The 45,879-nt window shown below is 64.0% G+C and carries 42 protein-coding genes and 3 pseudogenes; 28 read left to right on the top strand and 17 right to left on the bottom strand.

Annotated elements, in window-relative coordinates:
- Nucleotides 1-307 (top strand): annotated as a pseudogene (locus ABFP37_RS20625) (hypothetical protein); the annotation flags it as partial.
- Nucleotides 308-404: 97 nt separating this feature from the next.
- Nucleotides 405-914 carry a hypothetical protein gene (locus tag ABFP37_RS20620; RefSeq protein WP_347034780.1) on the top strand — a complete coding sequence of 170 codons (510 nt, stop codon included), beginning with the start codon at nucleotides 405-407 and terminating at the stop codon, nucleotides 912-914.
- Here the strand turns inward: ABFP37_RS20620 and ABFP37_RS20615 are convergent.
- From ABFP37_RS20615 to ABFP37_RS20585, 7 genes and pseudogenes are all read right to left on the bottom strand, one after another.
- On the bottom strand, nucleotides 887-1,525 hold the full coding sequence (locus ABFP37_RS20615; protein ID WP_347034779.1) for a GntR family transcriptional regulator: 639 nt from the start codon (nucleotides 1,523-1,525) through the stop codon (nucleotides 887-889). The genes ABFP37_RS20620 and ABFP37_RS20615 overlap by 28 nt on opposite strands.
- A 63-nt stretch (nucleotides 1,526-1,588) precedes the next feature.
- The gene (locus tag ABFP37_RS20610) at nucleotides 1,589-2,218 is read right to left on the bottom strand and encodes a 4-carboxy-4-hydroxy-2-oxoadipate aldolase/oxaloacetate decarboxylase (RefSeq protein WP_347034778.1); all 630 of its coding nucleotides are present in this window, start codon (nucleotides 2,216-2,218) and stop codon (nucleotides 1,589-1,591) included.
- Nucleotides 2,215-3,366: pseudogene (locus tag ABFP37_RS20605) on the bottom strand (MFS transporter); the annotation flags it as partial. The gene ABFP37_RS20610 and the pseudogene ABFP37_RS20605, both read right to left, overlap by 4 nt.
- Nucleotides 3,367-3,381: 15 nt before the next feature.
- Complete coding sequence (locus ABFP37_RS20600; protein WP_347034777.1) at nucleotides 3,382-3,588, bottom strand: hypothetical protein; 207 nt, start codon at nucleotides 3,586-3,588, stop codon at nucleotides 3,382-3,384.
- Nucleotides 3,585-4,484, bottom strand: coding sequence for an NAD(P)-binding domain-containing protein (locus ABFP37_RS20595; RefSeq protein WP_347034776.1), 900 nt, complete (start codon nucleotides 4,482-4,484; stop codon nucleotides 3,585-3,587). Before ABFP37_RS20595 ends, ABFP37_RS20600 begins: the two co-directional genes overlap by 4 nt.
- 155 nt (nucleotides 4,485-4,639) lie before the next feature.
- The gene (locus ABFP37_RS20590) at nucleotides 4,640-4,894 is read right to left on the bottom strand and encodes a hypothetical protein (protein WP_347034775.1); all 255 of its coding nucleotides are present in this window, start codon (nucleotides 4,892-4,894) and stop codon (nucleotides 4,640-4,642) included.
- Nucleotides 4,895-5,348: 454 nt separating this feature from the next.
- A complete protein-coding gene (locus tag ABFP37_RS20585) occupies nucleotides 5,349-6,260 on the bottom strand; it encodes a LysR substrate-binding domain-containing protein (protein WP_347034774.1) in 912 nt (303 codons plus the stop codon).
- 79 nt (nucleotides 6,261-6,339) lie between these two features.
- Here ABFP37_RS20585 and ABFP37_RS20580 point away from each other — a divergent pair, with 79 nt between their 5' ends.
- The 6 genes from ABFP37_RS20580 (at nucleotide 6,340) to ABFP37_RS20555 (ending at nucleotide 10,644) form a co-directional block, all read left to right on the top strand.
- Entirely contained in the window at nucleotides 6,340-7,008 is a 669-nt protein-coding gene (locus ABFP37_RS20580; RefSeq protein WP_347034773.1) for a 4-carboxy-4-hydroxy-2-oxoadipate aldolase/oxaloacetate decarboxylase, read from the top strand.
- Nucleotides 7,008-7,670 carry an RraA family protein gene (locus ABFP37_RS20575; RefSeq protein ID WP_347034772.1) on the top strand — a complete coding sequence of 221 codons (663 nt, stop codon included), beginning with the start codon at nucleotides 7,008-7,010 and terminating at the stop codon, nucleotides 7,668-7,670. The genes ABFP37_RS20580 and ABFP37_RS20575 overlap by 1 nt, the downstream gene beginning before the upstream one ends.
- Nucleotides 7,667-8,284: an RraA family protein gene (locus tag ABFP37_RS20570; protein ID WP_347034771.1), complete on the top strand. Its 618-nt coding sequence runs from the start codon at nucleotides 7,667-7,669 to the stop codon at nucleotides 8,282-8,284. Before ABFP37_RS20575 ends, ABFP37_RS20570 begins: the two co-directional genes overlap by 4 nt.
- Before the next feature lie 64 nt (nucleotides 8,285-8,348).
- Nucleotides 8,349-9,521 (top strand): pyridoxal phosphate-dependent aminotransferase, encoded by a 1,173-nt coding sequence (locus tag ABFP37_RS20565; RefSeq protein WP_347034770.1) that lies wholly within the window; start codon nucleotides 8,349-8,351, stop codon nucleotides 9,519-9,521.
- A 72-nt stretch (nucleotides 9,522-9,593) separates the two neighbouring features.
- Nucleotides 9,594-9,740, top strand: coding sequence for a hypothetical protein (locus ABFP37_RS20560; RefSeq protein WP_347034769.1), 147 nt, complete (start codon nucleotides 9,594-9,596; stop codon nucleotides 9,738-9,740).
- 88 nt (nucleotides 9,741-9,828) lie between these two features.
- Complete coding sequence (locus tag ABFP37_RS20555; protein ID WP_347034784.1) at nucleotides 9,829-10,644, top strand: alpha/beta fold hydrolase; 816 nt, start codon at nucleotides 9,829-9,831, stop codon at nucleotides 10,642-10,644.
- A 142-nt stretch (nucleotides 10,645-10,786) separates the two neighbouring features.
- On the opposite strand, the gene ABFP37_RS20550 is transcribed toward ABFP37_RS20555, so the two are convergent.
- Complete coding sequence (locus tag ABFP37_RS20550; RefSeq protein WP_347034768.1) at nucleotides 10,787-11,674, bottom strand: LysR family transcriptional regulator; 888 nt, start codon at nucleotides 11,672-11,674, stop codon at nucleotides 10,787-10,789.
- Nucleotides 11,675-11,742: 68 nt separating this feature from the next.
- Here ABFP37_RS20550 and ABFP37_RS20545 point away from each other — a divergent pair, with 68 nt between their 5' ends.
- The 6 genes from ABFP37_RS20545 (at nucleotide 11,743) to ABFP37_RS20520 (ending at nucleotide 15,777) form a co-directional block, all read left to right on the top strand.
- Nucleotides 11,743-12,717: an EamA family transporter gene (locus tag ABFP37_RS20545; protein ID WP_347034767.1), complete on the top strand. Its 975-nt coding sequence runs from the start codon at nucleotides 11,743-11,745 to the stop codon at nucleotides 12,715-12,717.
- A 15-nt stretch (nucleotides 12,718-12,732) separates the two neighbouring features.
- Nucleotides 12,733-12,957 (top strand): hypothetical protein, encoded by a 225-nt coding sequence (locus tag ABFP37_RS20540; RefSeq protein WP_347034766.1) that lies wholly within the window; start codon nucleotides 12,733-12,735, stop codon nucleotides 12,955-12,957.
- 121 nt (nucleotides 12,958-13,078) lie between these two features.
- Nucleotides 13,079-13,267: a hypothetical protein gene (locus ABFP37_RS20535; RefSeq protein ID WP_347034765.1), complete on the top strand. Its 189-nt coding sequence runs from the start codon at nucleotides 13,079-13,081 to the stop codon at nucleotides 13,265-13,267.
- Between the two features lie 175 nt (nucleotides 13,268-13,442).
- Complete coding sequence (galT, locus tag ABFP37_RS20530; protein ID WP_347034764.1) at nucleotides 13,443-14,609, top strand: galactose-1-phosphate uridylyltransferase; 1,167 nt, start codon at nucleotides 13,443-13,445, stop codon at nucleotides 14,607-14,609.
- Entirely contained in the window at nucleotides 14,606-15,046 is a 441-nt protein-coding gene (locus ABFP37_RS20525) for a galactokinase family protein (RefSeq protein ID WP_347034763.1), read from the top strand. The genes galT and ABFP37_RS20525 overlap by 4 nt, the downstream gene beginning before the upstream one ends.
- Nucleotides 14,944-15,777, top strand: a complete 834-nt coding sequence (locus ABFP37_RS20520) for a hypothetical protein (RefSeq protein ID WP_347034783.1) — start codon at nucleotides 14,944-14,946, stop codon at nucleotides 15,775-15,777. The genes ABFP37_RS20525 and ABFP37_RS20520 overlap by 103 nt, the downstream gene beginning before the upstream one ends.
- A 750-nt stretch (nucleotides 15,778-16,527) precedes the next feature.
- Here ABFP37_RS20520 and ABFP37_RS20515 read toward each other — a convergent pair.
- From ABFP37_RS20515 to ABFP37_RS20500, 4 genes are read right to left on the bottom strand one after another with little or no spacing between them, the layout of a single operon-like run.
- A complete protein-coding gene (locus ABFP37_RS20515; RefSeq protein ID WP_347034762.1) occupies nucleotides 16,528-17,574 on the bottom strand; it encodes a Gfo/Idh/MocA family oxidoreductase in 1,047 nt (348 codons plus the stop codon).
- A gap of 9 nt (nucleotides 17,575-17,583) precedes the next feature.
- The gene (locus tag ABFP37_RS20510) at nucleotides 17,584-18,384 is read right to left on the bottom strand and encodes a carbohydrate ABC transporter permease (RefSeq protein ID WP_347034761.1); all 801 of its coding nucleotides are present in this window, start codon (nucleotides 18,382-18,384) and stop codon (nucleotides 17,584-17,586) included.
- A 44-nt stretch (nucleotides 18,385-18,428) separates the two neighbouring features.
- Entirely contained in the window at nucleotides 18,429-19,442 is a 1,014-nt protein-coding gene (locus tag ABFP37_RS20505) for a sugar ABC transporter permease (protein ID WP_347034760.1), read from the bottom strand.
- Between the two features lie 7 nt (nucleotides 19,443-19,449).
- Nucleotides 19,450-20,673, bottom strand: coding sequence for an ABC transporter substrate-binding protein (locus tag ABFP37_RS20500; RefSeq protein WP_347034759.1), 1,224 nt, complete (start codon nucleotides 20,671-20,673; stop codon nucleotides 19,450-19,452).
- Nucleotides 20,674-21,396: 723 nt separating this feature from the next.
- On the opposite strand from ABFP37_RS20500, the gene ABFP37_RS20495 reads away from it, so the two are divergent.
- Nucleotides 21,397-22,086: an iron-sulfur cluster-binding domain-containing protein gene (locus ABFP37_RS20495; RefSeq protein WP_347034758.1), complete on the top strand. Its 690-nt coding sequence runs from the start codon at nucleotides 21,397-21,399 to the stop codon at nucleotides 22,084-22,086.
- Nucleotides 22,087-22,198: 112 nt separating this feature from the next.
- Here the strand turns inward: ABFP37_RS20495 and ABFP37_RS20490 are convergent, their stop codons facing one another.
- Genes ABFP37_RS20490 through ABFP37_RS20480 form a run of 3 tightly spaced genes read right to left on the bottom strand, consistent with a single transcriptional unit; the run spans nucleotide 22,199 to nucleotide 27,074 of the window.
- Nucleotides 22,199-23,158, bottom strand: coding sequence for an alpha/beta hydrolase (locus ABFP37_RS20490; RefSeq protein WP_347034757.1), 960 nt, complete (start codon nucleotides 23,156-23,158; stop codon nucleotides 22,199-22,201).
- 16 nt (nucleotides 23,159-23,174) lie between these two features.
- Nucleotides 23,175-24,809, bottom strand: a complete 1,635-nt coding sequence (locus ABFP37_RS20485) for a DUF5597 domain-containing protein (protein ID WP_347034756.1) — start codon at nucleotides 24,807-24,809, stop codon at nucleotides 23,175-23,177.
- A 54-nt stretch (nucleotides 24,810-24,863) separates the two neighbouring features.
- Nucleotides 24,864-27,074: a glycoside hydrolase family 3 N-terminal domain-containing protein gene (locus ABFP37_RS20480; RefSeq protein ID WP_347034755.1), complete on the bottom strand. Its 2,211-nt coding sequence runs from the start codon at nucleotides 27,072-27,074 to the stop codon at nucleotides 24,864-24,866.
- Between the two features lie 331 nt (nucleotides 27,075-27,405).
- Between ABFP37_RS20480 and ABFP37_RS20475 the strand changes: the two are divergent.
- Both ABFP37_RS20475 and ABFP37_RS20470 read left to right on the top strand, forming a co-directional pair.
- Nucleotides 27,406-29,982 (top strand): annotated as a pseudogene (locus ABFP37_RS20475) (glycosyl hydrolase); the annotation flags it as partial.
- Nucleotides 29,983-30,006: 24 nt separating this feature from the next.
- On the top strand, nucleotides 30,007-30,627 hold the full coding sequence (locus ABFP37_RS20470; RefSeq protein WP_347034782.1) for a glycosylhydrolase-like jelly roll fold domain-containing protein: 621 nt from the start codon (nucleotides 30,007-30,009) through the stop codon (nucleotides 30,625-30,627).
- 63 nt (nucleotides 30,628-30,690) lie between these two features.
- Here ABFP37_RS20470 and ABFP37_RS20465 read toward each other — a convergent pair whose 3' ends face one another.
- Nucleotides 30,691-32,268 carry an MFS transporter gene (locus ABFP37_RS20465; protein WP_347034781.1) on the bottom strand — a complete coding sequence of 526 codons (1,578 nt, stop codon included), beginning with the start codon at nucleotides 32,266-32,268 and terminating at the stop codon, nucleotides 30,691-30,693.
- Nucleotides 32,269-32,517: 249 nt separating this feature from the next.
- Here ABFP37_RS20465 and ABFP37_RS20460 point away from each other — a divergent pair, with 249 nt between their 5' ends.
- The 6 genes from ABFP37_RS20460 to ABFP37_RS20435 all read left to right on the top strand — a co-directional run bounded on the left by ABFP37_RS20460 (nucleotide 32,518) and on the right by ABFP37_RS20435 (nucleotide 39,564).
- Nucleotides 32,518-33,723, top strand: a complete 1,206-nt coding sequence (locus ABFP37_RS20460) for a flavin reductase family protein (RefSeq protein WP_347034754.1) — start codon at nucleotides 32,518-32,520, stop codon at nucleotides 33,721-33,723.
- Nucleotides 33,724-33,853: 130 nt separating this feature from the next.
- Nucleotides 33,854-34,834 (top strand): LysR family transcriptional regulator, encoded by a 981-nt coding sequence (locus ABFP37_RS20455; protein WP_347034753.1) that lies wholly within the window; start codon nucleotides 33,854-33,856, stop codon nucleotides 34,832-34,834.
- Nucleotides 34,835-34,881: 47 nt separating this feature from the next.
- The gene (locus ABFP37_RS20450) at nucleotides 34,882-36,024 is read left to right on the top strand and encodes an LLM class flavin-dependent oxidoreductase (protein WP_347034752.1); all 1,143 of its coding nucleotides are present in this window, start codon (nucleotides 34,882-34,884) and stop codon (nucleotides 36,022-36,024) included.
- A 26-nt stretch (nucleotides 36,025-36,050) separates the two neighbouring features.
- On the top strand, nucleotides 36,051-38,495 hold the full coding sequence (locus ABFP37_RS20445) for a glycoside hydrolase family 3 C-terminal domain-containing protein (protein ID WP_347034751.1): 2,445 nt from the start codon (nucleotides 36,051-36,053) through the stop codon (nucleotides 38,493-38,495).
- Complete coding sequence (locus ABFP37_RS20440; RefSeq protein ID WP_347034750.1) at nucleotides 38,492-39,145, top strand: helix-turn-helix domain-containing protein; 654 nt, start codon at nucleotides 38,492-38,494, stop codon at nucleotides 39,143-39,145. Before ABFP37_RS20445 ends, ABFP37_RS20440 begins: the two co-directional genes overlap by 4 nt.
- 116 nt (nucleotides 39,146-39,261) lie before the next feature.
- Nucleotides 39,262-39,564, top strand: coding sequence for a hypothetical protein (locus ABFP37_RS20435; protein ID WP_347034749.1), 303 nt, complete (start codon nucleotides 39,262-39,264; stop codon nucleotides 39,562-39,564).
- Nucleotides 39,565-39,682: 118 nt separating this feature from the next.
- Here ABFP37_RS20435 and ABFP37_RS20430 read toward each other — a convergent pair whose 3' ends face one another.
- Nucleotides 39,683-39,904: a hypothetical protein gene (locus ABFP37_RS20430; protein WP_347034748.1), complete on the bottom strand. Its 222-nt coding sequence runs from the start codon at nucleotides 39,902-39,904 to the stop codon at nucleotides 39,683-39,685.
- Between the two features lie 368 nt (nucleotides 39,905-40,272).
- Here ABFP37_RS20430 and ABFP37_RS20425 point away from each other — a divergent pair, with 368 nt between their 5' ends.
- The 5 genes from ABFP37_RS20425 to ABFP37_RS20405 all read left to right on the top strand — a co-directional run bounded on the left by ABFP37_RS20425 (nucleotide 40,273) and on the right by ABFP37_RS20405 (nucleotide 45,489).
- The gene (locus ABFP37_RS20425; RefSeq protein ID WP_347034747.1) at nucleotides 40,273-41,292 is read left to right on the top strand and encodes a VOC family protein; all 1,020 of its coding nucleotides are present in this window, start codon (nucleotides 40,273-40,275) and stop codon (nucleotides 41,290-41,292) included.
- A gap of 3 nt (nucleotides 41,293-41,295) precedes the next feature.
- Entirely contained in the window at nucleotides 41,296-42,258 is a 963-nt protein-coding gene (locus ABFP37_RS20420; protein WP_347034746.1) for a fumarylacetoacetate hydrolase family protein, read from the top strand.
- On the top strand, nucleotides 42,255-43,301 hold the full coding sequence (locus ABFP37_RS20415; RefSeq protein ID WP_347034745.1) for a cyclase family protein: 1,047 nt from the start codon (nucleotides 42,255-42,257) through the stop codon (nucleotides 43,299-43,301). Before ABFP37_RS20420 ends, ABFP37_RS20415 begins: the two co-directional genes overlap by 4 nt.
- Nucleotides 43,302-43,413: 112 nt before the next feature.
- Nucleotides 43,414-44,478: an amidohydrolase family protein gene (locus tag ABFP37_RS20410; RefSeq protein ID WP_347034744.1), complete on the top strand. Its 1,065-nt coding sequence runs from the start codon at nucleotides 43,414-43,416 to the stop codon at nucleotides 44,476-44,478.
- A 12-nt stretch (nucleotides 44,479-44,490) separates the two neighbouring features.
- Nucleotides 44,491-45,489, top strand: a complete 999-nt coding sequence (locus tag ABFP37_RS20405) for a fumarylacetoacetate hydrolase family protein (protein WP_347034743.1) — start codon at nucleotides 44,491-44,493, stop codon at nucleotides 45,487-45,489.
- Nucleotides 45,490-45,879 lie beyond the last annotated feature (390 nt).

Here is a 45,879-nt window from a genome sequence, read left to right as displayed (position 1 = left end):
GGCCATCGTCAAGGCAGAAATGTTCCCCACCCGCGTCCGTGCCCTGGGAGTCGGCCTCCCCCACGCCCTGGTCGCGGCAACCTTCGGCGGCACGGCGGAGCCCATTGCCCTGGCACTGAAGCAGGGCGGGATGGAGTCCACCTTCTTCTGGTACGTCACGGGGTGCATCGCACTCACTCTCGTCGCCGCCATCATGATCAAGGACCCGTCCAAGAACTCAACCCTCGAAGCGGACCTGCAGCCCACAGAGGCCGAAAAGGCCCAGGGCGCGGCAGTCCTCGTCACCTCGGGCCCAGGCGCCTCCTAGCCCCGCGCACGCAAGCAACCCAAAACATAGAAGACGAACGACGGCGGGACGCTCCCGCCGTCGTTCGTTTTTGCTGCGTGCAGATCGAGCATGATGCGTGCAGGAAAATCTGCAGAAACTCTTGACGCCGGAAGTCGCATCGTCGGACACCGTCGTGGCGTCAAGCCCGATTCAGGAATCTCGACGTTTGACGATCTCGTCGCCAAAAGCAAAAGCAGGGACAACGACGGCGGCGTTCACCGGCGCTGCCTTTGGCGACGACGACCTGATCCTCAAGCAGATCCAGAACGACACCGGCTTCAAGTTCAACCAGGTGCCGTTCGACAGCGGTTCGGACAAAATGCTTGTATTCCAGCGCGGATTCGTAGACGGTGCGCGGATAGACTCCGTCGGAGGCGAGCCAGAGAGCGGGCGAGTCGTGCATGGCATCTTTCACGGCTCCGGTTCTGGTGGTTTGGCCGTGCCGGCGGATTTCGATGAGTGCGCCGATGGGGCGGTTCCAGCTGAGGTATTTTCGTGCGGTCACGCGCTGTCCTTGACGGGTGCAGGTGGAGTGGGCCCGGCCTCTACCTTGCGGTGTCAGCGCCTGCGGGTGAGGGCGGCGTAGGAGGTGCGGAGGTGGCCTTCCATCAGGGCGCGTGCCCGGTTGTCATCGCGTTGGGTAATGGCGTCGACGATCAGCCGGTGGTCCTGGAGGCTGCGTTTGAGTTCGTCGGGGGCGTAGTACTGGAAAGATCCGGACATCAGCGGAGCAAGAGCGAGGTCCTTGGCGATGTTGAACAGTCTGGGTGAGGCTGCTGATTCGAGGATGAGTAGGTGGAGTTCGTGATTGAGTTCGGCGATTTCGGCCCGGTATCCGTCCGCCTGGTTTCGGGCGAGTGTGTCCATGCGGTCACACAGCCGGTTCAGTTCCTCAAGCTGGGAATCTGACCGGCTGTGCGCCGCAAGGCCGGCGGCGTGGGATTCGAGAAGTGCCCGGATAGACATCACTTCTGCCGCGTCGGCGGTGGTCCACTCTGCCACGAAGACGCCGCGGCGGGGTGAGACAACGACGAGTCCTTCGTCGGCGAGTTCACGCAGGACGGTCCGGATGGGAGTGCGGCTGACGGCGTATTCCTCGCAGAGGGCCCGCTCGGTGAGGTGGCTGCCGGGAGGAAGCTTGCCGGTGGTGATCTTGGCGCGCAGATCCTCCAAGACGTCCTGACGTTGCCTGTCCATCACCCTCCCGAAACCTGTCATGATCTCAGCGGACCATGATGTTAACTGCCCACCAGCCTAGTCTCACGGGCGGGTCAGTCCGAGCAGGTCCAGCGTGGTGGCGCCGGCGCGGATCCGTGCGCGCATGTCTTCCTCTTTGAGCTCACGGTGCTCCGAGGCAGCCAATGCGGTGTCCACGTCGCTTGCATTGACGCGCACGAGCCCGTCGGCGTCGCCGACGAGGATGTCTCCGGGTTCGATCAGTACGCCGCCGACCGTGACGGGGACGTTAACCCTGCCCTTTTGCACTTTCGTGGTTTTGCGGATGCAGACCCCCCGGGTGAAGACCGGGAAGCCGGAGGCGATGATTTCCTGGCTGTCCCGCACGGCGCCGTCGATGACCAGCCCCGCGAGCCCGCGTTCCTGGGCGGCCAGGGTCAGGACGTCTCCCCAGGGGCCTGCCTGGGTGTAGCCCTTGGCGTCGACGACGAGGATGTCCCCTTCGCCGGCTTCGAGCAGTGCGACGTGGATGAACCAGTTGTCGCCGGGTTCGAGGTCCACGGTCACGACGCGGCCGGCAATGCGTGACTTCGGGTCGAGTCGCTTGATGGCCGGGTCGAGGGCGTCGCGCTGGCCGTTGGCCTCGTACACGGTGGCCGCTCCGAGTTCAGCCAGGCGGCTGAGTCGCTGGTCGGTGGTTTCTGTGACGGTCATTTCGAGTTCTCTCCTGCGGTGACGAGTTCTGCCTCGGCGTCGGCTTTTTCTTCGGCGAAGCGGGCGGTGGCTTCTGCCTGGCGGACGAATTTCAGGCCGACGACCATGGCGGCGGCGATGAGGCAGGTGATGCTGACCATCGCCAGGCCCCAGTTGTTGTTGCCGGTGGAGTCCTTCAGGGCGCCGAAGGCGAACGGGCCCACGAAGCCGCCCAGGTTGGCCAGCGAATTGATGGCGGCCAGCCCGACGGCTGCCGATTGTCCGGTAAGGAACAGGGAGGGCAGGGACCAGAACGGCCCGTAGGTGGCGTAGACGGCGACGGTGATCACGGTCAGCAGGACGATGGAGAGCAGCAGGTTGTTGACAGCGAATGGCATCAGCGCAAGCCCGATGCCGGCGGCGATCAGCGGGATGCCGACGTGCCAGCGCCGTTCGCGCTTCTTGTCGGAGTGGCGGGCCCAGAAGACCATGAAGATCGCGGCGATGCCGTACGGGACGGCGTTGATGTATCCGACGGCGGTGTTGCTGAGCTGGGTGGATGCTGCGGCGATGATCTGGGGGGTGAAGAAGGCCAGGACGTAGATCGCTACGGACTTGCTGTAGTAGATCAGGGACAGTGCCAGGACGCGGCCGCCTGCGAGGCTGCGCCAGAACGAGACTTTGCCGTGGCGCTCGACCTTGGCAGCCTGCTCGGCTTGCAGGGTGGTTTCCAGCCAAGTCTTTTCCTCCGCGGTCAGCCACTTGGCCTTGGATGGGGAATCTACGAGGACGAAGAGCGTCACGACGGCCAGGATCAGGGCCGGCGCGCCTTCGAGAATGAAGACCCAGCGCCAGCTGTCCATACCCAGCCATTGGACGTTGTCCAGGATGAGCACGGACAAGGGGGCGGCGATGACGGTCGCCAGTGGCAGGGCGATCATGAAGAGGGCGACGACCCGGGCGCGTTCACGTTCCGGGAACCAGAAGGACAGGTAAAGGATCACGCAGGGAAAGAAGCCCGCCTCGGCGACGCCGAGAAGTGTTCTGGCGATGGCCAACTGGGTGAAGTCCTGAACGAAGCCGCTGAAGATGGCGACGATGCCCCAGGTGACGAGGATGCGAGCGATCCAGCGGCGGGCACCGACTTTGCGCATGAGGATGTTGCTGGGTACTTCAAAGAGGAACTAGCCAATGGAGAAGAGTCCCGCGGCGAGACCGAACTGGGCGGTGGTGATGCCGAGGTCGGCGTTCATCTCTTTGGCGACAAATCCGACGTTGGCCCGGTCGATGAACGCGATGATGTACAACAGCACGAGCAGGGGCAGGATGCGGAATTTGATCTTCCGGACTGTTGCGTCCCCGACGCGGGGACGGTTTGCGACGGCGCTCATGCCGGTACCTCTTCAGCGGTCGGAGCGGCAGCTGTTCCGAGTGCCAGCGTGTCCAGCCAATCTAAGGATCCCTCAAAAGTTGAAGCAGTTGGTCCGCCGTTGCGGCCGACGTTTTCCGCCGTGGCGGCGAACTTGCCTGCAACCTGTCCTGTCAGCTCCGCCGGGAGTCCGACTTGGTCCAGCTGGGATGCTGCTTCAAGTACTTCCGCATGACGGCGGACGGCGTGGGCAGGATGGGTGGCAACCATGCTCTTGAGCAGATCCGTAAACGGGGCCTGGTCAACATCGCCAAGCACGGTGTAGAGCTGGCCCAGCACACCGTATGCGCGTGCTGCCGGGAGGGCTTCGATGGCCAGGGCTTCCAGGCCCTTCATGATCACCGAGCGCAGCAGCTTCACGGTGACGGCATCACCCGGCACGCTGCCGGGAAGAACGCGGACCGGAGCACCTGCAGCGCGGAGCAGTTCTTCCACGGCGCTGTTGGGTTCGCCCGCGAACAGCAGTGGTGTCCGTACCCCGTTGAGGGCGACGGCTCCGGTGATCGCGATGTCAATGTAGCCGATGCCTGCAGCATCGGCCCGGGCAGCGGATTCCCGCTTGGCCTGGGCTCCAGCCGTCGTCATATCTACGATTGTCGCACCGGGACTCAGGTGCCGCACCAGCGGATCGGTCACGAGAAGCAGGACCGAGCCTGGAACGCAGACCAGGACGAGATCCTGATCCGCGATCCATTCCGAAACCGCAGGACGGATGGCCGTCCCGGAAGTTTCGGACCAACTCTTCGCCGCAGCGGGGGGCTGAGGATCAGAGAGCGAAATGTTGTGAGTGCCGGAGGCGGTTAGCGCCTGCGCCCAGCAAAGGCCAACCTGGCCAGAACCAATAATTGTGATTTTCAAGACAGACTCCTTCGTCGCAGTGTCTGTGATTCAGAATACAACTTAAGTACCATTTTGCAATATCGAGCATGATTTATGGTGCCCTAGAGCCGCAATGGTACTGAATTGGTTCTCCCAGGCAGGGGCAAAAAACTAGCGCGCCACCGGCCGGATCCTCAGGGACAAAGGCTGTCGACGAAGCCGCACGAGGGTTCGTCCAGGAAGGTGAACCGGGCGATGTTCGGGGGCTGTCCTGGCGTGTCGTGCACGTCCTTGGTGCAGAACGAATGGACAGCGTTGTGGCGACGAACAACGCCGTTCTCGGGAACGTGCTTCGCCGGATGGCTCCGGATTAGCTGCTGCCTGCAGGGGTTCCAAACTGCGTAATAGCCACCATCATCTGGTACGAAGATGACGTCTTCGTCGGACAAACTGACACCTCCCGCACACCTCGGGCCGTGGCGAAATCGGAACCTGTCCGAACCGGTGCATTCAGGCGGGAACGTAACCGTCCATTGCGCCGTCAGACGCCAGGTTTCACAGACAGAACAGCCCAACGGGCCGGGTGGGGACCATTCTTGCTCCTACAGTGGCTGTCAACGGAACACAGCCAGGTAGACCGCATCGAAGCCGTGACGTAGGGACCTATCGTGATAGTTCGACACTTGCTTGATCACGGCGCCAAGGCCACCGCATCGTCGGAAGACCCGTGCCTGGCTCCAGACCGGCTGGGACCACGATTGGGCAGCAGTCCTGCGCGGACAGATGAATGCCGAACTCGCGCCCCGGTACCGAGCCTTTGTTCAGCAGGGGCCGATCGAGGCCGCCGCCCCGGGCGGAGGACATCGGAATTCCGGCCGTACTTAAAGCTGGTGGCATCCACTCCTAGACCGGGGCGTCGGTCCCGGCGCCGCCCCCTTCAGGGGCGGAGCAGGCGATGAAGTGTTCGACGAGAGGTTCGTGGTCTCCCGAGCGGACCACGACGGAGAGCTCCACCAGGTCGACGCGCCTGCGCAGCTCCCGCCAGACGAGGTCCTGGGGCTGCTGTCTGACGGAGGACTCGGGTGCGAGTGTTACTCCCAGTCCGCATTTGACCATGGCCAGTTGGGAGTTGATGGAGTTGGCGTAGTGCTGGGCCTCGGGGCTGAAACCTGCCTGCCGGCAGGCTGCCACGAGTTCGTCATGGTAGTCCGGGGAAACGGGCCTTCGCAGCCACACCCATGGCTCGTCCCGGAACTCGGCGAGGCTGACCGGCCCTTCACCGCCCGCCAATCTGTGGCCTTCGGGCATGGCGACCACAAAATGATCCCGCCGTAGCGGCACCGACTTCAGGCGCCTGCCCGTCACGGACTGCCGAATAATGGCAACGTCCAATTCCCTGCGCTCGAGCGCGTCGCGTCCCTGGTGGGAGTCGATCTCCTGAACCTGCAGTTCCACGAGCGGCCGGGAGGCACGGAACCGCTGCAGGATCTGCGGCAACGTTTCGCTGAACGCCGACGTTACCGCACCGATGCGCAGGGTGCCGGCCAGGCCTCCATTGGCCAGCGCCGCCACTTCATGGGCGCGCTCGGATGCCCCCACCAGCAGCCTGCACTGCTCCAGAAACAAGTTCCCGGCCTCAGTCAGGAGCACGCTCCGGCTTGACCTGGTCAGGAGCGTGGTCCCCAGTTGGCGTTCCAGCTGGAGAATGGCCTGGCTCAGCGGCGGCTGCGACATTCTGAGCCGGCCGGCCGCGCGGCTGAAATTCAATTCCTCGGCCACGGCAATGAAGTACCGGGCTTGCCTTACTTCAACCAACGGATCCAGTCGCCCTTCGTCTACCAGCTATACAGAACTAGACCTTCACTCTATCAAGCTCGTCCGGTCTACTTGAAGCATGACCGATTCAAATACTTCCCTGCTTGCCGGTTACGCGGAGCTCGATTCCGCCGCCGTCTCGGACGCCCTGGACGCCTTGGACCTTCCGTCAGGGCAGGCCGGTTTCCTGCCGGTCTGGGGCCATCCGAAAATTGTCGGCTTTGCCGTCACGGTCCAGCTCGAGCGATACGTCCCCGGGCCCTCCGGCGCACATATCGGCTCCGCGGCCGTCGCTGCGGCCGCGGACGAGAACGTCATCGTGGTGAACAACGAAGGCCGCACCGACGTCTCCTGCTGGGGCGGACTCCTGAGCCTGGGCGCCGCACTCAACGGCGTCCGGGGTGTCGTGGCCGACGGCGCCTGCCGCGACGTCAATGAAGCCCGCGAAATGGGCTTCCCCGTCTTCTCCAAGGGCCGGATCCCGGCAACTGCACGGGGCCGGCTGCAGCAGCGCTCCACCGGCGAACCGGTCCGCCTCGGCGACGTCACCGTCACCCCGGGGGATGTGGTGTTCGCTGACGAGACCGGCGTCGTCGTCGTGCCCCGAGCCCATGCCGAAGAAGTCCTGGAAAAGGCCCAGGCCGTGGCAGAGCGGGAACGCGGCATGGCCGCGGATCTGCGTGCCGGCGTCGCCCTCCATGAAGCCATGCGCGATGCGCGCCTGGCCGGAACCACTGAGGAACACTGATGAACACCACCGCTTCCGCCATCTCCGCACGCCTGAAGGCGATCCCTACGGCGTCCATTTCCGACGCCATGGATTCGCTCGGCATCCACGGCACCCTGCACGGGCTGGCGCCGCTGACCTACGACTTCCGCATCGGCGGACCTGCTTTCACGGTGCAGTACGAACCGGCCGGTTCCGAACGCGGCAGCGTCGGCGACTTCCTCGATGACGTCCCGCCCGGCGCCGTCGTGCTCATCGACAACCATGCCCGCACCGACGTCACCGTCTGGGGCGGCATCATGACCGAGATCGCCGCCGCCCGCGGCATCGGCGGAACCGTCATCAACGGCGTCTGCCGCGACCTCAACGCCGCCCTCCGGCAACATTACCCATTGTTCAGCCGCGGCCCGTTCATGCGGACCGGCAAGGACCGCGTCCGGCTCGTCGCCGTCAACGCCCCGGTGACCATCAACGACGTCGACATCTCCCCCCTGGACATCATCTGCGGCGACGCCGACGGCGCCCTCGCCGTTCCCGCGGCACGCGCCGAGGAAATCGCAGAGATCGCCGAACGCATCGAAGACATCGAAGCCCGCATCATCGAAGCCGTCAACGCCGGGTCCACCCTGGTCCAGGCCCGCGCCGACCTCGGCTACCACGACCTCCAGTGGAGGAAAGCATGAGCACCGCAGCAGGAGACCACACCGCAGCCACGCTGTACGAAGCCGCCAAGCTGCCCTGCGCCTGCGATCCAGGCCTGCGCCCGGCGTGGCCCGGAGCCAAAGTCGCCGGGCCGGCGTTCACCGTCCGCGGGATCGGAGGGGACAACCTCGCCCTCCACAACGCCGTCCTCGCCGCACCGGCCGGCAGCGTACTGGTGGTGGACCTGCAGGGAGCGGCCTACGGCCATTGGGGTGAAGTGCTCGCCGTCGCCGCTCAGTACCGCGGCATCGCCGGGCTCGTCGTCGACGGCGGTGTCCGCGACTCCGAAGAGATGGCCGCCATGGACTTCCCCGTCTTCGCCCGGCACGTCACCGTCGTCGGCACCGTCAAGGACTACCCCGGGGACCTGCGCTCCCCCGTCCGGGTCGGCGGCGTCGTGGTCCACACCGGCGACATCGTGATCGGCGACGCCGATGGCGTCGTCGTCCTGCCCCAGGACTCCGCGGCGGCCATCGTCAGCCGCGCCGACCAGCGCGTGGCCGACGAGCAGCGGATCATCGCCGAGATCAGGGCCGGCAAAACCACCCTGGAACTGTACAACCTCCGGCCCGAGGGCACCGTCACTCCCCGCTAAACCATCACTGGCGCCGGGGGGCCTTCACACCGAACAGTCCCCCAACCCACTGCCGAAAGAAATCATGGAAACTGCAGCAACGCCACGCCCGCGCACCACCGGTTCCGCCGCGGTGGAGCGGATCATCAGCAGCAGCCGCCGGCCCAAGACCCTCGGCGCCGGCAAGGCCGGAGCCATCTCCCTTGCCATGGGCGAGCCTGACTCCGGCACCCCGGCAGCCATCGTCGAAGCAGCCATTACCGCCCTGGCCCACGGCAGGACCCGCTACGCGCCGACGGCCGGCTCCCCCGAACTCCAGCACGCCATCGCGAAGCACACCTCGGCCAAGTACGGCCGGCCCACCATGCCGGAGGAGATCGTGCTGACCCACGGCGGAAGCGCTGGACTTGCAGCAACAATGCTCGCCCTGGTCAGCCCCGGCGACAAGATCCTGATCCCGGAGCCGACCTACTCCCTGTACGCCGACCACGCAGCCATGATCGGGGCCGAAGTCATTTGGGTGCCCAACCTCGCCGACGGTTCCCTGGCCTTGGACACCCTCCAGCAACAGGCAGCCGACGCCCGGATGATCCTCCTCTGCAACCCCGGAAACCCCACCGGCCGGGTCTACCCCGACACTGACCTGCACCGGCTCGAGCAACTCCTCCAGGACAACCCCGGACTGCTGCTCCTGGCCGACGAAGCCTACGGGGACATCACCTTCGACGGCGTTGCCTTCACCTCGGCGTTGACGCTCGCCGGCGCGCGGGACCAGGTGATCTGCTGCAGCACGTTCTCCAAGACCTATGCCATGACCGGCTGGCGGCTGGGCCACGTGGTCGCCCCCGCGGAACTGGCCAGCAGGATCAACACCATCCACCGAACCATCAACGGCCCCCTGAGCACGTTCATCCAGGACGCGGCTCGGACGGCCCTGGAAATTTCCCGCTCCGATCTCCGAGCGGCCGCACTGTCGTATCAGAAGCGGCGGGATATCGTGGTCAATTTCCTGTCGGGGCTGCCCGGCGTCGACATGCTTCCGCCGCAGGGCGCGTTCTACGCCTTCCCCAGGATCACCTCGCCCCTCAGCTCGGACGAGATGACGGCGCGTTTTGCCGAAGCCGGCGTCCTGGTCCGGTCCGGCAGCGAGTTCGGGCCCTCCGGCGAGGGCCACATCAGGATCTCCTTCGCCACCGACGTCGACAGCCTCACAGGAGGGCTCGCCCGCTTCGCAGCAACAGTAAAGGAACTGGTATGAAGCGTAGGACACTCTGTTCAGGGCCGTCGCCCACCAAGAGGCGGCCCGAAGCATCAGACAGGAATCGTGGAAATGGTCATGCCTGGCTCCTCCGCTCCCTGGCTGGACGCAGACCCAATGCACGAGCGGCGGTATATCCCCAAGTCCGACGGCTTCCAGGCCTCGATCAGCCCCCGCGACCTTCAGCCGCTGATCCGCAAAGCCCCAGCACTGGGATAACAGCCCTGCCGCGAAGACACGTCCTACCAAAACTCCATCCTCGAAGGAAAAATTCTTGACCACAACGAGCTCACTGACCAAGCACTGGATGCCGCTGAGCATCGACGGGACCGAGGTGCGGCTGTCCTGCATCGGCCGCCAAGGCACCGGGCTCCCAATCGTGCTCCTGCACGGCTTCGGCTCCACAAAGGAGGACTACGCCGACGTCGCAGTGCATCCTGCCTTCGCCGGCCGGCCCGTCTTCGCCTACGATGCTCCCGGCTGCGGAGAGTCAGAATGCGCCGACCTGGACAGGATCTCCATCCCCTTCCTGGTCAAAACCGCCCTGGCAGCACTCGCCGAGCAGGGTATCGAACGGTTCGACCTGGTGGGGCATTCCATGGGCGGACTGACGTCGCTGATGCTCGCACACCAGGAAACGGGACGCGTGGCGAGTTTCACCGACATCGAGGGAAACGTCGCACCTGAGGACTGCTTCCTCAGCCGCCAGATCTTCCTTCACCCGCACGAGGACCCGGACCAGTTCCTGGAGGACTTCATCGCCCGGAACTGGGCGGCGCCCTACTATTCCAGCCCGCTGTACGCCAGCAGTGTCCGCTACAAAGTCCGGGCCCGCGCCGTCCGCGGAATCTTTGAATCCATGGTGGAACTCTCCGACCACGCAGACCTGATGGACAAATTCCTGGCCCTGCCCTTCCCCCGGATGTTCATGTACGGGGAGCAGAACAACACCCTGAGTTACCTCCCCCGCTTGGCCTCTAACGGCGTCGAGCTGGCGGAGATCCCGCACAGCGGGCACTTCCCCATGTACTCCAACGCCCCGGAAATGTGGCGACGTATCGCCACCTTCCAGGCCCGGGCCAACGGATCCGCAGCAGCCGCTACGGAGACCTCCAGCGGCTGACCCACCCCGGCACAAAGACGTACCGGCCAATCCCACGGAGAAAACTTAATGAAAGCACCCCAACGCGACCGGACGATGCTGCCGCCCTCGGATGAGAGCAAAGTCCCTGCCATAGAGTTTTTTGCCCTTGGTCCAAGCTGAATCATTTCGGACTCCGCCCCGTTTGAGCCGGATCGTCAGGATGAAAGGCCTCCTGGGCCTGGCGGGCAAAGTCTGCGATGAGGGCTGAGGGATCGTCGCGTCGGAAGGCGAGGAACACGGAGATAGGCGGGGCATCGCGGACGGGCCGGTACGCGATGCCGGGTCGTGGATTCTGTGCAGCGGTGGCCTCTGACGACATGCCGATGGCTTGTCCTGTGGAGATGAGCATGAGCCATTCGTCGACCCCCTGCACCAGCCGGACAGATGTCGGCCTGGCGGTTTCGGGCCAGAGTTCTTGGGTGGTGGTTCCGGTGCGGTGGTCGACGGCGAGTGTGTGGCCGGCGAAGTCGGCCATGCGCAGGAAGCGCCTCCGGGCCAGAGGATCCGCTGTTGCCATGGCCGCGTAGCGTGCTTCCGTTCCGATCGGCATGGAAGCGAAGCGGTGGTCACTGAGCGGGCGTCTGACAACAGCGACGTCGGCGGATCCGTCCGCCAGCCCGCCCGCGGCGGCGTTTGTCTGGACCCAGACGAGGCGGACGTCGGGGTGGGTCTCTTCCCATTTGCGTTGCAGGGCCGCCGTTCGGCCGCCGAGCGCGGACCATGCGTAACTCACCCTGAGTTCACTGCTGTGGCCACGGGCTTCCCGTTCCAGGAGCGCGACCTCGTCCAGGACCCGCCGCGCGTGCTCGATGATCCGCTCGCCTGCTGCCGTGGGGGTGATGTTGCGGGTGGTTCTTTGCAGAATCCGTAGACCCAGTGTCCGTTCCAGCGTTGCGACGGACCGGGACACGGCGGCCTGGGACGTTCCGAGAGCGATGGCGGCGTCGGTGAAGGTCTGGGCGTCGATCACGGCCACCAGTGCCCGGAGGTACCGCAGTTCAATATTCATACGCTCATCGTATAGAACGCTCATTGAACACATTTTTTCGCCGAAGGTTTTGCTCGGAAACTTAGCCTATGGAAGCCAATTCAGCGCAGGGTGCAGACCGGGCCGGCGTCTCCGGCGTCGACCGGAACGGGGCGTCGGTTCTTCGTGGCGTGCTGACCATGACGGGAAGCGGGGTCAGCAATCAGATCGGCGCCGGGATCGGCGCGCACGCCTTTCCGTTGATCGGGCCGGCGGGCGTTGTGGCCGTACGGCAGCTTGTGGCTGCTGCGGTGCTCCTTCCGGTTGCCCGGCCTCCGCTTCATCGGTTTACCCGGCGGCAGTGGTGGCCCGTGCTTTTGCTGGGGGCGGCCACGGCGCTGATGAATATCTGCCTTTACCTGGCAATTGAAAGGATCGGGCTCGGCCTTGCTGTCACCCTGGAATTCCTCGGTCCTCTGGCGGTTGCACTGCTGTCATCGAGGAGCAGGTGGGATCTGGTGTGTGGGCTCACCGCTGGGTTGGGAGTATTCATTCTCGTCATGCCCGGGCCGAGCAGCGACTTAGCCGGCGTTGGCATCGCCATGGCCGCCGCCGCGTGCTGGGCGGCATACATCCTCCTGAACAGGGTTGCCGGGCAGCGGCTGCCCGGCCTGCAGGCCCCCGCCGCGGGGTCGCTGGTTTCACTGGTTTTCTACCTGCCCGTGGCGGCCTTCCTCTTTGCTCACGGTGTATTTACCGGTCAGGCGGTTCTATACGCCGTCACTGCCGGTGTTCTTTGCTCCGTTGTGCCCTACGCCGCCGATCTCCTCGCGCTTCGGCGCGTACCGGCCGGCTTCTTCGGCGTCTTTATGAGCATCAACCCCATCCTCGCCGCGCTCTCCGGAATCTTGGTACTGGGCCAGGTTCTCGTCCTCCACGAGTGGCTTGGCGTTGGCCTGATCGTGGCCACAAATGCCGTAGCCATCTGGCTGGCAGGACGCAGGGCAAAGACTGTTCAAAGGACGCGCGAAAGCGGTGACGGTGCGCAGCAGCGGGAGGGACTTGTGCGTGGGACATCAAAGTGACTAACAGGTGAGGCTGTGCGGGGCGAGTTACTCAAGGGCGACCTATACCGCGTTTCCGTGTTCGAGTTGGTCGTGGGTTCCGTCACCGCAGGCGCCCTCGGCGGGACCCTAATCCCTGAAAAAGTCGTCGGCCCGGACTCCGCACCGTCGGCGTTTTTCCTCGTCCTAGCCCTCGAGGCCTACCGCATCCGCAGGAGCATCCCCCTAACGGTTGTTGCCCCCGGCTGCGCACTGGCGTAAGTCGCCCTTCACGTTCCCCCCGGCCCCTTAGGAAGCAGAGAAACTTTTCCACGGAACTTCCGTAGATCATGTCAACACCACAACTCCAAGGCACGAATAGGTACAGGCCTACGACTACCTGTTGATGACCGAACCGCTCAGCGCCGAACAGCTGGAAAGCATCGGCGGGTCCAAACCGGCACTACGGCCGCACCGTCAAGCCGGACATTTCTTCGCGACGTTCCCGCAGGGTGTAACGACTCATGAGCACGCGCACGCTCCGCTCACGTTCAACCTCCGCGATGATGGCGGAATGGCGGGCTGCGGCTAGCATCGTGCGGCCTTCGTAGCGTGCTGGCAGGGCGCGGGAAACAGGAGGGCGGCGAGGGGCCGGGTTCCTCCAATTAGTGCTAGTCGTCCTCAAGCGCACCAAAAGTAACAAAAAATTGTTCTAATCGAAATTGGTTTCTATCTAACTTTAACGTCCAAATGTGAACATGACACGCATGTTCACGACCCTCCTGACTGACAGCCGGGAGATCCTCTACTTTGACGATGCCGGCACGGCGGAACGGGCCCCCGAGTCCCTGACGGATCACCGCGAACTGCCCGTCCGCCCCGACCCGGGCCAGCTGCGCTTCGACGCGCTCAGCCGGGAATGGGTCGCCGTCGCCGCCCACCGGCAGTCCCGTACGCACCTGCCGCCGGCGGACCAGTGCCCGATCTGCCCGACGTCGCCGGCCAACCTGACCGAGATTCCGGCTCCGGACTACGACGTCGCGGTCTTTGAAAACCGCTTCCCCTCGCTTGGGCCGGCCACGAGCGAGCTCCCGACGGCACTTGCCTGGGGAACCTCGGCCCCGGCCGTGGGCCGCTGCGAGGTGGTGGCGTTCACCCCGGAGCACGCCGGGTCCTTCGCCGACCTGGGCTGGCGCCGCACACGGACCGTGATTGACGCCTGGGCCCACCGGACCGAGGCCCTCGGCGCCCTGCCGGGCATCCGGCAGGTCTTCCCGTTCGAGAACCGGGGCGCCGAGATCGGCGTCACCCTGCACCACCCGCACGGGCAGATCTACGCCTACCCCTACGTGACGCCTCGCGCCGAAGTCCTGGCCGCCGCGGCGGGCGCATACTTTGATGCCTCGGACGGCACGGCGACGCTCGCCGCGTCCGTGCTGCAGGCCGAGCGCAGTGACCGCAGCCGCATGGTCCTGGAGGGCGAACACTTCAGCGCCTATGTGCCGTTTGCCGCGCGCTGGCCGCTGGAAGTCCACCTCGTCCCGCACCGTCAGGTTCCGGATCTGGCCGCGCTGAGCGGGGCCGAACGCGATGAGCTGGCGCACCTCTACCCGGATCTCCTGCGGCGCTTCGACGCCCTGTACCCGACGCCGATCCCCTACATTGCGGCCTGGCACCAGGCCCCTCTGGAGGCGGACATGCGCCGGGCCGGCCAACTGCATCTGCAGCTGACCTCCCCCCGGCGCGCCGCCGACAAGCTCAAGTACCTGGCGGGCTCCGAAGCGGCGATGGGGGCCTACATCAACGACACCACCCCCGAATCGGTCGCCGCCCGGCTGCGCGAAGTAGCCAGTGAGGTGGCCAGTGACGTCGCCGGCAAGCCGGCCGGCACCGCAACCCGCGCCACCCTGACCCCGGAAGGCGCCCCTGTATGAACACGACCACTCGCGCCGACGCCCATCCGGACAGCCTGATCAGCCGCTTCGAGGCCACCTTCGGGGCCGCCCCGGACGGCGTCTGGGCCGCCCCCGGGCGGGTGAATCTGATCGGTGAACACACCGACTACAACGAGGGCTTCGTGCTGCCCTTTGCCATCAACAAGCGGGCGGCGACGGCGGTCCGGCTTCGGGACGACTCCACAGTCCGACTGCTGTCCACCTCCGGCGACGACGGCATTCTGGAGGCCAACGCCGCGGCCCTGGCGCCCGGCAGCGCGCCCGGCTGGGCCAAGTACCCCCTGGGCGTCGTATTGGCTTTGCAACAGCGTGCATCGAGGTCCCCGGCTTCGATCTGCTGCTCGACTCCGACGTCCCGCTGGGCGCGGGGCTGTCCTCCTCGCATGCGATTGAATGCGCCGTCGTCACGGCCCTGAGCGAGCTCGCCGGTGCAGGGCTGTCGGCCCAGGAAATGGTCCTTCTGACCCAGCACGCCGAAAACGCCTTCGTCGGCGCGCCGACCGGCATCATGGACCAGTCGGCGTCACTGCGCGGCGCCAGCGGCCACGCCGTCTTCCTCGACTGCCGGGACCAATCCGTTCAACTCGTGCCGTTCGACGCGCAGGAGGCCGGATTGGTCCTGCTCGTCATCGACACGAAAGTCTCGCATTCCCACGCCGACGGCGGTTACGCCTCCCGCCGCGCCTCCTGCGAGCTCGGTGCCGAGGTGCTGGGCGTGCGAGCCTTGCGGGATGTCGCCGTCGCCGACCTTCAGAACGCCAGCGATGTGCTCGATCCGACTACCTTCCGGCGGGTCCGCCACATCGTCACCGAAAACGACCGCGTTCTTCAGGCGGTGGACACCCTCCGCGCCCAGGGGCCGGCCCATATCGGTGACCTTCTCGATGCCAGCCACGCCTCAATGCGCGACGATTTCGAGATTTCCTGCCCCGAGCTCGACCTCGCCGTGGACACGGCCCGGACCCACGGCGCCATCGGTGCCCGCATGACCGGCGGCGGGTTCGGCGGCTCGGCGATCGCCCTGACTCCCGTGGGGCATGAGCAGGACGTCCGCGACGCCGTCGTCAGCATCTTCGCCGAGGCGGGATTCACTCGGCCGGAAGTCTTCACCGTCGCCCCCTCGGCCGGCGCCGCCCGCATCTCCTGATGTGTGGAAGTGTCGGCCGCACAGCCACGACAATCCAGTGCAACACTAGAATCACCTTTTGAGAATTATGGTCACCAGGGGCGCCGGGCATATCGGATCGCACTGCGTTCCTTCCCGGAAGGAAAGCCGGGCCCCAGATGGTGATGATCGACAACCTGGTCAACGCGATCCAGGAACAGAAGAGACGGGCGGCGGCGCCCGGATCGCGCCCCAGCCCGGCTTGTCCGTCCGGTTACACGTCAAATCGTGGAACTCGATGACGATAATCCCTTTGGCAAAACCATCGACGTCGTGCTCCAGTTTGGCTGGCTCTCGGCAACCATTCAGAGCGGTGTCCCCCAACGCCAGGGGTGTTCACACCGGGATGAAACTGGCCGATGGCTATGACAAGAACTGGACAAAGTCATAGGTCGGCTCAATAGCGATTGGCCGGTGCGCCCTTCGGTCACTGCAGTTAAGCAACAACCCGCCTTGCGCGCCGTCCAGGAGCTCCACTTCGACACTTATCTCGTATCGCCGGACGCCCACGATGCACGTCAGCGGTGAGCTGGTCGATGGGCTGCTTCCCCGCGTTGACCCGAAGGAGGATAACGTCACGTAATAATCGTCGCTGTCTCGGAGAACGGCCGGATCAGGATGGCCTCCCGCAAACACAGGATCGACGTAGGACTTGCCGCCGAGATCCGACCGACGCTGGCCTTCTGCCGTCCTGCCGGCCTGTGGATACTCGTGGGCCTGCTGCTGCGGTACTCATAGGGTGGCCTTTCCATTTGCCGTGATTTGTCGACGGATCTCGTCCAACGTGTCAAAGACGCGAGCGGTCCCTTCCATGGTGTGGAGGGAATGCTCCGCGTCCCCGTTCAAGATCGCGGCGGTAACCGCCCGGAGCATTGGCACATACCCGTTACCCTCTCGCGTGGTCTCATAAGTCTCAGTTGTTTCGCCCTTTTCGACGCTGAAACGGTGGACTGTGAGGCGTGACGCGAACCAGAAACCCGTGTCGATCGTGATCCACCCCCCGGTTCCCGAGAGCGATGCGGACTGGTCCAGGAACTCGACCATCGAGCTGGCACCTTGGGCGAAGCGTCCTCCGGGGTAGTTGAGGGTGTAGTTCTGGCTCAGGTCCACCGCGTCCTCCCGCATGACCCCGGCTGCGGTGATGCTCGACGGCTCACCGAGGAACATGTGGCTGAGCGTCACGGGGTAGATGCCCTGGTCCAGCAGTGCGCTGCCACCGGGCTTCCAGCGGCTTGAGTCGTCTTGGGGGAACGGGGCGCCGAAGGAGGATCTGACGCTGCGGATCTCGCCGATGACTCCGGCGTCGATGATCTCGCGTAGACAGGCGTAGAGAGGGTTGAACTTCATCCACATCGCCTCCATCAGGAAGGCTCCGGATCCCGCGGCGATGGCGGTGAGTTCCCGCACCTCCGCGGCATTCATGCCGATCGGTTTCTCGCAGAGGACATGACGGCCGCGCTCAAGCGCCACCCGTGCGAGCTCGAAGTGCGTCACATGGGGCGTCCCGATGTACACGGCGTCAATGTCGGCGTCGAGCATGCTGTTGTAGTCGTCGAAGCGGGTGGGGATGCCGAACGCGTCCGCGAAGTCGTGCGCCGACGACGCGTGGCGGCTGGACACGGCGACGACGTCCGCATTGTCTACCAGGGAGAAGTCCGCCGTGATCTGTTGGGAAATTCCTCCCGTTCCGGCGATGCCCCATCGCAGCTTTTTGTGGGACGACCACGGCGTTGTTTCTGGCGACACCGTCGGCGTGCACTGGGATTTGTCTTTTTCCATCAGTGCAAGTCAGCTCTTGATGCCGCCGGCGTAGCCCTGCATCAGCTTCTTCTGGGCAAAGATGTAGAAAGCCAAAACGGGCGCCATGGCGATCAGGACAACCGCGAAGCTCAGATTCCACTGCGACACCAAGCTCCCCACGTAGTTATAGACAACAACGGGAAGAGTCATAAAAGGCGACCCATTCAGGAAGATCACCGCTGTGAAGAAGTCGTTCCACACGAGCAGGCCCGAAAGGATGGCGACGGTCCCCGTCGCCGGCCCCATAAGAGGGAAAATGACGCGCGAGAAGATCTGAAAGCGAGAAGCCCCATCTATGGTGGCAGCCTCCTCATAATCCCGTGGCAGACGACGGAAGAACCCTGAGTAAAGGAAGACAGCAAACGGCATGGTCATGGCTGTGTAGATGATGACCATTCCCCATGGGTTACCGACCAAACCCAAGCTGCGGGCACCGATGTACAAAGGAAGCACCCCCAGTTGAGTCGGCAGGACAATGGCGATCAAGAAGATCCGAAAAACCCGGTTGGAGAGATTCCGCGTGCTCCGTGCGATCACGTAAGCCGCAGTCGACGAGAGGGCGATAAGCACAAGAACCGTGGAGATCGTAATCAGCAGGCTGCTGAATAGGCCCTGGTAGACATTGCCAGACTGGCTTCCGGCAGGCGAAAGCAGTTGGATGAAGTTGTCCAGCGTCGGGGTCGGAGGCGGCGCAAAGGCGGACGTCGTCAGCACCTGCTCCGTTGTCTTTAGCGAGGTGCTGATCAGTATCCAGAACGGAAGCAGGATGATGATACTGGCAATGACCACTAGGATTTCCCTGCCAAGTGTCCACTTCGTGTAGCGATGCATTTCTAGTCTCCAATGTTGGCGCGATCGCGCACAATGAACTGCTGGATGAGTGCGAGGATCAGGATGAAGATTGTGAGGATAAGCGCAGCGGCTGCCCCCAACCCGAACGCGCCATACAGAAACGTCTGCGTGTAGATCTGTGTCGCCAGCGTCTGGGTAGCGTCCCCTGGGCCGCCGCCGGTGAGTGTGAGGACCTGGTCGAAGACTGAAAGTCCCTGGATGAGTGTCAGCACAGTCGCTATGGCGACCGAGGGCTGAATCGTGGGCAGTGTGATGCTCCGGAATATCTGCCAGATTCCGGCCCCGTCGAGGGACGCTGCCTCTTCCAGCTCCACGGGGACCGTAGCGAGGCCCGCGAGGTAGATGACCATGACGAATCCGATGCTCTGCCAAACCATGACGGCCAATATGCACCAAAGTGCCAGCGCCGGATTTGCGAGCCAGTCCTGTTTGAATTGCCCGAGCCCACCAGCTTCAAGCGCCTGGTTGAGCGGGCCGTCGTAGGCAAAGATGAACTTCCAGATGAAGGAAACAGCCACCGAGCTGAGCACCACTGGCATAAAGATCAGGGCACGCAGCAGGTAGCGCGTCTTGAGCGTCCGGTTCAGCGCCAGAGCGAAAAGGAGGCCTAGGAGGTTCGTAAATACCACGAAACCTCCAGCCAGAAGCAGAGTGTTACGCACGGAACCCAGCAGGGCGGGGTCCTCAAAAACCTGGATGAAGTTGTCCAAGCCGACAAAGTTGAAGTCACCGAGCCCGGTCCAGTCGGTGAAGGCGAAGAATGCACCAAACGCTGTCGACATGTAGGTGACGACGAGTGTGAGGGCTACGGCAGGCAGCGCCCACCACCAACGGCCGAAGCCGACGCCGGAGGACCGCCTCGGTGGTTCCGGTAGTTGTTGTTCTATTTCTGTCCCCGGCGGGACGGTGCGTCCATTGGTAATTGTCACTGTCGCAGTTCCTTGCTTGTTGCTGGAGGGATAGGGATAGGTGCCGGCCGGAGTGAGGGCCGGCACCAGTCCGTTATTTGCCCCAGGCAGAGTCCATTTCTTTCAGAACATCCGCCGCTGACTTCTGTCCCGTGATCATTGCCGTCACGCCTTTGCCGAGGCTGTCGTAAACCTTGGCAGAGGGCCATTCAGACTGTCCGAGCGGGCGCACCTTGTCTGCCTTGTACAGTCCGCTGATCGGTTCGTAGCTCGCCGGCAAAGCATAATCCCCGAGATTGACCGGAAGAGTGCCCTGGCCCTTTGCGACCATCTCGGCCCCTACCTTGTCGGTGAAGTACTTCAGGAACTTCTTCACCAGAGTGGGACTCTTTGTCTTTGCGTTTCCCGCGAGTGCGAGCTCAGCGGTGCTGCCCAAGTACTTTTCCGATACGCCCGGCGCCGGCATGGGAACCACGACAGGGTCTACGGCACCCTTGGAGCCATCGGCAATACTCTTGGCGGCACCTCCGGGAGCGAAGAAGCCTAGGGCCTTGCCCTGGCCCATTGAGCTGATGAGAGTGTCGAAACCTGCGCCGGCCGCGCCGTCCTGGAAGCATCCGGCGTCGAACATCTGCTTCACGCCGTCAAGAGCCTCTTGCCAGCCCTTTTCACCTGCAAAAGTAGTTTTGCCGGCAGCACGGTCAGCATTCCAGTCCGGGTTCGGGCCGTAAACCGTGGAACTAGCCAACGTCATGGTCATGATGCCCGGGTTGCCAGGCACGGTACCCGCGAGCGCTGTCAGGGAGACGCCCTTGTCGCGGGCAACTTTGCACTGAATAAGGAAATCGTCAAAGGAGGAGTCAGCGTTCAGCGTCACTCCGAGTTCCTTGGCCTTGGCTTCATTGAAGATGAGGCCCGTAGGCATCGACGAGAGCGGCACCGCGTAGACCTTGTCGTCATATTTGAAGAGTTTTTCGATGCTGGCCGGCAGCTTTTCGCTGAATTCGGGGTCATTGAGTTCCAAGAGAAGGCCTGCTTTGGCGAAACCAGCCATCGCGGCAACCTGGCCTTGCCCGGAACGGATATTCATGACATCGGCGGCGTTTCCACCCTGCAGCTGGGTGGTTACGGTTTGGGGTTCAGTCTCAGCCGGCAGCTTGACCAGCTCAATCTTGGTGCCGGGGTTGGCTTTCTCAAACGCCGCTGCCGTGTCCTGAAGGAACGTGTCGGTGGGGTTGGTAGTCGAAAACGAGAACTTGATCGTCTGCGGCTCACTTCCAGCCGGCGCGGTCGAAGGCGAACCACCGCATCCGGTCAAAGCTACCGAACTTACTACTGCAGTGGCCGCAGCTGTGAACCATCCCCTGCGGGAACTGGAAAAATATGACACTGGTTACCTTTCAGACATCTTTGTCGAGGGGCGACTTCTCGGAAACGCTAAGCCCTCGTGGCTTCGGCGATCGGCATCAACAGCCTTCGCCTCTTGGATTCCAGTAGACCGAAGTTCGTTCGTTCCGTCCACGCGACTTTGCTTATGGCGTCCATCCACGGAACTGATGGTGCTTCGGATAGGCCGACAAGGGCCAAGACCAATTCTGATTATGACTCCCATCAGTCTTCCGGATAACCTGCGGGGTCCCGCAACAACGCCGGACACGTATGCTTGATGACATTCAGGGTGGGTTGGGTTCGCGTGGCATAGAGGTCACGCGAGCAATCCCCTCGGTGTCAACGGGTACCGGGCAAGCAAACGAAAACGCACCACTGTTTCGTCCCGCCTGTGCGCCGTTCGGCGGGACCTCAAGTTCCTGTTGGAGATCCACGGATCGGCGCAGCGCTGGGCTTCTTCATGGGTCAGCGCGACAGTCCGGTCCCGGCGGCTGGTGACGGAAGACGTACTGGAACTGACGCTGGAGACGGATGGCCCGGGACCGCTGGACTGGGAGCCAGAAGCGCATTTGGACCTAGAACTCCCGGGTGGTTCTTTGCGGCAGTATTCCCAGTATGGACAGACGGGGCATCTGAGCTGCGCATTGCCGTATTGAAGGAGGACAGCGGCCGTGGGGGCTCAAAGCTGATCCATGACGAGGTCAGTGTTGGAGACCGGCTGAATATCCGGGGACCGCGCAACCACTTCCGGCTGAAACCGGCACAATTCCTGTTATTCGTCGCCGGGGGAATCGGAATTACCCCCTTGCTGCCGATGATTGACGAAGCTGAGCGTCGCGGCGCGCCTTGGCGTTTGCTCTTTCTCGGCCGCCATCGGAAACGCATGCCATACCTGGAGGACCTTGTTCGGAGCCACCCATCAAACGTCTACGCTTGGCCAAGCAGCGAACGCGGACGGCATAACCATGACGACATCTGGCAGAAGCTACCGGCCGAGGACTCTTACGTGTATGAGTGCGGGCCCGATGAGCTGCTGGCCGGGCTGGAGGGCTCCGCAAACCAGCATCAGGCAGACTCCAGGCCTGTCGTGGAACGCTTAGCCGCCAGGAAAGTGCACCAGCCGAACCGCCGCATTGACTTAAAACTCGGTCGAAGCGGGAAAGCAGTGACGGTGGGAGAAAACGAGACCGTGCTGGATGCCCTCAACGGGGAGGGCGCCAACATACTCTCAACCTGCAGGGAAGGCACGTGTGGAACCTGCGAGGTGCGTGTCCTCGATGGCAGCCCGGAGCAGCGCGACTCCGTCCTCAGCTTGAGGAACGCCTCGCCAACCAGACCATGATGACGTGTGTCCCGGTGCCACGGCCGGAGCCATTTACTGGATCTCTAGGAGAGCCAAAACCGGGCGGATGCCGTCACTGCGGCATCCGCTCCGCTTTTGGTTCGGTCAGTGACTATGAAATTTGGCTCGTCGCACGAAGGCGGCGGGCAATGCGTTCGAGCGCATCGTCCACTGGTTCAAATGAGGCTGACAGGTTAAGGAATCCATGGAGCACTCCCCTGACCAGAACTTGCTCAACGTCGACGCCGGCCCCAGCCAGCGCGGCGCTGAACGCCTCTCCCGACGCACGGACGTCGTCGTACTCGGCATTCAAAACCAACGTCGGCGGGAGCCCGTCCAAATCAGCCAGGGCTGGAATTCCATACCCTGGCGGGTTGGAATGCAGGTTCCCCAAATAGTTTTCCTTGGAATAGCGGTACATCGCGGGAGACATCCTCATGGCGGGCATCATCTCTGCCTGCGCTCGGGCCAGGGAATCGGATGGCCTAGGGAAATCACCGTGCATCGACGGATATACCAGCACAATGTGCTCGGGAGCCCATGACTCCTCGTCCCGGAGGCGCAGAGCCGCGCCGGTTGCAAGGTTGGCGCCCGCACTCGCGCCGCCTACTGCTATGGATGCTAACCCCAGGTCTCCGGCGTTTTTCCGCACCCATCGAACCGCGGCGACTACGTCGTCCAGCGGGACAGGATAGGTGACACCATCTACCGCCAGACGGTAATCGACACTCACCACGACCGCCGACGCCCTGTGCGCCAATTCGCGGGCGGTCCAATCGGCTTCCTTCATGTCAAGATCGCCGAACCGGAAACCGCCGCCGTGCATCCAGACGAATCCGTTCCGTAGTCCATGGGCCGTTTCGGCTGGGGAGTAGATTCGCACTCGGATGGGGCCGTGCGGGCCGTCGATACTGCGGTCTTCGGTAACCACGTTGGGAGGAAGTGCAGCGTCGGGGTAGGCATCAAAGGCTTCCAACTGGCGAAGCATTTCCGGATTGGAAAGAGCTTCCTCCAGGGATGGCACACCGTCCAGCAGCGCTAGCCTGGATGCAATTTCAGGGTGAAAAGGCACGGGATATTTCCTTACGTTAGTCTTTGACGGCTTCCAGAAGCCTGATCCGGGCCGCGCTGATTTTGTCTCCCTGCAGAACCTGAAGCCGTTCATCACCGTTAAGGAGGCGACCCTCCTGCCAGCCCTCGTCCGTGAGCCGCAGCTCACGGACGGAGTCAACTTCGAGTTCAGTGCCTTCCTTGTGGAAGTCGAGCAATGCACCCTGGCCCACGACGACGTATTCCAAGGGGCCTGCCGCGATGATGAGTCCGAACGGGCGCCCGTCACCGGGTGTGTGCCCATGCGCCGCCCCAACCGTTTCGCCCGGCAGTTCCGGCGGGGGCGGCAGGACGACGCCGGCATCTAGGAGCATGGCGGTATACAGCTTGGCCGCGTTACGGATGGTGACGGAAGTGCCGGCCAAAGTGGCAGTGACCGCGTCCTCGTCCTGTTCCAGTGCGAAGCCAAAAATCCGCCCATCACGCTGGGCGTCGACGATGTCAACGGTGAGGGCTAGCATCGCCTTGCATGCCTCACCGTACTGGCTGCCTTCCCGGCCATCCTCCAACCCGAAGACGTGATAGCCGAACCCGTTGAAGCGGCCTACGGCCAGGAAGGCGTCGCCGGCGCGGAACCTGGCCTCCGGGATAAAGAGCGGGTTGTCCGCCGAAGCGTACTGTGACATCACCTCGGCGGAATTGGGGACGTAGATGTCCGGGGCCAGGAAGTCGATCGAAGGCGCCGCGGCCCGCCAGACAGGCAGCATCTTCGCCGTCGGGCCCCCGCTCGGGTAGAGGCCAGGGACATCCTGACCGGCCTGCGGACCGAGCCAGGCATTGGCGAACGCGGGGAGGTCCAGGATGGCCTTCCCGGCTGTGGCCAGCCCCCCGACGTAGGAGGCAAAGGCCCACGCCATGAATACTTCGTCAGCCACTGGGTTACTGTCGCCGAAGTGCTCGGCCCAACTCTTGTCCTCATCGAGGGCTGAATTAAGGACGCTGGCCACTCCGGGGTCAAAAGAGGCAGGATCGTTTGCCAGTGCCTTACGAAGCTCCTGCGGAAGCGGGGATTTCCACGCCGCCTCGGCCAGCGGGCTTCGATCCCTTCCGGCCCCCAACAAACCGACCTCGTTTTCGATCTGGACGAGGATCACAGTGTGCGCCCGGTCGGTTGCTGCGAGGTGGCGCATGAGGGCGCTGTAAGCCGCCCTGTCGGCCTCGAATAGCTCATCGGAAAAGACCGACAGCGTGGGCCGTGGCATTGACCCTTTGTAGGAAAACGGCGTTTCCATTGGGTCCGGTCCCCGGTCTGCGCGGGGAAAGCGTTCCCGGTCTGCGCGGACCCACGTCGGCGCATAGGTGGAGGAAGCGTTCTTGAAGGCGCCAAACCAGATAAGTACGAGCCGCATTCCCGCCGAGCGGGCGTCTTGCAGTAGTCCGTCAACGATGGAGAAGTCGAAGGTCCCTTCAATCGGCTCTACCTGGTCCCATGCCACGGTGGCGATCACAGTGTTGGCACCTGACGTGGAGATCTTGTCCCAGACCCTGGCCATGTACTGCCGGTCGGATGAGCTTGAGTTGTGCAGTTCCCCACCAAGGCAAAGGTAAGGTCGGCCGTCGACAATAAGTCGGGTGTGACCGTCATGGCGTTCGAGACGCGGGATGTTGTTCATGTGGAGCTCTTTCCTCAGTGTTCAGGAATGTTGATGATGACCAGTGACCACGGACTAAGTCAGCCGCACCACCGTGTGCACGCTGCTTTCAAGACCGCCGCCGACATGGACCTCAAATTCACCCGGTTCCACGACGTAGAGTCCCTCGTTGTCCCAGAAACCGAGGTCGTGCCAGCCGAGATCGAAGTTCAGCAACTCGGTTTGGCCGGTTTCCAAAGACGTACGGGCAAAAGCACGGAGCCTCCGCAATGGCTGGGCAAGCGAAGCCACCCGGTCACGAATGAAAACAAGTGTCACCTCGTCGCCGGAGCGGTCTCCGGTGTTGGTTAGAGGGATCTCGACCCGGAAAGTCCGTCCGTCGCGCAGCGCGGCCAGCGGCAGCTCCCCTGTTTCAACCCGGAGCGGACCGTAACCGAACGATGTGTAGCTCAGCCCATGCCCGAACGCGAACTGCGGCCCCAACGGCAGGTCAAGGTACTTGGAGGTGTAGCGGTCGTCCGTGTTGCCGGGCCCCATAAGCGCCACGTCAACGTCGCCCTCTTCCAGGCGGGCAGAGACGGTTGCCGGACGCCCCGTGTTTTCGTGGTCGTAGTAGATGGGCACCTGGCTGGACGACCTCGGGAAGGTCATCGGCAGCCTGCCACCGGGATTTACTTCCCCGTTCAAGGCCCTTGCCACTGCCGCGGGTCCTTCCAAACCGAGGTGCCAGGCTTCCAGAACGGATGGAGCTGAATCGATCCAGGCACCGGTCACCAGCGGACGGCCGTTAAACATAATCACCGCAAAGGGCTTGCCCGTGCCGGCGATCGCCCTGATCAGCTCTTCCTGGCCGCCCGGCAACCTGAGTTCGCTGCGCGAACTGGCTTCCCCTGTCAGGGACGAAGGTTCGCCGACGGCAACAAGGATGACGTCATGCTGCATTGCCGATTCGACCGCTTCAGCCAGGAGCACCGGGTCCTCATTAAAAAATCCGCTGCCCTCCTTAACCGTCAGTGACCAGTCGGCGCATTGCTCACGGATGGCGTCGGCGAGCGTTCCGGAGGGCTCGGCAAACGACTGTACCCATGCACCGAGGTGGTCATTGCTCTCCGCGTAGGGCCCGACGAGCAAGACCCTGCGCGGTGATGGACCAAGAGGAAGGACGCCGCCGTCGTTCTTGAGAAGAACCAGGCTCTTTTCAGCCGCTTCCCGGGCAGCCAGCCGGGTTTCATCAGACGCGGCTGTTAGCTCCAAAGCAGGATCCCTGTACGGATCATCAAAAAGGCCGAGGGCATGCTTCAGCCGCAGGACACGGCGGACAGCGTCGTCGACCCTGTGGGGTGACACGTCCTTGGGCAACAGCAAAGTAGCCCCGTCGGCGCTGACGGCGTTGCCGCCCATCTCGACATCCAGGCCGGCCATGTAGGACTGCTGGAGCGCGTCGCTAAGATCCGAGGCCACACCGTGGTCGATCAGGTTGACGACTCCATCCGCGTCACCGACCACCACACCTTCGAATCCCCACTCCTCTTTGAGGAGCCCCGTCAGAAGGTGCGCGTTTGCGTGTGCGGGCCGCGCGGACACCGTGTTGAAAGCCGCCATGACCGTAGCGGCGCCGGCCTCGACGGCCGCACGGAAAGGTTCAAGGTAGACGTTCCGGAGTCGCTGAATGGAGACGTCCACCGTGTTGTAGTCACGACCCCCTTCGGCGTGCCCATAGGCGACGAAGTGCTTGGCGCAGGCCAAGATGGAGTCCTCGTGCGCAAGGGATTCGCCCTGGTATCCACGGATCTTCGCGGCACCGAACACGCTGTTGACGTGAGTGTCCTCGCCGAAGCCCTCCACTACACGGCCCCACCTGGGATCACGGGATACATCGATCATCGGCGAGAACGTCCAGTTCACGCCTCCGGACCCGGCCTCTTTGGCTGAGATGCGGGCGTCGGTTTCAGCCACGGCGGGATCGAAGCTGGCGGCCTGCGCGAGCGGAACCGGGAACGTGGTCCGCTGTCCGTGGACCACGTCCAGCCCGACAAGCAGCGGGATCCCGTGCGGCGTCTCCTCACGGGCTGTCTGCTGGAGTTCGTTGGTGGCTTTGGCGCTGCGCGGCCAGAAGACAGCGCCGATTCCTCCCCTGGCTAGGTCCTTGGCATCCTCGAGCTGCGGGCGGAAGGCGATCTGGAGTTGGGCGAGTTTCTGCTCCCAGGTCATGGCGGCGAGGAGCTCCTCGATTGCTGCCTCGACTGTTTCACTCCGCGGATCATGTCCGGCTGTACGGGTGGCCAAGTGTTCGCTCCTCAGATGGTGTGTTCAAGCAGGAGCCCGTTGCTGCCGTCCTCGGACATGGATCACAAGCTGCCTCAATCAAGGTAGGTCAGGTCACAGGTGCCATGGAAATAGTTATCCCCTATGCTCACCATCTTCTCTCCGGATGGCCGTTTTCCCCCATGTGTTTTGCTCACGTCCTAAGGTGAAACAAGTTCCGGCGGCGGCTGCCGTCTCCCTGCCCGAAGGACGATCCTGTGTCCAATGACGCCACGCCCCCGCATTCCCCAGTCGGAGGGTTGTTGTTCAGTAGTTTCGTCAACCCGCCCCAGTCCGCGAGGCCCCGTGCCTGGTGGCACTGGATGGACGGAACGTGGATGAAGCGGGAATCACGAAGGACCTCGAATGGATGGCCGCCTCGGGCGCGGGCGGCGTCCAGGCATTCACGGGGTCGATGGGCACCCCGCAGTACACACAAGAACAGGTTGCTTTCCGCTCCCCCGCATGGCAGTCTGCGATGAAGCACGCGGCCACCACAGCGGACAGGCTTGGCCTCGAGCTTGCCGTCGCAACGTCGGCGGGCTGGAGTGCTACCGGCGGACCGTGGGTGCGCCCCGCTGCCGGGATGAAGAAGCTCGTGTGGAGCGCCGCGCAGGTGACCGCCGGCCAGGCCGAGCCGGTCACCGTGCCAGCACCGCCGTCGTCGTCCGGTCCCTATCAGGACGTGCCGTTCGCGGCAATCCGGAAGGATCCTGTCGGCGTGCCGGACCATTATGACGACGTCGCCGTGGTGGCATTTCCGCGGCGGGACGGCCACCTTCCCCTTGAACCGGAACAAATAAGTACCGGCCGACCCTCCTCTGGAGGGCGGACGCTGGAGTCGCTCGCGGACGGCCGCTTCTGGCCTCCAGCTGAACTTCAGTCTGACGGACAAACCGGTTGGCTCCTGGCTGACTTCGACGGGCCAACCACGGTTTCGTCGGTCCGCGTCGGGTTGCCCGCGCAGCACGGATTCGGTGCGCCCCCTGCTCCCCGGGCACGTCTCGAATCAAGTGACGACGGCGTTATGTTCAGCACCGTCGTTGATCCCCCGGCGTCGTCCTCACCGGTTCGCTCGGCGAGCTTTCCCGCCGTCACAGCACGGTGCTTCCGGCTGGTGCTGGAGGCCGGAACCGCGGGGACCTTTCCTGTAACGCGCGGGGTCAAACCGCTCGGGTTCCCTGCGCCCCCGGGACGCATCCCGACGTTTAACGTCTCTGCGCTGCAGCTCTTCTCCGGAACACGGATCCACCGGGCGGAAGAAAAGGCTGGCTTTGCGCCCGTACCTGACTTTTACGCGCTCGACGGCGGCCCAAGCCCGGCTTCCGACGCTGTCCGGCCGCAGGACATCATTGACGTCACTGGCCTTCTCCGCCCGGACGGAATTCTGGACTGGAAGCCCGACGATGGCGAGTGGACGGTTCTCAGGTTTGGACACTCCCTGACCGGGCACCTCAACGCTCCGGCCCCCGTCGACGCCACCGGTCTGGAGGTGGACAAGCTCGACGCCGGCCTGGTCTCAGAGTACTTGGAGCAATACTTGGGCTTCCTCGAGGATGCCCTCGGCACAGAGCTCCTTGGCACTGAGGGCGTATCGGCCCTGCTCAGCGACAGCATCGAGTCCGGGCCGCAGAACTGGACTGCCACCATGCGGAAGGAATTCAGCGAGCGCCGCGGCTACGATCTGCTGCCGTGGCTGCCCGCGGTCACCGGCGTTATTGTGGGCGACGCCCAGGAGAGCAACGCCTTCCTCTGGGACCTCCGGAAGACCATCTCCGAGCTCCTCGCCGAGAACCAATACGGAACCATTGCAGGCATCGCCCGCGAACGGGGCATGACCTACTACGCGGAGGCCTTGGAGGACCACCGGCCACAGCTGGGCGACGACCTTGAAATGCGCTCCCACGCGGACGTTCCCATGGGTGCCATGTGGTGCTACGAACCTGAAGCTGGCCCTCAGGCGACCTACGTTGCCGATCTTCGCGGTGCGGCCTCGGTGTCGCACGTCTATGGCAAGGCAGCCACGGGCGCAGAGTCCATGAGCGGCTTTGGGAAGCCGTTCGTCTTCACACCACGGAAGCTCAAGCCGATCGTGGACATGGAGTTTGTGCTGGGCGTCAACCTGATCAACATCCACACCTCCCCGCACCAGCCGGATGCCGTTCCAAAGCCCGGCATCACCCTGTCGCCGTACCTCGGCCAGTCCTTTTCCAGGAACGAAACCTGGGCTCACGCGGCCAAACCATGGCTCGACTACATGGCCCGCTGCAGCCACCTGCTGCAGCAGGGAACCCACGCGGCGGATGTCGCCTATTTCTACGGCGAAGAGGCTCCGGTGACCGGCGTGTTCGGCGACTCGGCGCCGGAGGTTCCCGAAGGCCACGGCTTCGACTTCATCAACCTGGACGGCCTGCTCAACCACGTCGCGGTCACTCCCGACGGCGACCTTCTCACCACCGGCGGGACGCGGTACCAGTTGCTGTACCTCGGCGGTTCCAGCCGGTGAATGACGTTGGCCGCCGTTGGACGCATTTCCGAACTGCTCGACGCCGGTGCCACCGTTGCGGGTTGGCGTCCTGAAAGCTCGCCCGCCCGTAGCGACAACCCCACCGTCTGGGCCGCCGCCGTCGAGAGCCTCTGGGATGGCCGTCCCGGCTTGCTGGACCTTGCGGGGGTACCGGTGCCCGATGGCGTGGCGGCCGCACTCGCCAGGGTGGACGTGGAGCCGGACTGGGCTGTTACCGCATCCGAAGGGGCAACCCTGCCCGTTATCCACCGCCGCCTCGATGGAGCGGACCTGTACTTCGTCAGCAACCAGCTAGAACGGCCCGAGAAAATCACTGCGACGTTCAGGGGCGAGGCAGCTTCCGCGGAGGTATGGGACCCGGTCCAGGCCTCCCGGTCCACAGCCGGCATGTGCACCGAAGCCGGGCGGACCGCCGTCGAGTTTCGGCTGGAGCCGTTCGGATCGGCGTTCATTCTCCTGCGACATGACGGCGCAGGGACTGCTGACGACGCGGCTGGTCCTTTGGGCAGTCTGCAGCGGCCTGCCACGGCGGAAGTCACGCTGGAGGGACCTTGGGTCGTCACGTTCGACGGCGATAACCAGTCGCCGCCTCCGCTGACCCTAAGTGCCCCGGCGCCGTGGAGCGGGCCGGGGGCGGACGCCCACGCACCCGATGTGAGGTACTTCTCCGGGACTGCAACGTATGGGCACACGTTCCACGCCGATGCTCCACTTTTGGGGGCGGATCGACGCTTGGTTCTGGATCTGGGCGACGTGAGCGACCTTGCCGAGGTCCGACTGAATGGCCACATCGTGGGCACCGTGTGGACGTATCCTTTCCGGATCGACATCACTGATACCGTCCGCCCCGGCGCGAACGCGCTGGAAATCGCGGTGACCAATGCGTGGTGGAACCGGATGGCCGGCGGCGACCACACGCGTCCGGGTGCCACAATCTTTGAGGCCAACGCCGAGGTTCTCCCTGCCGGTCTTCACGGCCCCATACGGCTGACCGCTTATCCGAGGTGATTTCCAGATGTCAAGACTGCGGAGCCGGGGTGGGCCCCGGCTCCGCAGTCGTCCTGGTTCCTTCTATTCGCCCGGAGATGACTCCGAGAGACGCTGCTCCGGCATAAATACGGATAGCAGCACACCGATACCGAAAATGCCAGCAAGCAAGGAAAAGATGGGCAGGAACGCTCCCGCGTAGATCTCCGCCACCCCGGACTGGAGTGCAGCGGAAAGCTGTTGGGCCTCGTCGGGGTCCGTGATCGCCGACGACGGGAGGCCCAGGCTGTTGTTGGCCGCTCCCTGCGCCAGCAGGGTGGCGAAGAGACCGCCGAAAACGGCCGTTCCAACCGTGACCCCGAGTTCCAGCAGGTAGCCCAGCGAGGCTGTCACGCCGCCCACCACCGAATGTGGCATGGCGTTCTGGGCAACTACTACCGTGAGCTGCATAAAGCTGCCTACGGCCAGGCCCAGAAGGGCAAGCAAGATACCGACCACCGGCAAGGGCGTTCCGGGCTGAAGGAAGCGAAGGCAGATTGCCACCGCAGCGGCCAGGGCTGAACCGGCGAGCGGAAAGATCTTGTACCTGCCGGTGCGGCTGACGATCCATCCGCTTACGTTGCTGGACACCATCATGCCGAGGACCAGGGGCAACAGAATGAGCCCAGCGACTGAAGCCGACGTCGAATAGACCATCTGCACATAGCTCGGCAGATAGGCCACCACGCTGAACAGGCCGGCACCGATGACCAGCCCCAGCCCCGCAGCGTTGACCACAGGCCAGCTCCGGAACATACGCATCGGTATCAGGGCATTCTTCGAGCGGATTTCAACCACAACAAAGAGCACGCCGAACACCGCTGCGGCCACGCCCAGGCCCGACAGGAGTTCTGCCGGAATGCCCGGTTCGGTGGACAGGGCAACAAGCCCCACCAAGGCGCAGGTGAAAATGACCATAAGGGCGGTCCCCGGCCAATCCACGCCGCCCGATCCCCTTACGGACTTCACCCGGCGCAGTGAGAACGCCATGGCCAGAGCCAGCACGCCGACCGGGAGATTGATCCAGAACACCCAGCGCCAGCCGACCGTATCTGTAATGGCCCCGCCCACCAACGGGCTGACCACTGTCGCTATGCCAAAGACGGATCCGAGCGGCCCGACGTACTTGGCTCGTTGCCGCGGTGGCACCAGATCGGCGATGATGGCGCCGGGCAGGACTGCCATCCCGGCCCCGCCCAAACCCTGGATGCCGCGGAACAGCGAGAGCTGGAACATGTCCTGTGCGAAGCCGCACAGGACGGAGGCTCCGAGGAAGATCACCAGAGCGATCATCATCAGGGCGGGGCGGCCGAACCTGTCGCCCAGCCGCCCGTAAACGGGCATGGCCACTGTCATCGCCAAGGTATAGGAGGTTATGACCCAGGCCATGTGCCGGGCGCCATCCAGCTCACCAACCACCGTTGGCAATGCTGTGGCCACGATCGTGTGGTCCAGTGCTCCCAGCAAGACGATGATGAGCAGGGCGGTATAAACCCGTGCGATACGGACTCCCGCGGCAGGCGTCCTGCCGGGGGCCGGTGTCTCCGAAGGAGACGCGTCCGGAGGTGAATCAACTGTTTCGACGTGGGCATTCGTGGTTTGGGACAAGTTTGAACGGCGCACCGCAACCTCGTTCTGGTTAGCCAGCCGGACTGGCTCGACGCCAGCCAGGTGCGCGTCCGGGGGAATGTCCACCCCGACCGACGGGCCCTGTGAGGCCCCAGCGTCCCGTCGAACCTATCACCGGGGGCCGCGTGCAGGGAGGGAAAGCAGCATCCGAATTTTCGATAGCGCGCATACCTTGGAACGATTTCCGCGGCTCCCGTTCGACGCGTTTACTGGATGAAAACTCAACGAAGAGGAGAGCTCCCGATGACACAGATCATCCCCGCTTCCACTGCTGAATCCCAAGAGACGAGTCCCGACAACGCGGCCTGGTTCCGCTACGTCCTGGGCCAGTACCCCACCGGCGTCACACTCATCACCGCAGCACCCGACGGATCCGAATCTGCCGGCATGGTGGTGGGCACCTTCAGCTCGGTTTCCCTTGACCCGCCGCTGGTGGCGTTCATGCCCGATGTCCGTTCCACCAGCTGGCCCAAAATCCAGGCAGCCGGCTCCTTTTGCGCGAATGTGCTCACCGCCGGTCAGCAGGATGTCTGCCGGGCATTCTCGCGCAAGGCCGAGGACCGTTTCAGCTCCAGCGAGTGGGGCGACACTCCGTCCGGCAGCCCCAGGCTTGAGGGAGCAGCCGCATGGATCGACTGCGACATCGAGAACGTGATCCGCGCTGGAGACCACGACATCGTCATCGGGCGTGTCAAGGCGCTTGGGGTTGGGGCCTCAAAGGAACTTCCTTTGCTCTTCCTCCGCGGCGGCTACGGCTCCTTCAGCATTCCGTCGATCATTTCCCCCGCAACGGCCCTCACCCGACACGTCAAAGCAGCAGACGCGGCCCGCCCCGAGATCGAGGCCCTCGCAGAGGAGCTCAAGCTTGAGGTCCTGGTCAGCGGCGTGGTGGATGACTCCGTCGTGGTCCTGACCGCAGCAGGCATGGCCAGCTCCCCCAGCGGTTCGCCCTCACGGGTAGGTGTTTCCTTCGGTCTGGCGGCGCCCCTCGCTCCCCTGCACGTCGCATGGGCCGGGGACCCGGCGGAGTCCCGCTGGATCGCCAACGCCCGCAACGTTGTCGGCCATGTTGATCCCGACGTTGCCCATGCCGAACTGCAGCAGGTCCGCGAAACGGGCTACGCCGTGTCGGCAGGAGCAGCGACTGCGGCTGAATTTGAACGCATGGTTGTGGTGCCCAGTGATACCGCTGCCCCGGATCTCAGCGGCGTACTCCCCAAGCTGCTGGAACGCACCGCGTCGTCGGGGCCGGCGTCGATCGATGACCCTGCCGGCGTCACATCCCTCCACGCCCCGGTCTTCGATGTGAACGGCCAGGTGGCCGTCACGCTGACCCTCAACGGCTTCTCTGGTGCGGAATCCACTGCACGACTGGCGGAATGCCGGGACCGACTGGTGGCGGCCGCCGGTGCCATCACTGAAGGGATTGGAGGCCGGCCTCCGCGATAAGCAGGGCAGGAGCCACGCAAGTCATTGACCCTGCTGGTGTCCTGATCCATAATTAGTATCAGTATTCTAATTCGAATTTGAGCCAACGGTAATTATCTGCGGCTGCCATCCCCTCAATGTGGAGAAGAACATGGTCAACCTGCTGACAGCCGACCTCAACCTACTCGTGGCGCTGGACGCTTTGCTCATCGAGCGGAACGTCACGCGCGCCGGTGCGCGGATTGGTATCAGCCAGCCTGCCATGAGCTCGTCCCTGCAAAGATTGCGCAGGCAGTTCGACGATGAGTTGCTGACCCGAGTCGGTTCGGCTTACGAATTGACCCCGCTGGCCCAGGTCCTCAAGGAGGATGTCTCCGACATCCTGCGTCTCGTGGAACGCACGTTTGACGCTCAGGCAGTCTTTGATCCGGCGTCCTCAACAAGGAGTTTCCGCGTTATCACGTCCGACTACTGCCTAACCGCATTGTCCGGAAAACTGATGGCCATGCTCCAGGAGGAGGCTCCCGGGGTGCAGGTCCACTTTGATGCAGTCACGCCTTTGGCGGTCGAACGAATCAAGGAGACGCTGCAGAACGCAGACCTGATGCTCATACCCAAGGGACACTTCTCCGGGTTCCCGCACACCGAACTGTTTACCGACAACTGGGTGTGCGTTACGGGAGCCGACTCACCCGAGCGCACGCTGACCATAGAAGAGATGCGGGACGCACGGTGGGCCAGGCTCTTCGGGGCCGAGGTGGCTTCCACCCTTGCCGACCGCAGGGTCTACGATCTCCAGTTGGGCGAAAAGACCGATGTGATCGTCGATACGTTCTTGATGCTTCCTTTTGCTGTGGCGGGCACGGACCGACTGGCCCTGGTGCAGGAACGCCTGGCCCGTTTGCTTGCCGCCGTAGCCGGTGTCCGGATCATGCAGTTGCCTATCAGCCTCCCCACGCTGGTGGAGTGCGCCTGGTGGCACCCGTCGAAGTCCGGCGACCCGGGTCACCAATGGTTCCGGCGACTCGTCGCCAAAGCTGCCGCCCAAATCGAACCCGTTTCGCCCAGCGCGTCCATTTCCACCAGCCATGAGGGCAACGACGACGCCACTGCCACGCAGCAACTGGCCTAGCACTCATTGGCGCCACAACCTTTCACATACCACTTCCAGGAGTTCCCATGCATTTTTCGCTGTTCCTCACTTCCCGTTCCAGCAGCCCCGAAGAAGACCGCCCGGTCATGAAGGCCATGGTGGAGCACGCCGTGGACGCCGAGCAGAAGGGCTTTGACGCCGTCTTCCTCCCCGACCACCACTTCACCGGCTACGCTCCTCCGGCCAGCGATCCTTTTGTTTTTGCCGCCTACCTTGCCGGGAAGCTGGAACGGATGCACTTCGGTTTCTCCGTCCAAACCCTAGCCCTGCACCACCCCGTCCGCTTCGCCGAGAGGCTGGCCCTGCTGGACCAGCTGACGGACGGGAAGTTGCTGGTGGGCGTTGGCAGCGGCACCACTCCGGAAGAAATGATCGGCTTTGGGGTGAAGTTCCAGGACAGCTCGCGCCTCGCCAACGAAAACCTTGAGATTGCCGAACGGCTGTGGGCCAAGAAGCCCGGTGACGAGCCTGTTGCCTTCGACAACGGCCACTATCGCGGCGCCGTGGTGTCCCGGATTGTTCCGGCCCCGTACACGAAGCCGGAACCACGCGTTATGTCGGTCGCGTCCCGGCCCTCCAGCGTTGAGCGCGCAGCAAAGAAGGCCCAACCAGCGTTCATCCTGGCGTTCACGCCCCCGATCATCGACAGCGGCAATGCCTACGAAGAAGTCAAGAAAAACTTCACCACGTACCGCAACGCCCTGGAAGCGGCCGGCCACTCGGAAGAGGCAGTCAAGGCGGCCCTGGAGTGGACCACCCACTCCTACCAGCACGTGCACATCGCCGAAACCGACGAGCAAGCCGCCGCCGAATTGGACATTATCCTTGAGCAGTACCAGCAAGCTGTAGAGCGCGAGCATGCCGCAAACAAGGCCGCCGAAGCCATCAGTGGCGTGAACCTCCGCCCGGCCCCGGATGCCCGGACGGAGGGCTACAAAGGCACTTGGTGCCTGCACGGCAGCCCGGAGACCGTGGCAGCAGAACTTCAGAAGTACGCCGATCTGGGTATTGGGAACGTCCTTCTCGCCCTTATGGGAGGTCCGCTCACAGAAGAGCGCCGCCGTTTCACCGAACAGTCCATGCGCCTCTTCTCCGAGCGAGTCCTGCCACTGCTCCGCTCGTCCGACGTTGCTGGCGAGGTCATCGGCGAGAAGGTCGCTGCCCTGTGACGGCTGGCCCGGCGACAGATACTGGCGTGGGAAACGCCCCAAAGACTGGTCCCGACATCACGGGCGCTGAACTTACGGGCGGCCTCAACGGCTGGAGCACGACCGCTAGTAAAGAGGCGGGCGTGGAGGAAATGGTGCTACTGGACGGTCCGTTGGGCCTCGTCAGTAAAGCCATGGATGAGCGGGACACTTCCCTCATTATGCCTTCCGGGACTGCGTTGGCCGCCACCTGGAATCCGGCACTGGTCTCGGAAATCGGCCAGCTGGTCGGCCAACAGGGCGGCGAGCGGGGCGTGTCCGTCGTCTTGGGTCCGAACTTGAATCTGCCGCGGTCTCCGCTCTCGGGCCGGGCTTTCGAAATGTTTTCGGAGGATCCCTACCTCACCGGGGTGCTTGGTGCCGCGTGGGTGGAGGGCGTTCAGTCCCAGGGTGTGGGGTCCTGCGCCAAGCACGTGGTGGCCAACGACACGGAGACCGAACGACGCAGGATGAACTCCCGGGTTGAGCCGGGAACCCTGCGTGAAACGTACCTTCGGCCATTCGAAACGGCGGTACGTTCAGCAAACCCGTGGATGCTCCTGATGGCGTACAACCGGGTCAACGGGACGCATTGCGCGCAGCACGCGGAGCTGATCGGCATCCTGAAGAATGACTGGAAGTACGACGGCGTTGTGGTGTCAGACTGGTTCGGCGTGGACGATACCGTTGGAGCAGCAAATGCCGGACTGGACCTGGAGATGCCGGGTCCGGCCAGGTATCTTGGTGCACGCTTCGCGGACGCCGTCACTGCCGGTGAGGTTCCCGAACCGCGGCTGCATGACGCCGTTGAACGCCTCACCCGGCTTGCCGACAGGGCCGGGCGGCGGACCAGCGGCACCGCCCCCGTACCTGCCTTTCTCCGGTCTCCAAGGGAGCAGCGGGATGTCCTTTGCAAGGCGGCGGCGGCATCGTTCGTGCTGCTGGAGAACCGGGACAACCTGCTGCCGCTGGATCCGGCCCGGATCAAGACCTTGGCTGTCGTAGGTCCAAATGCCGCGAAGCCGTGCTTCCAGGGCGGAACGTTCGCCACCGTCCGGCCGGAAGGGGCGCTGGTGACGCCACTCGAAGCCATCCGGGAAGCCGTCGGTCCGGATGTCGAAGTCCTATACGCGCCGGGGGCCGTGCCGTCGTCGGCGATGTCACTGACTGAAATGGGCAGCACCGCACCCGATGGCACGCACGGCGTGCTCTTGGAAGTCCTCTCCCCAGCTGCGGACAATGGCACGGACGATGTCCTGTACAGCGAGGTCCGGCAGGCGTCCTCGTTCGTGTGGTTCGGTCCCGTTCCCGGGCTCGGCGCCGACGCACCGGGGCGGGCGCGCATCACGGCGCGGCTGACACTGGAGGCGGCTGCGCGCTGGGAGTTCGGAGCAGGCGGCACCGGCGTCAGCTCGCTCAGCGTGGACGGCAAGCGGGTGCTGGAGGTTCCGCCTCCGGCCCCGGATGATGTCATGGGTGTCGTCGCACGCGCGGACACCCAGCAGATCACCCTCGACCTGCCAGCCGGCGAAGTCGAGGTGGTGGTCGAGATGGCTTTCCAGCCCGGCAGGGTCCAGGCCATCACGGCAGTTGCGGCCCCCGGGCAGTCATCCGATCCCCTGACAGACGCGGTGGCCCTCGCGGCCCGCGCGGACGCCGTCATTGTGGTGGTCGGCGACGAGCAGGGCTCCTCCCGTGAAAGCGCAGACCGTACGACGGCGGCCCTCGACCCTGCGTGCGACCGCTTGGTTGCCGCCGTGGCCGCGGTCAATACGGAGACCGTGGTGGTGGTCAACGCCTCCCGCGCCGTGCTGCTGCCGTGGGCGGACGACGTCAAGGCCGTGCTGATGGCTTGGTTCCCGGGACAGGAATTCGGGCGGGCACTCGCGTCTGTTCTCACCGGCCTCACCGCACCGTCCGGCCGGCTCCCGGTGTCCTTCCCCGAACGGGACGAGGACATCCCCGGTTGGGGGCATGGCCTGGACGCTGAGCTCACCCTGGAGTACGAGGCCAGCGAGCCCATGGGTTACCGGCACTACCAGGCAACGGACCGGGCACCGCGCTACCCGTTCGGCTACGGCCTGGGATACACGAAGTTCACGCTCGTGAACGCCGTGTCGTCACGTACAGGACTGCAGAGTGGCGACCCGGCAGACGGCGTAGAGGGTGCTTTGGTCCGGGCGACTGTGCGGAATGCCGGTGAATCTGCAGGCCGGGACGTCATCCAGGTCTACGGTAGGGTCACCGGCGAAACCGGGTTCCGGCTCATGGGTTTCACTGCTGTTGATGTGGCCGCCGGCGCCATTGTTGAGGCACGGATTGTCTTGGATCCACTCGGCTTCCGGCGCTGGGACGCTTCGGCGGCGCACTGGGTGACCCCGTCCGGAGAGTGGGAGCTGCGTGTGGCGCGGAACGCCGCCGATGACGGAATCCTCTGTAGGATCGCGTTGTGACGCTTCCGGAGACCAAATCCCGCGAGCCAAAGCAGGCCAGGAGCCGCCAGTCGTTTGAAAAAACGATCGAGGCGGCCCTGGCCCTGCTTCAGGACCGGGGCAGCGACGAGTTCACGCTGGCCGACGTCAGTGCGCGTTCCGGCGTGTCCATCGGCTCCATCTACGCACGCTTCGAAGGCAAGGACGAGCTCCTCCGCGTCGCCCACGGACGCAAGATGGACGACATCGACGCCGTCTCGAGCCATCTCTTCGAGGCGCTGCCCATGCTTCCGGAAGCCGGGCTGGACTCCGTGGCGCGGGAAGCCGTGGACCGGACCATCGAGGTCCTTCGCCGGTACGCGGACATCCTCCGCCCGTTCATGCTGCGCGCCACGCACGATGAAACCATTTCGCGTCGGGGTGCCGCGTCGCATGCCGCCCTCGCGGCCCATTTCGCGGAGGTGCTGCGCAAGTGGCCCGGCGGCTTCCTCGGCCAGGACGAGATCGACTGGTGCTTCAACGTGGCCTACAGCGTGATTGCGCGCAGGCTGGGCCTCGGCAGCACCATGGAAGGCAGCGGCAGCCTGGAATGGTCAGAGATCGCCGAGAAACTCGCCGGCATGGTCGCGTCCTATCTCATGGCCGGACTGGAGGACGCCGACGGGGCTTGATCCTCCCGGCATAGCTTTGGGCAATACCGGCTATCCAAAAGCTCGTCTTCCGGACCCTTCCCACCTATCGGCATAGTGGAAATCAGCAATGAAACAGTTGATTGAAGGAGAATCCCGTGCACATTCGCGTCAGCCCCGGGTCAGTAGCTTTGGATGAACCCGATGATTGCACCACCTTCAAAGTCCTGCTGTCGGACGAGGCGAAGGACAGCTTCCCCGCCCTGCTCGAGTCGGCCTCGGCTGGGAGGCTCGACGATCAGGATGTCCTGGTATCGGTCGATTGGATCCGTGGCGAATGCGCCGGCAGGATTGGCATGGGGTGGAACTACCGATTCGCCAATATGCTGGTCTACGCCGCCGGCAAAGGCTGGTTGAGCGCCGACGGAAGCCACGTACGGGCCCACGTCGAGTCCTATTAAGCCACCGGTCCTATTCGGAAACCTATGAACTGAATGGCCTCGGCGCTCTATGCGCCGAGGCCATTCTGTGCTCCCGGTCGCAAATAGGCGGATACCTAAGAACGGAACAGCTCGGACCTCAAGAATAGGACTCCCGGATTAATCCATAAGGAACTGCCGGATGCGCGCGCACGATGTAGCGGTCCGTACCAATACGCGAGATCAGGATGCCAGTGCGGTGCTCGTCGGCGGCCCGGGAGACGACGACGACGGCGTTGCCGAGATCGCCACGCAGGTCAGATCCATCGGCGGCAGTCACTTCCAGCATGCCTGGGGACGGACGACAGTCGCCTTCATCCACAGTTTCTTGCTGGTCTTGTGCAGACCTACGGCTTTTTGTTCGGGGATGCATGAGTTTCCTTTCGGCGCCTTTTGGCTGTCGAGTCAGCCCGCGACGGCCAGGCATCGTCACCTCAACCTAGCCATCTGCCGACGATGGGCGGAAATAGGAAAATTCGATACCCGGCATTTTCACTCGCTATGGGCAGCCTCCATTTAGCGACCGTGGGCTGCGGCGCAGGGGCAGGATCGGGATGACCGTCCCACTATTTGTGAGGTTGATGGCGGCTATAGGAAAACTGCGCTTCCCCAGGGGTGTTGAGCTCCTTCAAAGTGGTTACTCGGACCTGCAATAAACCGATAGCAGCCAACACCAAGAAGGAAATCAGCGTGGAAACTCCCCTCTCCCATCTTGCCCACCTCGAAATCACCACGCCGGACGTCGAAGCCTCGGCACGGTTCTACGAGGAAAAGTTCGGCATGCGCATCATCGACCGGGTGGACGGCAACGTCTACCTGCGCTGCTGGGGCGACTACTACCGCTACAGCCTGATCATTACCGAAGGACCGGAAGCATCCTTGGGCCGCATGGCCTGGCGCACCAACTCCCAGGCCGCCCTCGAAGCCGCAGCAGCCCGGGTGGAGGCAACCGGCGTCCAGGGCACCTGGACCGCAGGCGGCCACGGCTACGGCAAGGCCTATGAATTCACTGGCCCTTATGGCCACCACATGCGCCTCTTCTACGACGTGGACAAGTTCGTCGCTGAGCCCGGTTTTGAATCCACCTACCCGGACCGTCCGGAACGCCGCAGCAGCCACGCCGCAGCGCCCCGCTTCCTGGACCACGTCACCGTGGCCTCCTCCGACGTCCGCGGCTTCGCCAAGTGGTACACCGAGGCCCTGGGCTTTCGCGCCATGGCATTCGTGGACCTGGACGAAGCCCCCATCACCGTCTTCTCCGTCCTCACCACCAACGAGAAGTCCCACGACCTCGGCGTGGTCCTGGACACCTCCAACCGCGCCGGCCGCGTCAACCACATCGCCTTCTGGGTGGACGCCACCGAGGACCTGCTGCGCACCGCTGACGTCATGATGGAAAACGGCACCGCCATGGAATACGGCCCCTCCATCCACGGCGTGGGCGAACAGAACTTCCTGTATTTCCGCGATCCTTCCGGCCTGCGCGTCGAGCTCAACTCCGGCGGCTACCGCAACTACGTCCCGGACTGGGAAGCTAACACCTGGAGGCCGTCCGAAGGTTCCAACAACTTCTACAAGAACGGCGCCATGCCGCATTCCATGACAGAATCCTTCCCTCCTGCCGAGGGCTTCACCGCCACCGAAGAAGGCGCCTCTACCGCAATGAAGGAAGCCCTGCTGAACCCTTACGCCAAGCAGGGCCGGGGCTAGGACATGTCTGACGCAACGTATGCACTCATCCGCTTCCACGAGCCCGATGACACGAAGGCCCGGACAGGCCTGCTGGTTGGCGGTCGCGTCGTACCGCTGAATGAGGAGATCAATTCCCTCATCGAGCACTGGGACATTACAGAGTGCCAACTTGATGCCATCGCCGCTTCCGCCGGTGAGCGTGCTGGCCTGGCGCTGCCCGACGTCGAGGTTCTCGCCCCGGTGGAACCGGCTCAGGTCCTGCAGACCGGCGCGAACTACCGCAAGCACGTGATCGACCTCGCCGCAGCCCACCGCGAGCCGGGCCAGGACGAGGACGAAGTCCGGGACCGGACCGCTGCGATGATGGACAAACGGGCAGGCCAGGGCACCCCGTACTTCTTCATCGGGCTCCCGACGGCGATCGCGTCCGCCACTGACGACCTCACCCTGCCCTCCTACAGCAAGTCCCATGACTGGGAGCTGGAACTGGCAGCAGTCATCGGCAGGACGGCCTTCCGGGTCACCCCCGAGGAAGCCCTGGAATACGTGTTCGGCTACACCATGGTTAACGACATCACCACCCGTGAGTACGTCTTCCGGAAGGACATGCCCGCCATCGGCTCGGATTGGTACCGCGCCAAGAACGCCCCCGGCTTCCTGCCCACCGGACCACTGCTGGTTCCGGCCAAGTTCTTCGGGAACCCTCAGGACGTCCAGGTGACGCTGAAACTCAACGGCAAGGCCATGCAGGACGAATCCACCCAGGACATGATCTTCGACGTCGCCAAGCTGGTCAGCGAAGCCTCCCAAATCATGCCGCTTCGCCCCGGCGACCTGGTCCTCACCGGAAGCCCCGCAGGCAACGGACAGCACTGGGGCCGGCTGCTCCAGGACGGCGACGTCATGGAAGGCACCATTACGGGCCTGGGCACCCAGCTCATCCATTGCAGGGACGAAGTTCAAACAAATGGCAGCCAGCCGTGACCGCCCAGGACACCGCTTCAACCGCCACCTACACCGGGGAATCGGCCAGCACCGGTTCCCCGGTGATCCGGCGGGAGGACCCGCTCGGCAGCATCCGGGCCATGGCCGAGGCCCACAACAACTGGGGCCGCTGGGGAGACGATGACGTTTTGGGAACCTTGAACTTCATCGACGCGGCCAAGCGCATCGAAGCCGCAGCCCTTGTGAAAACGGGCGAGGCCTTCTCGCTGTCCCAGCCGTTCGACACCAACGGGCCGCAGAAGGGCTGGCGCCGCCGCACTAACCCCGTCCACACCATGACCGACACCGGCGTGGACGCCGAACGCGGCAACCAGGGATTCCCGCACGGCTTCGGCGGCGCTGATGACGTCATTGCCATGCCGCTGCAGTGCTCCACCCAGTGGGACGGCCTGGGCCATATCTTCGACCAGGGCAAAGCCTGGAACGGCCGCGCCGCCGGGGACGTGGTCACTTCCGAAGGCGACCTGGTCACCGGCATCGAAACCGCCGCGGCGAAGATCGTCACCCGGGGGGTCCTGCTGGACGTTGGCCGAGCGCTTGGACCCGAGCTTGGCAGGGACGATGGCGAGCTTCCAGACGGCTTCGCCATCACCCCGGAACATCTCGAGCGGACCATTGAACTGCAGGGGCCCAGCTCAAAGGTGGGCCGGGGCGACATCGTGGTGATCCGCACCGGCCAGCATACGAGGGTCCGCCGCGACGGCTGGGGCGATTACGCCGGCGGGTCAGCGCCCGGGTTGTCGTTCAGCGCCGCACCCTGGCTGCACCGCAGCGAGATCGCCGGGATCGCCACCGACACCTGGGGCTTCGAGGTCCGTCCCAACGAGTTCGACGGCGCCTTTCAGCCGCTACACCAGGTCGCGATTCCCAACCTCGGGCTGTTTCTGGGCGAGATGTGGGACCCGGACGGCCTCGCGGAAGCCTGCGCGGCCGACGGAAGGTACGACTTCCTGCTCACTGCAGCGCCGCTGCCCATCACCGGCGCGGTCGGATCACCCGTCAACCCGATCGCGTTGCGTTGACCCAAGCCACAAGAGCTAGCTCGCACAAACACAAATTTGCCTTGTATACGAAGGAGTTCCAGATGTCAGTAGATTTACAGCTCCGGACGTTCGTCATTTTGAAGGAATCGGCGTGAGCGCGTCCGGCCCCACCGTGGATGTCCACGCTCACATCCTGCTTCCGGCCCTGCAGCAGTTGGTGGCCGAGGCTGATCCCGAGGGGTTCGGTGCCCAGCAGGCCCTGGAAGTGCGCCGCAACGGACGCGAGTCCATGGCCGCGTCCGGCAAGATGATCAAGGAGCGCTGGCCGCAGCTGACGGACCTGGACCGCCGCCTGGCGGACATGGATGCCCAGGGCGTGGATGTCCAGCTGGTCTCGCCGTCGCCGTCGCACTTCTACTACTTCGCCCCAGACGAGCTGGCCCTGCAGGTGGCCAGGTCCGCCAACCAGGCAGTGCGGGAGTTCGTGGACCGCGCGCCGGAGCGGCTCAACGGACTGGGCCTGGTCCCGCTCCAGCACCCGGCCTTGATGGTGGAAGCCCTGGAACACGCCATCCTGGAGTGCGGGCTGCTTGGCGTGGAAATCGGCTCGTTCGCCGCCACTCCCGGCGATCCTGACCGCAGCACGGTTGAGCTTTCCGACGCCCGGCTGGAACCGTTTTGGCGCCGGGCCGAGGAGCTGGGCGCCCTGGTGTTCCTGCACCCGTTCGGCTGCTCGCTGGATGAGCGGCTGGACCGCTTCTACCTCGCCAACACCGTCTCCCAGCCAGCCGAGAACGCGGTGGCCCTGTCTCATCTGATTTTCAGCGGGGTCCTGGACCGGCACCCGGACCTCAAGGTTCTGGCAGCGCACGGCGGCGGCTACCTTCCCACCAGCCTGGGCCGTTCCGACCACGCCTGGCGGGTCCGGCCGGAGGCACACGGCTGCGCCCAGCCGCCGTCGTCGTATCTGAAGAAGCTGTACTTCGATTCGCTGGTCCACAACCCGGCTGAGCTGCGTGCCCTCGTGGCTGCAGCTGGCCCGGAACAGGTGCTGCTCGGCTCGGACTACCCGTTCGACATGGGCTCCGACCGCCCCGTGGCGGAGGTTATCGAGGCACTGCTTCCCCCCGCGGACGAGGCCAGGGTGCTGGCGCACAACGCCGCTGCCCTGGGCATCACGCCCGCCTCAGCCCTCGCCGCCCGCCCCACAGCCTAAGGAAGAATTTTCATGGTCAAGATCGCACGCTGGAACCACGACGGCGGGACGCAGTCCGGCTTCGTGGAAGGCGGAACCTGCTACGCCCTGCCCGCAGGCCAGAGTGTCCAGACCCTCTTGGATGCCGGGCTGGAAGAAACGCTGGGTCTAGCCCGGCAGACCATCGGTTCGGGCCCGGCCGTTCCGCTGGCCGACGTGCAGTTAGTCGCCCCATTGGTTCCCGCCACCATCCGGGACTTTGTGGCCTTCGAGGAACACGTCGAAGGCGTGCGGAAAAGCATCGACGGCGTGGCCGGGGTGGTGCCCGAATGGTACGAGGCACCCACGTTCTACTTCACGAACCCCCATACGGTGACCGGCACCGGTGAGCTGATTGGCATTCCGGCGGGCTGCGAGGACCTTGATTTTGAAACCGAAGTCGCCGCCGTGGTCGGGCGCGTCCCCGAAAGCGACGGCCGGAACCTGACTGCAGCGGAGGCGCACAGGCACATTTTCGGCTACACCGTGCTCAACGACTGGTCGGCGCGGGACCTGCAGCGCCGGGAGATGAAGGTCAGCCTGGGCCCCTGCAAGGGCAAGGACTTCGCCAATACGCTGGGTCCCTGGATTGTCACCGCTGACGAGTTCGAAGGCCGGCACGATGCCGAGGGGTTCCTGCCGATCTCCATGGCCGTGGAAGTCAACGGCGAAGTCATCGGCCAGGACCTGCTGTCCAACATGGGCTGGCCCTTCGCCGAGCTGGTGGCGTACGCCTCGCAGGATTCCGTGGTGCGCCCGGGCGATGTGCTGGGCTCCGGCACGTGCGGCAGCGGTTGCCTCGCGGAGCTGTGGGGGCGGAACGGCTCACAGACTCCCCCGCCGCTGAAGACCGGCGACGTGGTCCGCATGAGCGTGGAAGGCATCGGCAGCATCGAGAACACCGTGGGTGAGCGGCGCAATGCCGATACCCGTGTTCTGGCCCGGCCACGTCCACGCAACCGGGTTGCTTCCGCGGTTAGCTCCGAGATTTAGGGGGCGCCCTGGGCCTGCGCCCGGGCTCTGGTGTCCGGGCGCAGGCCGCGCCGCAAGGCCAACCAAGCGTTTACCTCGACTCATGCTCTCCGTCCGCCGCATTTTGCCCCCAGATTCACTTAAGGCAGTCAAATACGGACGGTATCGCTTTTGACGACCCTGATCATCGGGGAAAGCAGTTCCATGAGGTTTAGCGCCTGATCATGGGCAGCGTCGCTTTGGCCTGCGCAGGCGTCCTCGACCACCGTCACATATCGACCTGCATCTGCGGCGCCTAGGTGTACTGAGTCAGGACGTTGGTTACATCGTGAATAGGTGAAGACCTCTTAGGTTGGTGGTTACCACACACAGCCAACGACTAAGAGGTCTTCATGATCCACCGTAATGCCC

Origin of the sequence: Burkholderia sp. RS01, assembly GCF_039748055.1 — a bacterium.
Taxonomy (GTDB): Bacteria; Actinomycetota; Actinomycetes; order Actinomycetales; family Micrococcaceae; genus Arthrobacter.
This window is presented reverse-complemented; position numbering and strand designations above follow the sequence as displayed.

Bases quoted from the DNA above. Each gene is read 5' to 3' on its own strand.
- ABFP37_RS20545 (WP_347034767.1), top strand. From the start codon at position 11,743: ATGGAAGCCAATTCAGCGCAGGGTGCAGACCGGGCCGGCGTCTCCGGC.
- ABFP37_RS20565 (WP_347034770.1), top strand. From the start codon at position 8,349: ATGGAAACTGCAGCAACGCCACGCCCGCGCACCACCGGTTCCGCCGCG.
- galT (WP_347034764.1), top strand. From the start codon at position 13,443: ATGTTCACGACCCTCCTGACTGACAGCCGGGAGATCCTCTACTTTGAC.
- ABFP37_RS20555 (WP_347034784.1), top strand. From the start codon at position 9,829: ATGCCGCTGAGCATCGACGGGACCGAGGTGCGGCTGTCCTGCATCGGC.
- ABFP37_RS20460 (WP_347034754.1), top strand. From the start codon at position 32,518: ATGACACAGATCATCCCCGCTTCCACTGCTGAATCCCAAGAGACGAGT.
- ABFP37_RS20615 (WP_347034779.1), bottom strand. From the start codon at position 1,525: ATGGACAGGCAACGTCAGGACGTCTTGGAGGATCTGCGCGCCAAGATC.
- ABFP37_RS20570 (WP_347034771.1), top strand. From the start codon at position 7,667: ATGAGCACCGCAGCAGGAGACCACACCGCAGCCACGCTGTACGAAGCC.
- ABFP37_RS20405 (WP_347034743.1), top strand. From the start codon at position 44,491: ATGGTCAAGATCGCACGCTGGAACCACGACGGCGGGACGCAGTCCGGC.
- ABFP37_RS20580 (WP_347034773.1), top strand. From the start codon at position 6,340: ATGACCGATTCAAATACTTCCCTGCTTGCCGGTTACGCGGAGCTCGAT.
- ABFP37_RS20560 (WP_347034769.1), top strand. From the start codon at position 9,594: ATGGTCATGCCTGGCTCCTCCGCTCCCTGGCTGGACGCAGACCCAATG.
- ABFP37_RS20575 (WP_347034772.1), top strand. From the start codon at position 7,008: ATGAACACCACCGCTTCCGCCATCTCCGCACGCCTGAAGGCGATCCCT.
- ABFP37_RS20455 (WP_347034753.1), top strand. From the start codon at position 33,854: ATGGTCAACCTGCTGACAGCCGACCTCAACCTACTCGTGGCGCTGGAC.
- ABFP37_RS20550 (WP_347034768.1), bottom strand. From the start codon at position 11,674: ATGAATATTGAACTGCGGTACCTCCGGGCACTGGTGGCCGTGATCGAC.
- ABFP37_RS20470 (WP_347034782.1), top strand. From the start codon at position 30,007: ATGTGCACCGAAGCCGGGCGGACCGCCGTCGAGTTTCGGCTGGAGCCG.
- ABFP37_RS20610 (WP_347034778.1), bottom strand. From the start codon at position 2,218: ATGACCGTCACAGAAACCACCGACCAGCGACTCAGCCGCCTGGCTGAA.
- ABFP37_RS20450 (WP_347034752.1), top strand. From the start codon at position 34,882: ATGCATTTTTCGCTGTTCCTCACTTCCCGTTCCAGCAGCCCCGAAGAA.
- ABFP37_RS20525 (WP_347034763.1), top strand. From the start codon at position 14,606: ATGAACACGACCACTCGCGCCGACGCCCATCCGGACAGCCTGATCAGC.
- ABFP37_RS20420 (WP_347034746.1), top strand. From the start codon at position 41,296: ATGTCTGACGCAACGTATGCACTCATCCGCTTCCACGAGCCCGATGAC.
- ABFP37_RS20485 (WP_347034756.1), bottom strand. From the start codon at position 24,809: ATGAACAACATCCCGCGTCTCGAACGCCATGACGGTCACACCCGACTT.
- ABFP37_RS20600 (WP_347034777.1), bottom strand. From the start codon at position 3,588: ATGAGCGCCGTCGCAAACCGTCCCCGCGTCGGGGACGCAACAGTCCGG.
- ABFP37_RS20515 (WP_347034762.1), bottom strand. From the start codon at position 17,574: ATGGAAAAAGACAAATCCCAGTGCACGCCGACGGTGTCGCCAGAAACA.